Source organism: Pseudomonas sp. NPDC088368, from assembly GCF_044753445.1.
Classification (GTDB): Bacteria; Pseudomonadota; Gammaproteobacteria; order Pseudomonadales; family Pseudomonadaceae; genus Aquipseudomonas; species Aquipseudomonas bambusae.
Genome location: NZ_JBIVNG010000006.1, coordinates 281,272 through 336,605 on the forward strand (window position 1 = coordinate 281,272; position 55,334 = coordinate 336,605).

General features: G+C 61.5%; 56 protein-coding genes (2 of these 56 only partly in view). 30 read left to right on the top strand and 26 right to left on the bottom strand.

The features are described 5' to 3' along the window. Together ACIQAL_RS15330 and ACIQAL_RS15335 are read left to right on the top strand one after the other, a co-directional pair. On the top strand, positions 1-537 hold the 3' portion of the coding sequence (locus tag ACIQAL_RS15330; RefSeq protein ID WP_166598065.1) for an undecaprenyl-diphosphate phosphatase. Its footprint begins 294 nt before the window's first position; the window shows 537 of its 831 coding nt (coding positions 295-831); the start codon falls outside the window, past its left edge; the stop codon is at positions 535-537. 4 nt (positions 538-541) lie between these two features. Further along, positions 542-976 (top strand): DUF1294 domain-containing protein, encoded by a 435-nt coding sequence (locus ACIQAL_RS15335; protein WP_401146767.1) that lies wholly within the window; start codon positions 542-544, stop codon positions 974-976. Between the two features lie 18 nt (positions 977-994). Here ACIQAL_RS15335 and ACIQAL_RS15340 read toward each other — a convergent pair whose 3' ends face one another. Further along, positions 995-1,339, bottom strand: a complete 345-nt coding sequence (locus tag ACIQAL_RS15340) for an MmcQ/YjbR family DNA-binding protein (protein ID WP_401146769.1) — start codon at positions 1,337-1,339, stop codon at positions 995-997. A 71-nt stretch (positions 1,340-1,410) separates the two neighbouring features. Between ACIQAL_RS15340 and ACIQAL_RS15345 the strand changes: the two genes are divergently transcribed. Continuing rightward, a complete protein-coding gene (locus ACIQAL_RS15345; RefSeq protein WP_401146772.1) occupies positions 1,411-2,496 on the top strand; it encodes a hypothetical protein in 1,086 nt (361 codons plus the stop codon). 24 nt (positions 2,497-2,520) lie between these two features. Here ACIQAL_RS15345 and ACIQAL_RS15350 read toward each other — a convergent pair whose 3' ends face one another. Further along, positions 2,521-3,429, bottom strand: a complete 909-nt coding sequence (locus tag ACIQAL_RS15350; RefSeq protein ID WP_401146774.1) for a LysR substrate-binding domain-containing protein — start codon at positions 3,427-3,429, stop codon at positions 2,521-2,523. 129 nt (positions 3,430-3,558) lie between these two features. Here ACIQAL_RS15350 and ACIQAL_RS15355 point away from each other — a divergent pair, with 129 nt between their 5' ends. Together ACIQAL_RS15355 and ACIQAL_RS15360 are read left to right on the top strand one after the other, a co-directional pair. Next, positions 3,559-4,164, top strand: a complete 606-nt coding sequence (locus ACIQAL_RS15355; RefSeq protein ID WP_401146776.1) for an FMN-dependent NADH-azoreductase — start codon at positions 3,559-3,561, stop codon at positions 4,162-4,164. 380 nt (positions 4,165-4,544) lie between these two features. Then, positions 4,545-5,582 (top strand): alpha/beta hydrolase family protein, encoded by a 1,038-nt coding sequence (locus tag ACIQAL_RS15360; RefSeq protein WP_401146777.1) that lies wholly within the window; start codon positions 4,545-4,547, stop codon positions 5,580-5,582. A gap of 269 nt (positions 5,583-5,851) precedes the next feature. On the opposite strand, the gene ACIQAL_RS15365 is transcribed toward ACIQAL_RS15360, so the two are convergent. The 6 genes from ACIQAL_RS15365 to ACIQAL_RS15390 all read right to left on the bottom strand — a co-directional run bounded on the left by ACIQAL_RS15365 (position 5,852) and on the right by ACIQAL_RS15390 (position 12,547). Next, positions 5,852-6,718, bottom strand: a complete 867-nt coding sequence (locus ACIQAL_RS15365; RefSeq protein WP_401146779.1) for a TIGR03915 family putative DNA repair protein — start codon at positions 6,716-6,718, stop codon at positions 5,852-5,854. Beyond that, positions 6,715-7,935, bottom strand: a complete 1,221-nt coding sequence (locus ACIQAL_RS15370) for a putative DNA modification/repair radical SAM protein (protein ID WP_401146781.1) — start codon at positions 7,933-7,935, stop codon at positions 6,715-6,717. The genes ACIQAL_RS15365 and ACIQAL_RS15370 overlap by 4 nt, the downstream gene beginning before the upstream one ends. Before the next feature lie 264 nt (positions 7,936-8,199). Then, positions 8,200-8,844: an HAD-IA family hydrolase gene (locus ACIQAL_RS15375; RefSeq protein ID WP_341964331.1), complete on the bottom strand. Its 645-nt coding sequence runs from the start codon at positions 8,842-8,844 to the stop codon at positions 8,200-8,202. 166 nt (positions 8,845-9,010) lie between these two features. Further along, the gene (locus tag ACIQAL_RS15380) at positions 9,011-9,964 is read right to left on the bottom strand and encodes a 2-hydroxyacid dehydrogenase (protein ID WP_401146782.1); all 954 of its coding nucleotides are present in this window, start codon (positions 9,962-9,964) and stop codon (positions 9,011-9,013) included. Positions 9,965-10,028: 64 nt separating this feature from the next. Further along, positions 10,029-11,432, bottom strand: a complete 1,404-nt coding sequence (locus ACIQAL_RS15385; RefSeq protein ID WP_401146784.1) for a sodium:solute symporter family protein — start codon at positions 11,430-11,432, stop codon at positions 10,029-10,031. A 569-nt stretch (positions 11,433-12,001) separates the two neighbouring features. After that, positions 12,002-12,547, bottom strand: coding sequence for a cysteine hydrolase family protein (locus tag ACIQAL_RS15390; RefSeq protein WP_401146786.1), 546 nt, complete (start codon positions 12,545-12,547; stop codon positions 12,002-12,004). A 103-nt stretch (positions 12,548-12,650) separates the two neighbouring features. Here ACIQAL_RS15390 and ACIQAL_RS15395 point away from each other — a divergent pair, with 103 nt between their 5' ends. The 14 genes from ACIQAL_RS15395 to ACIQAL_RS15460 all read left to right on the top strand — a co-directional run bounded on the left by ACIQAL_RS15395 (position 12,651) and on the right by ACIQAL_RS15460 (position 27,415). Continuing rightward, a complete protein-coding gene (locus ACIQAL_RS15395; protein WP_401146789.1) occupies positions 12,651-13,652 on the top strand; it encodes a GlxA family transcriptional regulator in 1,002 nt (333 codons plus the stop codon). A 66-nt stretch (positions 13,653-13,718) separates the two neighbouring features. Beyond that, a complete protein-coding gene (locus ACIQAL_RS15400; RefSeq protein ID WP_401146792.1) occupies positions 13,719-14,840 on the top strand; it encodes a DUF1615 domain-containing protein in 1,122 nt (373 codons plus the stop codon). Positions 14,841-14,949: 109 nt separating this feature from the next. After that, a complete protein-coding gene (locus ACIQAL_RS15405) occupies positions 14,950-15,153 on the top strand; it encodes a hypothetical protein (protein ID WP_401146794.1) in 204 nt (67 codons plus the stop codon). Between the two features lie 152 nt (positions 15,154-15,305). Further along, on the top strand, positions 15,306-15,785 hold the full coding sequence (locus ACIQAL_RS15410; RefSeq protein ID WP_166598114.1) for a hypothetical protein: 480 nt from the start codon (positions 15,306-15,308) through the stop codon (positions 15,783-15,785). 314 nt (positions 15,786-16,099) lie between these two features. Then, positions 16,100-16,378 carry a DUF1652 domain-containing protein gene (locus ACIQAL_RS15415; protein ID WP_401146797.1) on the top strand — a complete coding sequence of 93 codons (279 nt, stop codon included), beginning with the start codon at positions 16,100-16,102 and terminating at the stop codon, positions 16,376-16,378. Between the two features lie 254 nt (positions 16,379-16,632). After that, positions 16,633-17,484, top strand: a complete 852-nt coding sequence (locus ACIQAL_RS15420) for an STAS domain-containing protein (RefSeq protein WP_401146799.1) — start codon at positions 16,633-16,635, stop codon at positions 17,482-17,484. Between the two features lie 4 nt (positions 17,485-17,488). Continuing rightward, on the top strand, positions 17,489-17,851 hold the full coding sequence (locus tag ACIQAL_RS15425; protein WP_062381930.1) for an STAS domain-containing protein: 363 nt from the start codon (positions 17,489-17,491) through the stop codon (positions 17,849-17,851). Continuing rightward, complete coding sequence (locus tag ACIQAL_RS15430; protein ID WP_401146802.1) at positions 17,848-18,252, top strand: anti-sigma regulatory factor; 405 nt, start codon at positions 17,848-17,850, stop codon at positions 18,250-18,252. The genes ACIQAL_RS15425 and ACIQAL_RS15430 overlap by 4 nt, the downstream gene beginning before the upstream one ends. Beyond that, positions 18,243-19,256: an ATP-binding protein gene (locus ACIQAL_RS15435; protein ID WP_401146805.1), complete on the top strand. Its 1,014-nt coding sequence runs from the start codon at positions 18,243-18,245 to the stop codon at positions 19,254-19,256. Before ACIQAL_RS15430 ends, ACIQAL_RS15435 begins: the two co-directional genes overlap by 10 nt. 46 nt (positions 19,257-19,302) lie before the next feature. Then, on the top strand, positions 19,303-20,124 hold the full coding sequence (locus ACIQAL_RS15440) for a sensor histidine kinase (RefSeq protein ID WP_401147143.1): 822 nt from the start codon (positions 19,303-19,305) through the stop codon (positions 20,122-20,124). Beyond that, positions 20,114-22,054 (top strand): response regulator, encoded by a 1,941-nt coding sequence (locus ACIQAL_RS15445; RefSeq protein ID WP_401146808.1) that lies wholly within the window; start codon positions 20,114-20,116, stop codon positions 22,052-22,054. The genes ACIQAL_RS15440 and ACIQAL_RS15445 overlap by 11 nt, the downstream gene beginning before the upstream one ends. A gap of 151 nt (positions 22,055-22,205) precedes the next feature. Next, positions 22,206-24,461: an ATP-binding protein gene (locus ACIQAL_RS15450; protein ID WP_401146811.1), complete on the top strand. Its 2,256-nt coding sequence runs from the start codon at positions 22,206-22,208 to the stop codon at positions 24,459-24,461. Positions 24,462-24,480: 19 nt separating this feature from the next. Continuing rightward, positions 24,481-24,942: a response regulator gene (locus ACIQAL_RS15455; protein WP_401146812.1), complete on the top strand. Its 462-nt coding sequence runs from the start codon at positions 24,481-24,483 to the stop codon at positions 24,940-24,942. 79 nt (positions 24,943-25,021) lie between these two features. Continuing rightward, entirely contained in the window at positions 25,022-27,415 is a 2,394-nt protein-coding gene (locus ACIQAL_RS15460; protein WP_401146815.1) for a response regulator, read from the top strand. Between the two features lie 194 nt (positions 27,416-27,609). Here the strand turns inward: ACIQAL_RS15460 and ACIQAL_RS15465 are convergent, their stop codons facing one another. After that, entirely contained in the window at positions 27,610-27,951 is a 342-nt protein-coding gene (locus ACIQAL_RS15465) for an FKBP-type peptidyl-prolyl cis-trans isomerase (RefSeq protein WP_166598088.1), read from the bottom strand. A 294-nt stretch (positions 27,952-28,245) separates the two neighbouring features. Then, a complete protein-coding gene (locus ACIQAL_RS15470; RefSeq protein ID WP_401146817.1) occupies positions 28,246-29,829 on the bottom strand; it encodes an aldehyde dehydrogenase (NADP(+)) in 1,584 nt (527 codons plus the stop codon). 524 nt (positions 29,830-30,353) lie between these two features. Here ACIQAL_RS15470 and ACIQAL_RS15475 point away from each other — a divergent pair. Continuing rightward, on the top strand, positions 30,354-30,779 hold the full coding sequence (locus ACIQAL_RS15475) for a carboxymuconolactone decarboxylase family protein (protein WP_401146819.1): 426 nt from the start codon (positions 30,354-30,356) through the stop codon (positions 30,777-30,779). 12 nt (positions 30,780-30,791) lie between these two features. Here the strand turns inward: ACIQAL_RS15475 and ACIQAL_RS15480 are convergent, their stop codons facing one another. Beyond that, complete coding sequence (locus ACIQAL_RS15480) at positions 30,792-32,225, bottom strand: PLP-dependent aminotransferase family protein (RefSeq protein WP_401146822.1); 1,434 nt, start codon at positions 32,223-32,225, stop codon at positions 30,792-30,794. Positions 32,226-32,429: 204 nt separating this feature from the next. Between ACIQAL_RS15480 and ACIQAL_RS15485 the strand changes: the two genes are divergently transcribed. The 4 genes from ACIQAL_RS15485 (at position 32,430) to ACIQAL_RS15500 (ending at position 37,121) form a co-directional block, all read left to right on the top strand. Next, positions 32,430-32,870 (top strand): carboxymuconolactone decarboxylase family protein, encoded by a 441-nt coding sequence (locus ACIQAL_RS15485; protein ID WP_401146824.1) that lies wholly within the window; start codon positions 32,430-32,432, stop codon positions 32,868-32,870. 69 nt (positions 32,871-32,939) lie between these two features. Then, complete coding sequence (locus tag ACIQAL_RS15490; RefSeq protein WP_401146826.1) at positions 32,940-33,587, top strand: LysE family translocator; 648 nt, start codon at positions 32,940-32,942, stop codon at positions 33,585-33,587. A gap of 159 nt (positions 33,588-33,746) precedes the next feature. Next, a complete protein-coding gene (gene treS / locus ACIQAL_RS15495) occupies positions 33,747-35,816 on the top strand; it encodes a maltose alpha-D-glucosyltransferase (protein WP_401146827.1) in 2,070 nt (689 codons plus the stop codon). 156 nt (positions 35,817-35,972) lie between these two features. Then, positions 35,973-37,121, top strand: a complete 1,149-nt coding sequence (locus tag ACIQAL_RS15500; RefSeq protein ID WP_401146829.1) for an MFS transporter — start codon at positions 35,973-35,975, stop codon at positions 37,119-37,121. A 6-nt stretch (positions 37,122-37,127) separates the two neighbouring features. Here the strand turns inward: ACIQAL_RS15500 and ACIQAL_RS15505 are convergent, their stop codons facing one another. The 3 genes from ACIQAL_RS15505 to ACIQAL_RS15515 form a co-directional block, all read right to left on the bottom strand. Next, positions 37,128-37,925, bottom strand: coding sequence for an NAD-dependent protein deacetylase (locus tag ACIQAL_RS15505; protein ID WP_401147145.1), 798 nt, complete (start codon positions 37,923-37,925; stop codon positions 37,128-37,130). 268 nt (positions 37,926-38,193) lie between these two features. After that, positions 38,194-39,018: an HDOD domain-containing protein gene (locus ACIQAL_RS15510; RefSeq protein ID WP_401146832.1), complete on the bottom strand. Its 825-nt coding sequence runs from the start codon at positions 39,016-39,018 to the stop codon at positions 38,194-38,196. Between the two features lie 302 nt (positions 39,019-39,320). Next, complete coding sequence (locus ACIQAL_RS15515; protein WP_401146833.1) at positions 39,321-39,713, bottom strand: VOC family protein; 393 nt, start codon at positions 39,711-39,713, stop codon at positions 39,321-39,323. A 306-nt stretch (positions 39,714-40,019) separates the two neighbouring features. Between ACIQAL_RS15515 and ACIQAL_RS15520 the strand changes: the two genes are divergently transcribed. Both ACIQAL_RS15520 and ACIQAL_RS15525 read left to right on the top strand, forming a co-directional pair. After that, a complete protein-coding gene (locus ACIQAL_RS15520) occupies positions 40,020-41,039 on the top strand; it encodes a branched-chain amino acid aminotransferase (protein ID WP_166598098.1) in 1,020 nt (339 codons plus the stop codon). Positions 41,040-41,194: 155 nt separating this feature from the next. Continuing rightward, a complete protein-coding gene (locus ACIQAL_RS15525; protein WP_401146836.1) occupies positions 41,195-42,448 on the top strand; it encodes a serine hydrolase domain-containing protein in 1,254 nt (417 codons plus the stop codon). A 36-nt stretch (positions 42,449-42,484) separates the two neighbouring features. Here the strand turns inward: ACIQAL_RS15525 and gloA are convergent, their stop codons facing one another. Continuing rightward, the gene (gene gloA, locus ACIQAL_RS15530; RefSeq protein ID WP_401146838.1) at positions 42,485-43,012 is read right to left on the bottom strand and encodes a lactoylglutathione lyase; all 528 of its coding nucleotides are present in this window, start codon (positions 43,010-43,012) and stop codon (positions 42,485-42,487) included. Between the two features lie 213 nt (positions 43,013-43,225). Between gloA and ACIQAL_RS15535 the strand changes: the two genes are divergently transcribed. Further along, complete coding sequence (locus tag ACIQAL_RS15535) at positions 43,226-43,786, top strand: tat (twin-arginine translocation) pathway signal sequence (protein WP_401146841.1); 561 nt, start codon at positions 43,226-43,228, stop codon at positions 43,784-43,786. An 11-nt stretch (positions 43,787-43,797) separates the two neighbouring features. Next, positions 43,798-45,366 carry a GMC family oxidoreductase gene (locus ACIQAL_RS15540; protein WP_401146844.1) on the top strand — a complete coding sequence of 523 codons (1,569 nt, stop codon included), beginning with the start codon at positions 43,798-43,800 and terminating at the stop codon, positions 45,364-45,366. A 175-nt stretch (positions 45,367-45,541) separates the two neighbouring features. On the opposite strand, the gene ACIQAL_RS15545 is transcribed toward ACIQAL_RS15540, so the two are convergent. From ACIQAL_RS15545 to ACIQAL_RS15565, 5 genes are all read right to left on the bottom strand, one after another. Further along, a complete protein-coding gene (locus ACIQAL_RS15545; RefSeq protein WP_341964361.1) occupies positions 45,542-46,012 on the bottom strand; it encodes a DoxX family protein in 471 nt (156 codons plus the stop codon). A gap of 16 nt (positions 46,013-46,028) precedes the next feature. Beyond that, positions 46,029-46,778: a putative DNA-binding domain-containing protein gene (locus tag ACIQAL_RS15550; protein ID WP_401146847.1), complete on the bottom strand. Its 750-nt coding sequence runs from the start codon at positions 46,776-46,778 to the stop codon at positions 46,029-46,031. Continuing rightward, positions 46,775-47,605 (bottom strand): DUF692 domain-containing protein, encoded by an 831-nt coding sequence (locus ACIQAL_RS15555; RefSeq protein ID WP_401146850.1) that lies wholly within the window; start codon positions 47,603-47,605, stop codon positions 46,775-46,777. Before ACIQAL_RS15555 ends, ACIQAL_RS15550 begins: the two co-directional genes overlap by 4 nt. A 55-nt stretch (positions 47,606-47,660) precedes the next feature. After that, positions 47,661-47,930, bottom strand: a complete 270-nt coding sequence (locus tag ACIQAL_RS15560) for a DUF2282 domain-containing protein (RefSeq protein ID WP_401146851.1) — start codon at positions 47,928-47,930, stop codon at positions 47,661-47,663. Positions 47,931-48,082: 152 nt separating this feature from the next. Beyond that, the gene (locus ACIQAL_RS15565) at positions 48,083-48,988 is read right to left on the bottom strand and encodes a LysR family transcriptional regulator (protein ID WP_401146854.1); all 906 of its coding nucleotides are present in this window, start codon (positions 48,986-48,988) and stop codon (positions 48,083-48,085) included. Positions 48,989-49,111: 123 nt separating this feature from the next. Between ACIQAL_RS15565 and ACIQAL_RS15570 the strand changes: the two genes are divergently transcribed. After that, on the top strand, positions 49,112-49,870 hold the full coding sequence (locus ACIQAL_RS15570) for an SDR family NAD(P)-dependent oxidoreductase (RefSeq protein ID WP_401146857.1): 759 nt from the start codon (positions 49,112-49,114) through the stop codon (positions 49,868-49,870). Between the two features lie 11 nt (positions 49,871-49,881). Here ACIQAL_RS15570 and ACIQAL_RS15575 read toward each other — a convergent pair whose 3' ends face one another. From ACIQAL_RS15575 to ACIQAL_RS15585, 3 genes are all read right to left on the bottom strand, one after another. Beyond that, positions 49,882-50,811, bottom strand: coding sequence for an AEC family transporter (locus tag ACIQAL_RS15575; RefSeq protein ID WP_401146859.1), 930 nt, complete (start codon positions 50,809-50,811; stop codon positions 49,882-49,884). Positions 50,812-51,005: 194 nt separating this feature from the next. Beyond that, on the bottom strand, positions 51,006-51,314 hold the full coding sequence (locus ACIQAL_RS15580; RefSeq protein WP_401146862.1) for an RcnB family protein: 309 nt from the start codon (positions 51,312-51,314) through the stop codon (positions 51,006-51,008). Between the two features lie 171 nt (positions 51,315-51,485). Beyond that, complete coding sequence (locus tag ACIQAL_RS15585; protein WP_401146865.1) at positions 51,486-52,343, bottom strand: SDR family oxidoreductase; 858 nt, start codon at positions 52,341-52,343, stop codon at positions 51,486-51,488. Positions 52,344-52,428: 85 nt separating this feature from the next. Here ACIQAL_RS15585 and ACIQAL_RS15590 point away from each other — a divergent pair, with 85 nt between their 5' ends. Next, positions 52,429-52,851, top strand: coding sequence for a winged helix-turn-helix transcriptional regulator (locus ACIQAL_RS15590; RefSeq protein WP_401146867.1), 423 nt, complete (start codon positions 52,429-52,431; stop codon positions 52,849-52,851). Here the strand turns inward: ACIQAL_RS15590 and ACIQAL_RS15595 are convergent. From ACIQAL_RS15595 to ACIQAL_RS15605, 3 genes are all read right to left on the bottom strand, one after another. Next, positions 52,846-53,454, bottom strand: coding sequence for an FMN-dependent NADH-azoreductase (locus ACIQAL_RS15595; RefSeq protein ID WP_401146869.1), 609 nt, complete (start codon positions 53,452-53,454; stop codon positions 52,846-52,848). The two genes, ACIQAL_RS15590 and ACIQAL_RS15595, sit on opposite strands and share 6 nt — an antisense overlap. A gap of 416 nt (positions 53,455-53,870) precedes the next feature. Next, positions 53,871-55,097, bottom strand: coding sequence for a c-type cytochrome (locus tag ACIQAL_RS15600; RefSeq protein WP_401146871.1), 1,227 nt, complete (start codon positions 55,095-55,097; stop codon positions 53,871-53,873). Continuing rightward, a protein-coding gene (locus ACIQAL_RS15605) for a GMC family oxidoreductase (protein WP_166597761.1) crosses the window boundary here: on the bottom strand, positions 55,094-55,334 show its final stretch. The gene runs 1,523 nt beyond the window's last position; 241 of the gene's 1,764 nt are visible here — the last part of the coding sequence; the start codon falls outside the window, past its right edge — the gene reads right to left on this strand; the stop codon is at positions 55,094-55,096. Before ACIQAL_RS15605 ends, ACIQAL_RS15600 begins: the two co-directional genes overlap by 4 nt.

Below are 55,334 nucleotides of genomic sequence, written 5' to 3' on the forward strand. Positions count from 1 at the left end.
GTGTTGTTTTCCGACCTGATCCACGAATACCTGTTCAACCCGATCACCGTGGCAGCCGCCTTGGTCATCGGCGGTTTCATCATGCTGTGGGCCGAGCGCCGTCAGCACGAAGTGCACGCTGAAACTGTTGATGAAATGACATGGTCCGACGCGCTCAAGGTGGGTTTCGCACAGTGTCTGGCGATGATTCCCGGCACCTCGCGTTCTGGCTCGACGATCATCGGTGGCCTGCTGTTCGGCCTGTCGCGCAAAACGGCGACGGAGTTTTCGTTCTTCCTCGCCATGCCGACGATGATCGCTGCGTCGCTGTACTCCGGTTACAAATACCGCAACCTGTTCCAGCCCGATGACTTCGCGGTATTCGCCGTCGGATTCATCACCTCGTTCATCTTCGCGATGATCGCGGTGCGTGCCTTGCTGAAGTTCATCGCGACCCACAGTTATGCGGTGTTTGCCTGGTACCGGATCGCGTTTGGTTTGCTGATTCTGGCGACCTGGGTATTCGGTTGGGTCGATTGGTCCAGCGTGCAGGGCTGATGCGGTGAATCAACGCGTCAAACCCGACGTCTCCCGTCGCAACGACAACAGCCCGGTTCGCGGGCTGAAATTCAAGCTGCTGGTTCTGGCCGTGCTATGCGCGTTGCCACTGTACGGCTTGATCGCGACAGGCGTGCGAGGCGGTTCATGGTGGCCGTTGGCGGTCTATCCGTTCATGAGCCTGCTGGCGGTCGGGCTGTACGGCTACGACAAGAAACAGGCCCGCACTCAGGGCCAGCGCACCCCGGAAAAAGTCCTGCACGCCGTCGAGCTGCTGGGCGGCTGGCCGGGCGCATTGGTCGCCCAGCAACTGTTCCGCCACAAAACACGCAAAGTGTCCTATCAGGCGGTGTTCTGGCTGATCGTGCTGCTGCACGAATTGTTCTGGGTCGACCGGGTGCTGATGGGCGGGCGTTTTTTGGTCCGGCACCTGTACTGACAACGCGGTCCAGGGCATTCAGAGCTTGAGCGCGACCTGCCGCCGTTTCGGCAGTTTGCTCACCACCAGTTGGTGAGAGCGGGTCAATAATTCACGCAATTCTTCATCACCCATGGCGTAGGGATGCGACAGGGTGATCCAGTGCGCGCGTGCGAGGTAGGGCGCAGGGCGCACGCCGGGTCGGTCGACGTAACCCAAAAACAGGTCCGGCCCGACCTTGAACGCCAGATCGTTCCCCGCCAGCCCCATGACCGCGAACATCTTGGTCTCGGCGATGGAGAACACCCGCACGCCACCCCATTTGTAGTCCTCCCTTGCGCCGGGCAATGCCAGGCAAAGGGCGGCAACGTCTTCGATATCCATAGGCTTCCTGTAGAAAAACTTCTGCCGGTGCACGTTTTAACAGAATCAGTGTGAATTTGGGGGATACCGCAATGCCTCTTACACGTCGTGGGTTTCTGATGGGTGGCGCAGCGCTGTGCCTGCCGGGCGCGGCCAGTGCCGCAGTGGGTTTTAACTGGACGACATGGCCGGAGCTGCTGGCGGGTGTCGACGGCCACGCTCAAGCTGCCGGGCTGCCGGATGCGGCCATCGAACACATTCTTGAACGAGGGGGCTGGTCGCCGTCGGCGGACGACAACATTCAGGGGGAAACCCTGGACGTCGGGTTCGTCAAAACGCTGATGCTCGATTATCGCGATAACCCTCAGAATTCCGCGGCGCAACAAGGATTGGGGCTGATTGCCTTGACCCTTGGCGTCGCGCAATGGGGCATCGACGATCCCTCGGGCCTGCCCCCCGACCCGGTGCAGAATGACTGGAAGTCACAGACCAGCGCCAACACCGGCAAGCACCTCATGAGCTATGGCGTAGGTGGGGTGGGCATTGCTCACATGGATCAGGGCGATCTGTTGGAGTTCATCACCTACGTCGCCCAGTCCGGGCTGGTGCCCGCCGAACACAAGGCCGCGTTCCTGCGCCTGGCGGACCCCGCGCTGTACCCGGCCGAAGGGGTCGGCGTTTATGGTCAGCTTCGAGCGGCGGGTTTATGTGCGCCGGTACAGATCGAGGCGGACCTGGAAGGCGCCGCGTTCAAGCACTTTTCAAACCCCCATTACCCCAGCTATTGCGACAAGTACCGCAACCCTTCGCTGACGTCGCTGGACTGGCAAACGTTCCGGACGTTCATCCGCGCGGCGCTGCGCACCAAGGCCGGGCAACGCTGGCTGTTTCAGAGCTGGCTGGAAAAGTACTGGTCCAGAAGCCTTGCTGCCGTGCCTGCAGGCGAGGGCGCTGCGGAAGAGCTGTTGGTCAACGTGCGCCTGCGCAACTCCCTGCCGGCCTGCGCCGATCGTGCCGTGAAAACCCCGGCCACTGACGTCGAGGGTCGGGTGCGACGTGAGCTGGAGGAATACGCCAAGTGCGCGCCCAGTGCCTATGAGCGCCGGGCGACGGTGATGCTCCGTTCTGTCGTGCTGTACCGACATTTCACCGGCGCCGCGCCGCTGAATCTGACGTGACCCGCCAGAAACGTCAGGATTGGCTCATGGGCACGCTGAGGCGAACTGGCTGAAACCCTCGGTCACGTGGTCGAGCCATGCGCGCACGGCGGGCAACGCGCCCCGTCGCTGGGTGTAGGCCGCCTGCAGGTTGCCGGTGGACATCGACCAATCCGGCAGCAATCGCACCAGCGTTCCGTCGGCCAGGGCGTCCTTGCAATTCATCATCGGCAGCATGGTCATGCCCAGCCCCGCCAGTGCGCCCGCCTTGCGGATGTTGAAATCGTCCACGGCCAGTCGCGCGTCGAGCACCACTTCCTGGCGACGGCCGTCTTCGTGAATCAACAGGAAGTGCACCTTGCGGTCGGCCTCGATGGCGCCCAGCACTGGCAGGGCGCTCAAGTCGTCGGGGGTGCGGATGTCCATTCCAGCGATCAGCGAAGGAGAGGCGACCAGCGCTGCGAACGCCGGTACCAATTGGCGGACGATGAGGTTCGGGTCTTCATCACCGATGTCGCGCACGCGCAGGGCGACGTCGATGCCTTCATTGACCAGATCGACCCGACGGTTCACCAGCAGCAGTTCCAGCTGGACCTGGGGGTAGCGCGCCAAAAACTCCGTGACCACGTGGCTCAGGTTCCAGTGAGTCATGCCGACCGGGCAGGACACCCGCAGGCGCCCCCTCGGTTCGGCCGACAGCGACGCCACGGCCTCATCGGCCATTTCAGCCTCCAGCAGCATCGCCTGGCAGTGTTGCAGATATCGTTCGCCCACCGCCGTGAGCGCCAGTTTGCGGGTGGTGCGCTGCAGCAGGCTGGCGTTGAGGCGCATTTCCAGCTCGGCAATCCGCCGTGACAAGCGCGACTTGGGAATACCCAGCGCACGCCCGGCCGCCGCGAAACCGCCGCATTCGACCACCTTGGCGAAGTAATAAAGGTCGTTGAGATCTTGCATGGTGAACTCGATTGTCCTGTGAGTGGGACGAACTATCGCATTTTTGCCGACTAATCAGCCATTGGCTTACCGGGTAGGATTATCGTCACTTGATCGCCAAGCGGCGATTCCCACTCAGGAAGCACATTCATGACTCTTTTGCACATCGATTCCAGCATCCTCGGCGATCACTCCGCTTCGCGCCAATTGAGCCGCAGCGTCGTTCAATCCTACGTCGCCGCTCACCCTGGCACCGACGTGGTCTATCGCGATCTGGCGAGCGAAGCACTGGGTCACTTCTCCGGCGCGGCGCTGGCCGCTGCGGGCACACCGGCTGAGGGCCGCGACGCCGCTCAGAACCTGGAAGTGGACACCAACGAAGCGACCCTGCAGCAATTCCTGGCGGCTGACGTCGTGGTCATTGGCGCGCCGATGTACAACTTCACCATCCCAAGCCAACTGAAAGCCTGGATCGACCGTATCACTGTCGCCGGCCGCACGTTCCGTTACACCGAAGCCGGTCCGGAAGGTCTGTGCAAAGGTAAGAAAGTCATCATCGTTTCCACGTCGGGCGGCCTGCACGTGGGTCAACCTACCGGTGTTGGCCATGACGCGCTGCTCAAGGTGCTGTTCGGCTTCCTGGGCGTTGCTGACCTGGAATTCGTCACCGCTCACGGTCTGGCCTATGGCGACGAGCCTCGTGCCGCCGCACTGACTGCCGCCCAGAAGCACATCGACGAAACACTGTTCGCGTAAGTCCTCGATAGCGGCCGCCGCTCGTCCGCTTTCGCAACGCTGTCGAAAGCCCCGTCATCCCGCCGATGCCGGGGCTTTCGTCGTTTCAGGCCCGGTTGAAACACGCGCGTTCAGCCGGGCGACAGACTTTGCGATTTCTTTGCGGGTAAGCTTCCCCGGATAGCGCTAAAATTGCCGTAACCGGCCGCTTATTGATTACAAATGGCCAGCTTTTCTCATATTTCCGAGCTTGGCCCGCCTTGTGCAATATCGATCTAAGCACTGCACCGAATGTTATCGATCTTTACCGGTCAGATAGCGACAGGCTGCGGTTTACAAGGAGTTCAGGCCCATCGGGTCTGATTCGACGGGCACGGATTGAGAAGGTGAGGGGCATTGCGATGATGCGTCTTTGTGCAGTGATGGTGATTAGCCTGTTCAGCGGCCTGATTTCAGTGCAGGCCAGTGAATCGGAAAACTGGAGCGTCGGCTTTCATGAGCTGACGTTTCTCGATCCGCTGGATTCCCAGCCGATGCACGCCTACGCCTTTTACCCGTCCACCGACCCGGACAGCGTGACCCGTGTTCAGGGTTATCCGATCCGGGCCACCGAGGACGCGACCATCGCCATGGGCCGCTTCCCGATGCTCATGCTGTCCCACGGCAACACCGGCACTCCACTCGCTCAACACGACCTGGCCACGTCTTTGGCCCGTAAAGGCTTCGTGGTGGTGGCTGTCTTTCACCCCGGCGATAACTACCTCGATCACAGCCGCCTCGGCAGCTTGAGCAATCTGTATGGTCGACCGTTGCAGATATCGGAAGCGATCAGCGCGGCGTTGCTCGACCCGATGCTCTCGCCTTACATCAGTGCCCGCCGCGTGGGCGTCATCGGCTATTCCGCCGGGGGCGAGACCGCGTTGATTCTCGCGGGCGCCAAACCTGATCTCAAACGCCTTCGCCAATACTGCGTCGAGCGTCCCCAAGACATCGACGCCTGCAAAACCCAAGGCGAGTTGCTGGTGGATCGCGAAGACCTTCATGCGCAGGCTGACCCTCGCGTCAGCGCGCTGATGTTAATGGCGCCACTGGGCATCATGTTCGGGCGTCAGACACTGGCGGATGTGCACGTGCCGGTGTTGCTGTACAGCGGCGATGGCGACGAGCTGCTGGCCATCGACAAAAATGCCGAAGCGCTCGCGCGCAAGTTGCCGGACGTGTCGAACTTCAAGCTGTTGGCCGGGGCAGGGCACTTCGTGTTCATGGCGCCGTGTGACGACATGCAACGCGCCACCCAACCGGGGCTGTGCACCGACGCCGTGGGCGTGGACCGCGAAGACATTCACCGCAATTTGAGCAGCGAGGCGGTGGAGTTCTTCGGTTCGACCCTGGGCACGCCGTTGAGCACGGCAGGCATGCAGCAGGCGGCGGTGCATTAATGCCCACTTGCGCGCCCAAAGGGTTCCTGTGGGAGCGAATTCATTCGCGAAAGATTGACCAGACGCTGAAGATGCATCGTCTGTGAGCGCCATTCGCGAATAAATTCGCTCCCACAGATGTATCCCTGCGCCGCGAAATGCGAGCCAGACGAAGACTTTACTGTGGGAGCGAATTCATTCGCGAAAGATTGGCCAGACGCTGATGATGCATCGTCTGTGAGGGCCATTCGCGAATAAATTCGCTCCTACAGTTGGATCGCGTACAGCCGCTATCTCGCTCTGATCACCTTCCCCTGACGCTCCCCAATCTTCCTCGCTTGACCGTCCCGCTGCTTCCCCGTGCGTGCCTCGCTGATCAATGCCGGGATCAACGGGCCTTCGGGCAGGTTTTTCCAGAAGCGGGCAGGGAGGTGGCCCTGCATGACCTTGGGGTTGAGCCGCGCGGGGTTGAAGATGTGGCTGTAATAGGTCAGCCACAGCTCGCCGTGGGGGTCGTCGGCGTTGCGCGCCAACGCTTGCCAGGCGTCGGGGCATTGGCGCTTGTGGATCAGTTGCTGACCGTCGTAGAACACGCCGTCCTGGGGCGTCGCAATCATCCAGCGATGACGGCCCAGACGCCCGATGAAATGCTCGCTGGCGGTGCGCAAGATGTCGTGTGCGGGCTCGTGCCAGGCCACGTATTCCGGCAATGACCGGGTTTCCAGCAGTGCTGCCTTGACGGCCAGGTCCTTCGGGTTCGGATCGACGGGCAAGGCGATGAAGCGCAGAAACGCATGCAGGTGATGGGCTTCGCGGCTGACCTGCTTCAGTCTCCGGTGAAGCTCGCTGCCCAGTTTGTCGCCTGCGAGCATCGCCGTGCGGTCGCCATGAACGACGCGCCACAACACCTCATACAACACACTCCAGCGCTGTTCGCCGCGATATTGCGCTGCGTTTTGCAGCAGTTCGATCAGCTCCAACGGCACCCGCGCCTGAAACGGGCCGGGGTGATCGGGGTAGTCGTGTTCGCTGGCAAACAGGTCCGCGTCTTCGCATACGGTCCAACTGACCTGATCCGGATTGATCTGATGACTGAGCAACCAGCGCGCTTGCTGTCGCCAGGTCTCGAACAGATCGTCGCAGTCGAGAATGATCATGCCCACAGCGCCATCTGTTGAGGCTGCGGGCGGTCGCGCAATTGCTCGCGCAGCATGATGCTAGAGCTTTCTGCCTGTCGGGGGTGGTAATCGCTGGTGATGATGAAAGGCTTGGCCTTGGCCAGGACGCAGCGCAGGCGGGTCAAGTCTTCGTAGCGAATCCGCCGTTGGCGACGGAGTTCGACGAGGCGCTTGGTGGTGCGGATACCGATGCCGGGAATCCGGGCGATCATCGCCGGTTCCGCGCGGTTCAGGTCCAGCGGGAACACATCGCGGTGTTCCAGGGCCCAGGCCAGCTTCGGGTCGATGTCGAGCGCCAGGTGCCCCGGTCCGCTCAACAGCTCGTTGGCGCTATAGCCGTAACCCCGGAGCAGAAAATCCGCTTGGTACAACCGGTGTTCGCGCATCAGCGGCGGGGCCGCCAGAGGCACGCTTTTCGGGCTGTTGGGGATCGGGCTGAAGGCCGAGTAATAGACGCGTTTGAGCCGGTAATCGCCGTATAGCGATTCAGCAGTGTGCAGCAGGGTGCTGTCGTCAGTGTCATCGGCGCCGACAATCATCTGGGTGCTTTGCCCGGCCGGGGTGAAACGCGGGGCCTTGGGCTCGTTAAGGATGGTCTGCTGGCCGGTGTAAATGGTCTGCATCGCCTGCTTGATCGAGCCCATTTCCTTCTCGGGGGCCAGTGTCTGCAAGCCGAGTTGAGTGGGCAGCTCAATGTTCACGCTCAAGCGGTCGGCATAACGCCCGGCTTCCTCGATCAGGGCAGGGTCGGCTTCGGGAATGGTCTTGAGGTGGATGTAGCCGCGAAACTCGTGTTCCTCGCGCAGCAGTTTGGCGACGCGCACCAGTTGCTCCATCGTGTAGTCCGCCGAGCGAATGATGCCGGAGCTGAGGAACAGCCCGCTCACGCAGTTGCGGCGGTAAAAATCCAGGGTGAGGGTCACGACCTCTTCCGGGCTGAACCGCGCGCGGGGCACGTCGCTGGAGCGGCGATTGACGCAATACTGGCAGTCGTAGAGGCAGAAGTTGGTCAGGAGGATTTTCAGCAGCGAGACGCAGCGCCCGTCAGGCGTGTAGCTGTGGCAAATGCCCATGCCGGTGCTGGAACCGATCCCGGATTTGCCCTCGGAACTGCGCTTGGGCGCGGCACTGCTGGCGCAGGAAGCGTCATATTTGGCGGCGTCAGCGAGGATGCTGAGCTTGTCGATCAGCTGCATGGGATTTCTCGATACTGGTTTTATGTACAGTATCGAGTTCCGCGACAATCAACAAGGGCCGATTGAAGGGATGAGGGGGGGCTGACTCATTCAGACGACCGAAAAGCCCGGACCACAAATATTATTTACGACGCCGAGCGCTCTGTAGGAGCGAAGTCATTCGCGAGAGGCCGGCATTGCTGACGCATCTCTATCGCCTGAACCAGCGCTTCGCGAATGAATTCGCTCCTACAGGGGTTGAGTTCGTGCCGTCTACAAAAGCGCTTAGCTGATCCGCTGCACCAATTCCCGCAGCTCACCGAAGTTTTTCACCGGGTGAAAATTGACGTGGTCTTCGAAGTCGGAAAAGTCGGTGTCGCCATACCCGGCCACTTGAGCCCCCGCGCCGAGCCCTGCCATGACGCCGGGGATGCTGTCTTCCACCAACAGGCATTCCTCCGGTTTCAGGCCTAGCAAATCGGCCGCATGCTCGATAAGAATGGGCGACGGTTTCCACGCATCCACTTCATACGCGCTGACGATCAGGCCATGAAACACGTCCAGCAGGCCGACCGTGCTCAGGCAGGTTTCGATCTTGCTGCGCGGGCCGTTCGATGCCACGCATTTGGGCAGGGACAGGCTGCGTACGAAGTCCACCGCACCGGGCATTTCTTCGAGTTCAGCCTGCAACAGCGGGAGGGTGCGCGCCCGGAAACTGTTGACGATTTCGAGGTTGGGCAGCCACGGGTAATCGCGGCACAGGCCTTCCATGCACAGCGCGAATTGCACGCCACGGAAGCGTTCCAGCACTTCATCAAGGGTCAGGGTGACCCGGTGTTCCTGCAATATGTCGCGCAAAAGCCCCGCAGCCAGCCGTTCGCTGTCCACCAGGGTTCCGTCGCAGTCGAAAATGACGCCTGCAATGTTCAAACAGGATTCTCCCGTGTTCATGTTCGGGGCGATTGGACCGGCATTATCCAGAAAAGTTGGCGGGGAGGGGGGAAGACTGACCTACGGTCGTAAAGGCATTGGCCTACAGACCAAGGCGAATATGATCACGCCCTGGGCTGTCGGCCTTGAAGCAACAGCGGCCGGTTTACAGGGAAACCGGGGTCACGAGCTTACCTTCGTCGAAGAAGCCGCTGACGTTGGCGAACACCAGATCGGCCATGGCTTGACGGGTTTCGTGGGTGCCGCTGCCGATGTGCGGCGTCAGGACCACGTTGTCGAGGGTCAACAGTTCGGCCGGTACGTTGGGCTCGTCTTCGAACACGTCGAGACCTGCACCCGCGATGCCCGACTCCAGCAACGACGCGACCAGCGCCTTCTCATCGACCACCGAGCCACGGGCCACGTTGATCAGGAAGGATTTCGGTCCGAGGGCTTTCAAGACTTCGGCGTTGACCATGTGCTGCGTGTCAGCCCCGCCCGGCACGATCAGGATCAGGTAATCCGATGCCTTGGCCAGCTCGATGAGATCGCCGTAGTGAGTGTAGGAAACATCCGGATAGGCCTGACCACGACGGTAATAGGCGATGTCCATGTCGAACGCAGCGGCGCGTTTGGCGATGGTCTTGCCGATCTTGCCGAGGCCGACAATGCCGCAGGTCTTGCCGTTGAGACTGTTGCCCAGCGGCAGTTTGGCGTTTAGCCATTTGCCGGCCCGCACGAAGCGTTCGGCTTCACCGATACGACGGGACACGGCCAGCATCAGGGCCAGGGCGGTTTCGGCCACGGCATTGTTCAGGACATCGGGGGTATTGCTCAGTGGGATGCCGCGTTTCGCCAGGTAGGCGGTGTCGATGGGGTCGTACCCCACGCCGAAGCTGTTGACCACTTGCAGGTTTGGCAGCTTGTCGAGCAACGCGTTGTCGGTGCCGTAGACGCCGCTGGTGACCACGCCGCGAATCTTGGCGCCATGTTCGGCGGCCCAGGCGTCAATGTCCTTGATCTCCCAGCGGTTGTGCACGGTGAAGTCACGTTCCAGGTTTTGCGTCAGTGCGGCATGCACCGGACCCCAGACCAGCACATCGGCTTTCTTGTCGCTCATTGTTTCCTCCTTGCGGCGCGCCCTCTGACCGAGGCGCGCCTGGGTGACAGCATCGAAAAACGTTTCAGCCGTTCTTGTTTAACACAGGTTGCGGTTCGGAACGCCCGGTTTTGAGCAGTTCGGCGATGGCCATCGTCAGCAGCGGGGCGAAAAGCGCGAAGTATGAACTGTCGATGCCGTATGGATTGCCCGCCAGAAACCAGCCGATGGTCGAGAACACCGACAGGATCACGCCTGCCAGTGCGCCGCGGCCGCTGCCGAATTTTGGCGCGTAGAAGCACATCAGCACGATCACCGCGAGCGTGGCCCGCAGGGCTTTGCCGAGGAAGGCGATCAGCAGAATCTTGTCGGCGAACAGCGCCAGGATCAACGGCAGAAAGCCGATGACGATGATTGCCAGGCGAATGAACACCACCGATTTGCGGTCGTTTTTCTCTTTGTTGAAAAACGGGTCGTAGAAGTCCTTCATCGCCAGTGTTGCGGAGGCGAGGGTGTTGGCCGAAATACCACCGAACAGCGCGCCCGCCAGACCGATCACCACCAGGCTCGCCGAGAAGGTCGGCATGTGGGCGATGAGCACGGGGAAGGCGTCGATGGATTTGATGCCAGGGTACAAGTAGGCGCTGCACATGCCGATGAGCGCCGCCATCAGGCCGAACGGAATCATCAATGAGGACACATAGAAGCAGGCGCGCTTGGCGGTCTTTTCGTCCTTGGTGCTGACCAGCGCTTGAATCACGTATTGGGTGGCGAAGATCGAGCCGACGCCGCCGATCATCCACGCGAAGATCTGGCCCCAGCCCACGCCGGTGAAATCGAACATGGTCGCAGGCAGCTTGGCTTGCAGCGCGCCGATGCCACCGCTGGCGCTCAGCGCGAACGCCAGGGCGAGGGCGATGCCGATGTATTTGATCACGGCGTGCACGAAGTTGGTGTAGACCACCGAGCGCATGCCGCCGACGCTGACATAGAACACGGTGATCACGCCCACCAGCAGGATCGCGAGGGTCTTGTCGATGTTCAGCACCGCCGCCAACACCGCGCCGCCGCTGGCGTAAAGCGCCACGGAAACGATGCTCAGCGCACAGATGGTCAGCACCGAAGCGGCGTAGCGTGTGCCTTGGCCGTAGTTCTGCGCGAGGATGCCGGAGATCGTATTCAGGCCGGTCTCGCGGTATTTCTTCGCCAGTACCAAGGCCAGCAATAGAAAGCCGAGGGACAGCGCGACCAGGTTCCAGGCCGCGGAAATCCCGGCTTCAAAGCCCTTTTGTGCTGTACCGATGCTCACCGAACTGCCGATGAACTCGGAGAGCAGCAGGGCACCGATCAAAAAGGGTGGAAAGCTGCGGCCGCCACCGGTGAAACCGTCGCTGCTTTTCGCGTGTTTGCGAACGCTGTAGCCGATGTAGGACATGACCATGAAGTAGCCGGCGGTCAAGCACAGGATGATTGTTATTCTTGGGTCCATGTTCTCTCCGTTCCCCTTTTTCAGGGCGCGTGGAAGGTAATGCGGGCGTGGGTGGGCTGCACAGCCTCAAGTCGTTGTAGGACGACATGGCTGATTCAAAGCCGAATGTAGAAGAGGCAGATTCAACCTGCCGAGGGCTATGCTGTGCCGGGAGACGGATTGGGAGACTGATTGGGAGAAGAGCAGTCGGGCGTAAAGGCCCAGTCAGCGCGGGATGCAAGGCGGAAAATCGTGTGTGTATTCATTTTTATTAGAGGCTCGTGATTTACGTTGGAAGGCAACTCAATACGAAGCGTTCGTTATACGTCATCGTACAACGTCATGCAATCGTACCGTTGTGCTCCGGTGAATCAAGGGCTGTTTGTCGTCGGTGCAGGTGAGTGTGACGTGCCTGCACCATCCGTTTCGCTGCCGTCGTGACCTCCGGCGTCTTCCACCGGTTCTGCGTCGAATTTGCATGTTCGGTCTGACGCTGTTTTGCCATTCAGCGTCGATCACACATGTTGAGTTCGACATTGATCTCGTAGGAGACGCCGGAGGTTACGACGGCAGCGAAAAGGCCTACCGCCTCAGCCTAAAAACGCCTCAGTCGAAATGACCTCTGCATACGCAAACCCCAACGCCGACATGAACGCTGCATGCACCTGTGCAGCAGGAACAGTCGTGCCATTGAATTCCAGGTCGCGGGTCGCGCAGGCGTCATGGATGACGTTGACCTTGTAACCCAGGTCCGCTGCTGCGCGAACCGTGGCGTCGATGCACATGTGGCTCATCGAGCCGATCACCACCAGATTCTTGATGCCCTGTTCGTCCAGCAGCGCCTTCAGGCCGGTTTCGCGAAAGGCATTGGGAAAATGCTTGAGCACCACTGACTCCTCCCCCCGATTCGCCACTTTGGAGTGCAACTGCGCGCCCTCCGAGCCCGGCACGAAAAACGGGGCGTCGGTGCTGGTGAATTCGTGCCGCACGAAGATCACCGGGTGGCCTGCATCACGGCTCGCCTGAACGACACGGGCGGCGTTGTCGACGGCGGCGTCGGCCCCGGTCAACGGCCATTTGCCGCCGGGGAAGTAATCATTCTGGATGTCGACGACGATGAGTGCTGTGTGGGACATGTCTGTTTCCTCGGTGGGATGTGTGTGGTGTGGCGTTCAGTATTGACCTCTCTGCCGCGCAGGAGGATTGTCAGCACCGACATATGGCGAGGGAAAACTGACAATGAGCGTTGAACGGGCGGTGGCCGACATCGGGGTGCTGATATACCCCGGCGCGCAAATGGCGGCGGTGCATGGGCTGACTGACCTGTTCGAAGTCGCCAACCGCATGGCCGACGAACAGCAGTCGTCGCAACTGCCACGGCTGCGGGTCAGTCACTGGCAGGTTGATGCGCAATGCGAACCGCAGCGGGTGTTCGAGACGTTTGCCTCGGACGGGCAGGGACCGTTGGCCGCCGTGCTGATTCCGCCCTCGTTGATGGGGTTACCGGGAACGGAGGCCATGGACGGCCTTTCGCGCTGGGTGCTGGCCCAGCATGGGGCCGGGTCGACCATCGGCACGGTGTGCCTGGGCGCTTTTGTCCTCGCGCAGACGGGGCTGCTCGACGGTCGTGCCGCGACCACCCACTGGAGTCAGGCGAGTCCTTTGAGTGAACGCTTTCCCAACATCAAGGTGAATGTCGACAAACCCATCATCGACGACGGCGACATCATCACCACGGCGGGGCTGATGGCCTGGTCCGACCTGGGGTTGCGTCTGGTGAGCCGCTTGCTCGGCCCCGGGATCGCCTCCCGGACGGCACGTTTTCTGGTGATCGAACACAGCGAAAGCGCGCAGGAATACGGCAGCAACTTTGCGCCCATTCTGAACCACGGCGATGCCCCGGTGTTGAAGGTCCAGCATTGGCTGCAAAGCGTCGGTGCGGTGGACGTGTCGGTCGATGAGATGGCGCGGCGCGCCGGGCTGGAGGAGCGCACCTTTCTGCGACGCTTTCGGGCCGCGACGGGCCTGAGACCCACCGAGTATTGCCAGCATCTGCGAGTGGGCAAGGCACGGGAGATGCTGGAATTCACCACGTCCACGGTCGACCACATCGCCTGGACCGTGGGCTATCAGGACCCTGCGGCTTTCCGCTCGACCTTCAGAAAAATCACAGGACTGGCCCCCAGCGAATACCGCACCAAATACGGCGTTGGCTCGCAGGGGGTGTCATCCCGTGGTTGAATCATGAGTCACTCGACGCCCCGCGCTGTCCAACGCGACAGCTCTCTTCTGGAAGACCGACATTTCATGCTCACGAACGGACTCGCTCGCCACGCCCATGCCCTTGCCGCTGCGCTGCTGCTGGCATTGCTGGCCGGGTGCGGCTCGCAGCGCACGCAGGCGCCGCCACCCCCGCCCGACGTGGTGCGCAGCGAAATCATGCGGCTGTTGCCCGCCAGCGTCCCTGATCGCAAAGGCTGGGCGACCGACATCTACACCGCCTTCGATGCGCAGAAAATCGACCCCACTGTCGAAAACCTCTGTTCGGTGCTGGCGGTGGCAGAGCAAGAATCCAACTATCAGGTCGACCCGGCCGTGCCCGGCATGGGCAAGATCGCCCAGGACGAAATTGACCGTCGCGCCAGCAAGGCCCACATCCCCAATCTGCTGGTGCGCAGCGCGCTGGACATCCGCTCGCCCACCGGCAAAACCTATAACGAACGCCTCAGCGCGGCCCGCACCGAAAAAGACCTTAGCGCGATCTTCGACGACTTCATTGGCATGGTGCCTTTGGGTCGCACGCTGTTCGGCAACTTTAACCCTGTGCACACGGCGGGGCCGATGCAGGTCAGCATTGAGTTCGCCGAACAGCAGGCGCGGGGCTATCCGTACCCGGTTGAGGGTTCGATTCGCCATGAAGTGTTCAGCCGTCGTGGCGGGGTGTATTTCGGCATCGCGCATTTGCTCGGCTACCCGGTCAGCTACGACAAGCCGATTTACCGTTTCGCCGACTTCAACGCCGGTTGGTACGCCAGCCGCAACGCTGCGTTCCAAAGTGCAGTCGCGCGCTTGACCGGCAAGCGCCTGGCGCTGGATGGCGACCTGATCAGCTACGGTTTCGGCCCTTCGCTGGGGCAGACCGAACTGGCCGTGCGCAGCCTGCACGCGCAATTGGGCATGCGCAATCCGACCATTCGCAGCGCGCTGGAAAAAGGCGAGACGCTTGAGTTCGAAGACACCGATCTCTACAAACAGGTGTTCGCCATGGCGGACAAGGCGGCAGGCAAGCCGCTGCCGCGGGCGATTTTGCCGGGCATCGTGCTGGAAAGCCCGAAGATCACCCGCAAGCTGACCACAGCTTGGTTTGCGCAACGGGTCGAAGAGCGTCGAGTGCGCTGCATGGCGCGGGCATCGGGCGCGTTGAAATGAAGGCGACGGCCGCAGAGACGACCGCTGGTCATATTCGTGGCACCTCTGGGCGTCCCCTGCTTCGAACCTGAGACAGCCCGTTCGTTGGGCTCAGCCGAGAGAGGTGCTTATGTCAGTCGATCCCACCACGCCGATCACCCGCCCCGAAGAGCTGCCGACCGCGGATCAGGACCTCGATCCGGATGCCAAGGATGACGAGGACTTCGAGGAGGAAAAGGCCAACGAACGTCCGGAGGACTGGAACGAGCCGCCGGCCGCCACTCCGGTGCCTCCGCCCGATGAGCCGACGCCCCTGTCCGATGATCTGCGTTAACCAACCCGTATCTGCGCCGGAGCGAACATGATGTCCGCTCCGGCTTTCTATCGTTGTGAATCAGGGAGCTTTGGGCTGTGAAGCGTGAAACCGTGTCACCCGGCATTATCACCAGCAGCGTGCCGATTTCCGACGTCGAAACCGCCGAGACGATGCTGTTCGGCACCCCCAAGGAACGGCTGGATTTCTACCGAAAGGAAATCCAGTACGAGACCGCTATCTTGTCCAACCGCACCAACGCCTATTTGTCGGCCCAGTCATTTCTGGTGATCGCGTTTGCCTCGTCGATGGCGAACTTGAACCCAGAGTGGGGCAAGCTGTTCACCCTGGTCGTGCCGCCGTTTCTGACGCTCTTGGGGCTGATCAGCTCGATGCACGCCTGGCCGGGGATTCGCGCGGCCTACGAGATCATCGATCATTGGCACTTCAAGCAAAGTCAGCTGCTGCACAGCCAGCCCGCCATGGGCTTGGCCTATGACGATTCGCCGTTGTTCAGTGAGCACGAGTCGAGCGAGAAGGGGTATCGGAAGTCGCTAATGTTCTCGATGCGCACGCCGTGGCTGTTCAGTGGGTTCTGGTTTTTGCTGGGGGCGTTTTCGATTTATGCGCAGACGACGGACATGGCGTTTTGAACGGGCCGAGTATTGTGCAAAACCTGTAGGCGCGAATCATCCGCGAAAGCATTTGGGAGGCAACACATCTGTGTCGGATGTACTACCTTCGCGAATGAATTCGCTCCCACAGTTGCAAAGTGTGTTTGCCCTTGGACGCGTGCGTGAGGCTATATACGCATGTGCTGCCTATCAGAGCCAAGGTCAATCTGTGATCAAGCCCGCAATTCCCGCTGGGCGAGCCGGGCCCTCGCCAATCCAGACCTACACTCCATCATCGGCCCGGAAAGGCAGGCACATCGGTGCCCGGCCCCGATCAACATGGAGGTGGTGCGATGCTGTTTACCCCGGAACTGCGCAGGACCCTGGAAAGCGCGTTTCTGCCCCTGGCCTGCGAATGCACCCTCATGCCCGGCGGCGGCCTGCTGGTGAAAATCTTCGACGCCACCACCGGTACCGTTGCCATGCAGGTCGAGAACGTGTCCATTTCCAATATCACCACCATGCGCGCCGTGGCCGAACTGGTTGCCGAATTGCGCTACGACCTGCGCACCACCCGCACGCCCTTCGGCTCGACCCCGACACGCTTCGCCGCTGCCAGCGGGAGGCTCTGAAAAGCGCCACACGCAGCGTGGTCTATTATCTTCACCGGCCACGGAACCTTTCGTGTACGGTGATGTTACCTTGACACCAAGCGGGCGGCGGGTTATTCGTCGCACCCGCTCGCCGTAGTAAAAGCGCTTTATATTGAACCAGTTAGGCCCCGATTCGGTTGCCGAATCCGCGCCTGACTCATTTTCGTGTGTCCGCCCGTCGTCGTGTCCTCACTCTATCGGACCCGACGAGCGCACCTTCAGGAGCCAACCTCATGGCAGTACTGCAGCAAACCACCGTGGAATCCTTCAAAAGTGCCGAAGCCGAGTTGTCCGCCAGCTGGCGTGCCGACCTGGAGGCCAGTGGTGCCGCGCGCAATCTGAAAGCGGACGACGTCGATCAACAGACCCGGGAATTCCTGCGCCTGTTGACCGCTGTTCTGGAAAAAGGCGGCTCGCAGAACATCACCACCGCCGACTGGGACGAAGCCCGTCAATTCCTCGAAAAGCTGTCCCATCAGCGTGCGCTGGCAGGGCAGGATTCCCAGCAGACCGCCAATTTCATTTTTGCCCTCAAGGGCCCCGTGTTCGCGTTGCTGCAAAAGCAGTACGCCGATAGCCCGGCGACACTGGCCGAGCAGCTGTGGGAAATCTCCCAACTGCTTGACGTGCTGGGCATGCACACCATCCGCACCTATCAGAAATCCCGCGAGTCGGTGATCAAGCGTCAGCAAGAAGAACTGCTGGAACTGTCCACCCCCGTGGTCAAACTGTGGGACGGCGTGCTGGCCCTGCCGATGATCGGCACCCTGGATTCCCAGCGCACCCAAGTGGTCATGGAGTCCCTGCTGCAACGCATCGTCGACACCGGTTCCGAAATCGCGATCATCGACATCACCGGCGTGCCGACCGTCGACACCCTGGTCGCCCAGCACCTGCTGAAAACCGTGACCGCGATTCGCTTGATGGGCGCCGATTGCATCATCAGCGGCGTGCGTCCGCAGATCGCCCAGACCATCGTCCATCTGGGTCTGGACCTGCAAGGCGTCGTCACCAAGGCCAACCTCGCCGACGCGCTGGCGCTGGCATTGCGCCGTCTGGGCCTGACCGTCACCAAGGCGGTATAAGCTCATGGAGCGGATTCCGATTCTGCAAATGGGTGACTTCCTGCTGGTCACCATTCAAGTGGACATGCACGACCAATTGGCGCTGACGCTCCAGGACGACCTGTCCGAGCGCATCAGCAAGACCTCTGCCCGAGGCGTGCTCATCGACATCTCGGCGCTGGACATGGTCGATTCGTTCATCGGCCGCATGATTGGCATGATTTCCGGCCTGTCCCGCATCATGGACGCCGAAACCGTGCTGGTCGGCATGCAGCCTGCGGTGGCGATCACGTTGGTGGAACTGGGCATGACCTTGCCGGGTGTGAGCACGGCGCTCAACGTCGAGCGCGGCATGACGCTGTTGCGCGAGCGGGCTTATTCCCAATGAACGTGCGCAGCAGCGGCACCCAAGGCATTCAGATCGAGCAGGATGTGGTGCTGGCGCGGCAACTGGCGCGCAAGCTGGCCCAGGAATGCGGCATGCGCCTGATCGACCTGACCAAGCTGGTAACGGCGGTCAGCGAGCTGGCGCGCAACACCATGGTCTACGGCGGTGGCGGCGACATGGACTGGGCGATCGTCGAAGACGGCGCTCGCACTGGCCTGAGGCTGACCTTTCGCGACGAAGGCCCCGGCATTCCCGATCTGAAACTGGCGATGACCGACGGCTGGACCTCGGGCGGTGGCCTTGGCCTCGGGCTGACCGGCGCCAAACGGCTGGTGGACGATTTCGAGCTGGACACGGCGCCTGGCGCGGGCACTCGGGTGATGATCTGTAAATGGACCTGAGATTGCACAGCAGCCTGACTCGCGTGTTGGCGATCGAAGACACGAGTCAGGTGGGGCACGCCCGGCGCATCGCGCAAAAGCTGGCCGAGCAACTGGGGTTCGACGCGACGGATTCCGGTCGCGTGGCGCTGGTCGTTACGGAAGTCGCGAGCAATATCCTCAAGCACGCCAGCAACGGCGAGCTGCACCTGCGCGCGTTGCCGGGACCAGTGCCGGGTGTCGAGGTCATTGCCATCGACCGGGGGCAAGGTTTCGACCTCGACGACTGCATGGCCGACGGCTTTTCCACCCGGGGCACCCAAGGCATCGGCCTCGGCGCGATGCTGCGTCAGGCCCAGGTGTTCGAGGTGCATTCGGACAACCGGGGCACAGTGTTGCTTACCCGGTTCTACCCGCGTCAGGCGACGGTCAAGGACGTGCGCCTTGGGGTTTCCCAGCATTCGCTGCACGATGACCCCGCCTGTGGCGATGCCTGGGAAGTGGCGATCACAGGACAGCAGCTCAGCATTGTGGTGATTGATGGCCTTGGCCACGGCCCGGAGGCTGAAAGCGCCGCGAAGGCGGGTGCCCTCGCATTTGGCCGCGAACCGTTTGCCGATCCGACCCTGCTTCTTGAGGAGATTCACCACGAGATGCGCGGAACCCGTGGCGGGGCCGTTGCGATCGCGCAATTCGATGGAGCACAGGACCGTCTGCGCTTCATTGGCATCGGCAACATCGGCGCGACGCTGATTGGCGAGGACAAACCGCGAGGCCTGGCGTCGCACCCCGGCATCGTCGGCCTGCAATACCGGAAGGTGCCGCCGGTGGGCTACCCTCAAAGTGCCGGACAGCTTTTGATCATGTACAGCGACGGCCTGCAATCGCGTTGGAATCTTCGCGATTATCCGGGTCTGATGTATCGACACCCGGCCATTATCGCGGCGGTGCTCCACCGCGACTTCTGCCGCGGCAGGGATGACGTAACGGTATTGGTGATGGCTCTGGAGACGCTCGATGACTGACAACCCTGCCCACGGCGCTCCCGAAGAGTCAGCGGAACTGAAACAAATGCGCGACGAAGCCGCCGCGTTGCGTGCCGAACTGGATGAGACCAATCAGGGCGTGCTCGCCTTATACGCCGAGCTGGACACCCAGGCCGAGCAATTGCGTCAGGCCTCAGATCTCAAAAGCCGCTTTCTGTCGTACATGAGCCACGAGTTCCGCACGCCGCTGGGCTCGATCCTGAGCATCGCGAGCCTGCTGAGCGACGAACTCGACGGTCCGCTCAGCCCGGAACAGCACAAGCAAGTGACTTTCGTCAGCACGGCCGCCCGCGAGTTGAGCGACATGGTCGACGACTTGCTCGACCTGGCGAAGATCGAGGCGGGGCGGATCAGTATTTCGCCCGCCTGGTTCGACATGTTCGACCTGTTTTCAGCACTGCGTGGCATGTTCCGGCCCATCGTCGACACCTCGGCGGTGGACCTGATTTTTGAAGAGCCGGTGGGGCTGCCCAGGCTGTACACCGACGACAAGAAGCTCGCGCAGATCCTGCGCAATTTCATTTCCAACTCGTTGAAATTCACCCAGCGCGGTGAGGTGCGTGTGTCCGCCCGGCTGGAAGGCGAGCGGGAAGTGCGCTTCGCCGTGACCGACACCGGTATCGGCATTCCGTCGGAGCTGCACGGCGCGTTGTTCGAAGACTTCGCCCAGGTCGATTCGCCGCTGCAAAAACGCTTGCGTGGGACCGGCCTGGGGTTGTCACTGTGCAAACGTTTCGCCGAGCTATTGGGCGGCCGCGTGGGCCTTGAAAGTCAGCCTGGCGTGGGTTCGACGTTCTACGTGGTGATCCCGTTGGCGCTGGCGCAGGAGCACGGCGATGAAAGCTGACACCCGGCTGTTGATCGTCGATGACAACGCCGCGACCCGCTATGCCTTGCGCCGCCGCATGGAGCGACAAGGTTTTATCGTGGCGGAAGCGGGCACCGGCACCGAAGGCCTGGCGCTGATCGCCGCCCAGGTGCCGGACGCGCTGATCCTCGACGTCAACCTGCCGGACATGAGCGGCTTCGACATCGTGCGACAGTTGCGCAGCGAGGCGCGCACCGCGTTGCTGCCGGTGGTGCACGTGTCCGCAGCGTCGATCCAGACCGGCGATATCGTCACCGGGCTGGAAGCCGGGGCAGACGCCTATCTCGTCCACCCGGTGGACCCGGACGTGCTGCTGGCGACCCTGCGCACGCTATTGCGGGTGCGCGACACCGAATTTGCCCTGCGTGACAGCGAGGACCGTTTTCGCGAGATTTTCGTCAACGTCTCGGCCCCCATTGCGGTCATGGATGGCGAGCTGAAGGTCCACGAATGCAACCACGCATTTGCCCGTTTGATCGCGACCGGCTCGGCGCAAAACGCCGTGCTGAGCTGCTTCGCCGACGATCAGGATCAGGCCATCGCCGGACTGCGGGACGCGCTGAATGCAGACGAGCGCTGGAAAGGCGTGCTGAGCATGCGCTCACAGGGCGATGTGCGCGAGACCGAGTGGCAGGTGTCGCCGTACCGTGTCGAAGGCTTGAGCCTGGTGTTCATCGAAGACGTGACCGAACACCGGCGTCGCGAGCAGTCGCACCTGCAAAAACTCGACACGGTCAGCACGCAATTGGCCCACGAAGTGGCCGAGCGCGCCCGCACCGAAGCGCAACTGCTGCAAGCGCAGAAAATGGATGCCATCGGCAAGCTCACCGGCGGCATCGCCCACGACTTCAATAACCTGCTGACGGGCATCGTCACCGGGCTGGAACTGATCAAGAAGCGCACCGAGGACCAGCGCCCGGAGAAGGTCCTGGCCTATGCCGACGCCGCGCTGGCTTCGGCAAAAAGCGCGGCGACCCTGACCCATCGGCTGTTGGCCTTCGCTCGCCAGCAACCCCTCGACACGCGCCCGACGGACGTCAATCAGTACGTTCGCTCCCTCGAAGATTTGCTCAGCCGGACCATCGGCAAGCGCATCGGCCTGACCCTCGAACTGACGTCACGCGGTGCCGTCGCGATGGTCGATGCGGGGCAGCTCGAAAGCGCGGTGCTCAATCTGGTGATCAACGCCCGGGATGCACTGCCGGAAGGCGGCAACATCTGGATCAGCACGTACGAGGCCTATTCCCAAGGCAATTCGCGTCTGGCGGATGGGCCCTACATCGCGCTGACCGTACGCGATGACGGCAGCGGCATCGAACATCACTTGATCGACAAGGTGTTCGATCCGTTCTTCACCACCAAACCCATCGGCGAGGGCACCGGGTTGGGGCTGTCGACCATCTACGGTTTCGCCCGGCAGTCCGGTGGCGACGTGACCATACGCAGCGTGGTCGGCCACGGAACCGAAGTGACGCTCATGTTGCCCGCCGCGTTGAACCAGACGGTTGAGCCCGCGCCGGTCACCGAAACGGCCGAACTCGGCGCGGGGGAGCATGTCCTTATCGTCGAGGACACGGCGTCGGTGCGCATGTTCGTCAACGAAATCCTCAGTGACGCCGGGTATCGCTGCACCCAGGCGGCAGACGTTGCCACGGCGCTGGACTTGCTGGAACACGACCCGTCCATCGACCTGCTGCTGACTGACGTCGGCATGCCACAGATGAATGGCCGTGAGCTGGCTCAACGTCTGCGCAGTTGGCGGCCGAACGTGCCGGTGCTGTTCATGACGGGGTATGCGGAGAATGCGCTTAACCGACAGCATTTTCTGGGAGACGGCATGGACATGATCACCAAGCCGTTTCAGTTGGTGGACTTCCTCGGCAAAGTGAGGTCGATGCTGGACGGATGAAGCGTTGTTTTTTCACCGTTTTTCGCAACGAGCGACCAATGCGGTGTAGATTTTTGTTACTGTTTACGCCAATTCATTTGAGTGTCAGACGCTATCCGTTTGGCGCCCACCTTCGTCGAGCATCTGTGCGGAAGGTGAAGGAGAACCTGTTTTGACCCTTAGTCCGGAACTTCACCAGAGCGCAATCGACAACTGCGCCCGTGAACCCATCCAGATTCCTGGCAGCATTCAGCCCCAGGGCTTTCTGCTGGTGATCGACGAAGCGGCGATGACCATCGTTCAGGTCAGCGCCAACGTCAGTACGTGGCTGGGCATGGCGCCCGAAGCCTTGATCGGCGTGGCGCTCTCCAATGTCTTCGATGATTGCCCGCGCCTGCTGGATCGGCTGGCCGCGCTGCCTGAAGACGACCAGAACCCGTTCCATGTCGGTGATGTGTCCTTCCGTGAAGGCTCCCGCGCCGGCAAACCGACGGCAATGATGGTGCACCGCCACGACCGGGTGCTGATCGCCGAATTCGAACCTGCCAGCGACATGGGCTCGGCCTACGGCAACGTCTATCCGCTGATGCGCACGTTCATCAGTCAGATGGAAGAGACCGAGACCATCGAAGCGCTGAGCCAGCGTTCGGTGTCGGAGGTCAAGCGCATCACCGGTTTCGGTCGCGTCAAGGCGTACCGTTTCGATGCCGACGGTAACGGGCTGGTCAATGCCGAAGTCGCCGATGAAGGCTACCCGAGCTATCTCGGGTTGAGCTTTCCAGGCACTGACATTCCCGCTCAGGCGCGGGCGTTGTACCTGGCCAACCGCATTCGCGTGATCGAAGACGCCGACTATCAAGCGTCGCCGCTGGTGCCGGTCAACAACCCCGTCACCGGTGCGCCGCTCGACTTGAGTTTTGCCACGTTGCGCAGCGTCTCGCCAGTGCATTTGCAGTACATGCGCAACATGCAGACACTGGCGTCGATGTCGATTTCCATCGTGGTGCGAGGCCAGTTGTGGGGCCTGATTTCCTGTCACCACTCGACCCCTCGCGCCGTGAGTTTCCAGACCCGCACCGCCTGCGAATTGCTCGGCAGCGTGCTGTCCCTGCAGATCGAAACCAAGGAAGCCCAGGCCAAGAACCAACGCATGCTCATTCTGCGTCGGCAGATCGTGCAGATGCTGGCGGCCATGGCCGATCTGGACAGCGTCATCGGCGGCCTGCGCGCCGTGCCCGATGTGCTGCTGGCATTCGTTGAGGCGAGCGGGGCGGCAGTGATTTCCGAATCGACGCTGGACGTCTACGGCGAAACCCCGAAACGCGAACAGATCCAGGCCCTGACACAATGGCTGAGCAAGCGCGGCACCCACGACGTGTTCCAGTCGGACAACGTCGGACGTGACATTCCAGAGCTGCCGAAACTCGCCGAGTCGGTGAGCGGCGTGCTGGCCATGGCGATTTCCGAGCTGCATTCGAACTACATCATCTGGTTCCGCCCTGAGCAGACCCGCGTGGTGAACTGGGCGGGCAAACCGGAAAAATCCGTCAACGACAGCGGCTCCTTGAGCCCTCGTCACAGCTTCGCACTGTGGCAGGAAACCGTGCGCGGCTTCTCCCGTCCATGGGATGAACTGGACACCGAAGGCGTCGTCGAACTGCGGGCCGCAGTGCTCGGCATCGTGCTGCGAAAAGCCGAAGAAATGGCGGCACTTGCGGACGAACTGAAAAAGTCCAACAAGGAACTCGAAGCCTTCTCCTACAGCGTGTCCCACGACTTGCGGGCACCGCTGCGGCACATCGCCGGGTACGCCGAGCTGCTGGGCGACATCGAAGGCAGCAAACTGTCCGAGCGGGGCGTGCGGTTTCTGGAAAATATCGGTGAGTCCGCGCGGTTTGCCGGGACGCTGGTGGACAACCTGCTGAGCTTCTCACAGATGGGCCGTTCGGCGATGCGCTATTCGGAAGTCGATCTGAACGCGATGGTCGACGCGATCCGCCGCGAGATGCTGCCGGATTACCAGGACCGTGACCTGCAATGGCACGTTCCCGAGCCCTTGCCCGTCGTGATCGCCGACGCGGCGTTCCTGCATCTCGCGATGCGCAACCTGCTGTCCAACGCCATCAAGTACACCCGCAATCAGAGTGCGGCGGTGATCGAGATCGGCAGCTACGAAGAAGACGACAAAGTCGTGGTGTACATCCGCGATAACGGTGTGGGCTTCGACATGCAATACGCCAGCAAACTGTTCGGCGTGTTCCAGCGACTGCACCGGATGGAAGAATTCGAAGGCACGGGGATCGGCCTGGCGAGCGTGCGGCGTATCATCGAACGGCATGACGGTTCGGTGTGGGCCCATGGTGAGCTGGGGCAGGGAGCCACATTCTATTTTGCGCTACCGAAGCGCAGCCTCACTGTAACCCTTTGAGTGTCCGAGGAGACGCCCAATGCTGAAACCCATTCTTCTGGTGGAAGACAACCCCAACGATCTGGAGTTGACCCTTGTCGCGCTGGAGCGCAGCCAGTTGGCCAATGAGGTGATCGTCCTGCGTGACGGCGCCGAGGCACTGGATTATCTGTTCCGTCGCAACGCTTACAATGACCGCGCCGCGGGCAACCCTGCGGTGCTGCTGCTGGACCTGAAACTGCCGAAACTCGACGGGCTGGAAGTGCTGAAAACCATTCGGGAGAGCGAGGATCTGCGCAGCATTCCCGTGGTGATGCTGACCTCGTCCCGCGAAGAACCCGATTTGCAACGCGCCTATGCGCTGGGAGTGAACGCTTACGTGGTCAAGCCGGTCGAATTCAAGGAATTCGTCTCAGCCATCTCTGATCTCGGGATTTTCTGGGCCGTTCTCAACGAGCCGCCGCCCGGCTCACTGCGACTGACACGCCGTCCGGGGTCTTGATTCACTTGTTCCCATGGCCTGATCTGTCCCGCGACATGCTGGCGGCGATGGTTTTTTGCGCAATACACGACGACTATTCATGCCGCTATCGCTTCTCAAACTGCTGCTGGTTGAAGACAGTCCGCACGACGCCGAACTGACCCTGCTCACGCTGGAAAGCAGTGGGCTGAAAATCGACGCCACCCTGGTCTACAACCATCAGGAGGTGGAGCGGGAACTGCTGGTCCGGCGTTTCGACCTGATCCTGAGCGATTACCTGCTGCCTGGCTCCTCCGGGCCCGAAGTGCTCAATAGCGCGTTGCGTCTTGCGCCGCAGACGCCCTTCATTTTTCTTTCCGGCATTTTTGGCGAACAGCACGCAGTCGAGATGATGCGCATGGGCGCCATCGATTACGTGCTCAAGCAAAACCTGAAAATGCTGCCCAAGGCCGTGATTCGTGCTGTCTCCGAGGTCCACGAACGGGAAAAGCGCCAGCGTGCCGAGGCGACGTTGCAGGATGCCGAGGTCCGCGCTCATCTGGCCATTGAAGCGGCTGAAATGGGCGTCTGGACCTACGACCCTCGCACCGAAACCCTGCTGTGGGACGATCGCTGCAAGGCGCTTTACGACGTCCCGGCCGACGCGCCGGTGAGCATGGCGTTCATGTTTTCCCGCTGCCACCCTGATGATCGCGACCTGCTGCAAAGCAAGGTCATGGCAGCCCTTGCAGCCGATACCGGCTTCCAGATCGAACACCGCTTGCGGGTCGAGGGAGACACCGAGCGTTGGGTGTTTTCCAACGGTCGCTCGCTGTTCGAAGACGGTAAGTGCGTGCGCTTCACCGGGGTAATGCAGGACATCAGCGAACGCAAGCAGGCGACGCAGGCGCTGCATCAGCTTAATGAAATTCTCGGTGAGCGCGTGGTCCAGCGCACCCGTGAACGCGACCGCACCTGGGAACTGTCCCGGGAATTGCTTGGCGTGCTGCGCTTCGACATGACGCCCATCGCGCTCAATCCTGCCTGGGAAGCGACGCTGGGCTGGACCCGCGCCGATTTTCACGCGCAATCGCTGGGCGAGCTGATTCACCTCGACGACCTCGAAGCGACCTTGCGCGAGACCGCCAGCGTTGCCCAAGGCAATGTCACCACCCGTTTCGTCAATCGCATGCGCCACGCCGACGGCAGTTTCCGCTGGCTGTCCTGGACCATCGTGCCCGACGAGGGCCTGATGTATGCCGCCGTGCGGGACATCACCAGCGAACGGGCGGTGGTCGATGAATTGGCCGCCACCAACAAACGTTTGCGTGACCAGATTCGTGAGCGCGAGCGGGTCGAAGCGGCGTTGCAGCAGATGCAACGTCTGGAGGTGGTGGGCCAGTTGACGGCGGGCGTGGCCCACGACTTCAACAACCTGCTCACGGTGATCCTTACCAGCGCCAATTTCCTCGCCCGCGACCTGGAAAAAGGCGTGTTCACCAAATCGCCCCAGCGCCTGCAAAACATTCGCTCGGCAGGCGAGCGCGGCGCCAAGCTCACCAGCCAGCTGCTGTCGTTCTCCCGCCGTCAGCGGCTCGAGCCGGTGGCGCTGAACCTCAACGACACCATCGGCGGCATGCGCGAGCTATTGGCTCGGGCCTTGGGCGGCAGTGTCTGGGTGGAGACCGAACTGGCGGATGACCTGTGGAGTGCGCTGGTGGACCCGACGCAGACAGAGATGATCATCCTCAACCTCGCGATCAACGCCCGGGACGCCATGGCTCAGGGCGGGCAATTGCGCCTGAGCACCTGGAACGAGATCGTCTACCACTTGCCGCAACGCCCCGAAGACCCGGACCCCGGCGCTTACGTAGTGCTGTCGGTCAGCGACTCCGGCTGTGGCATGAGTGAAGAAGTGCTGGCCAAGGCCTTCGAACCGTTCTTCACCACCAAGGCGGTGGGCAAAGGCTCCGGTTTGGGGTTGGCGCAGGTGTTCGGTTTCGCCAAGCAGTCCGGGGGTGGCGTGAGCATCGACACCGCCGAAAACGCCGGGACCACGATCAAGGTGTTCTTGCCGAGCATTGCCCGCACAGCGATCCCGACGGTGAGTGTCTCGGACATGCCGGGCCACGCCGACGCCGACGACCTGCATCGCACGATCCTGCTGGTAGACGACGACCCCGAAGTGCGCTCGGTGACCGCCATGATGCTCAGTTCGCTGGGGTATTCGGTCGTCGAAGCGGAAAATGGCGATGAGGCGCTGAAGAAAATCGACAGCGGCATCGAGCTGGTACTGACCGACTTCGCCATGCCCAACATGACCGGCGCCGAACTGGCCGAGATCGTGAGGCGCGACCATCCGGGGCTGCCGATCATGTTCATCACCGGGTTCGCCGACATCGACATCCTTGACGTCGATCAGCAGCTGATCGTGCAGAAGCCCTATAAGGAAGAAGAGCTGGCGCGCAAGTTGGCGAATGTGTTGATGAAGAACGGGGCGGGCGTGGCGTCGTAGAACGCAACCCGCGACCCGCTTCTGGCCGCAGGCCGTGGGAGCGTAGCTTGCTCGCGATCTGGCGCGAAGCAGCAGCAAAACCTCGCGACTCTTTTTACCTGACACAACGCATGATCAGATTTTGCTGCCGCTGCGCGCCAGATCGCAGGCAAGCCAGCTCCCACGGCCTGCGGCCAGAAGCGACCGGTGCCGGGTCAGTCCTCCCGTGTCAGCACTTCCAGCAACTCAATCTCGAAAATCAGATTCGAATGCGGCGTAATGTGCGCTCCCATGCTGCGTTCGCCGTAACCCAAACGGGACGGCACCCGCAACTTGCGCTTGCCGCCGACTTTCATCCCCATGATTCCGATGTCCCAGCCCTTGATGACCCGACCTGTGCCGATCACGCACTGAAACGGCTTGCCCCGTTCCCAGGAGGAATCGAACACGGTGCCGTCTTCCAGCGTGCCGGTGTATTGCGTGGTGATCAGCGCCCCCTTGACCGCCACTTTGCCGGTGCCTTCTTGCAGGTCGATGATCTGGAGTTCGTCGTTCATGGTGTCTTTCTCGTGGAAACCGAAGCAGGCGGGGGATGCTAATGGCGTGGGGCATGGCTGGCAATATTCATCAGCGCGACGGGGTTCACTGTGGGAGCGAATTCATTCGCGAGAGGGCGGTACATCCGACACCTGTCTATCGTCTGGAAGATTATTCGCGAATAAATTCGCTCCCACAGAGGACGGATTTGCGGACACGCGTTCAACTCCCCCCGGATGACCCTTTGGGGGGCATAAAAAAACGGCGCGTCCTGCGAGGGACGCGCCGCTTTCGATCAGCGGATCAAGCCATCATCACGCGATGACGTCGCTGCTCCACTCGCCGTTCACCAGGCGTTTGAGCCCCAGCGGGTTGGCGTTTTGCAGCGCAGCCGGGAGCAGGCTGTCCGGATAGTTCTGGTAGCAGACCGGACGCAGGAAGCGGTCGATGGCCAGGGTGCCGACGGAGGTGCCCCGTGCGTCGGAAGTAGCCGGGAAGGGGCCACCGTGGACCATCGCGTCAGACACTTCCACACCGGTCGGGTAGCCGTTGACCAGGATGCGGCCGACTTTCTCTTCCAGCACCGGCACCAGCCATTGGTATTTCTGCAGGTCAGCGGTTTCGCCGATCAGCGTGGCGGTCAGTTGGCCGCGCAGCGCTTGCAACGCTGCTTTTAGCTCGGCGTCGTCTGCCACTTCGATCAGCAGCGTCGTCGGGCCGAAGACTTCTTCCTGCAGCAGTTCGTCACCGTTCAGCAGCATGCTCACGTCCGCCTTGAACAGCTGCGGCTGCGCCTGACGACCTTCCTGCGGTTTGCCCGCCAAGTGCGTGACGCTCGGGTGCGCCAGCAGTTTCTGCACGCCCTTGCCGTAACTGCGCAGGCCGCCTTCGTTGAGCATGGTCTGTGGCGCTTGCCCGCCCATGTGCTCTTTCAGCTGCTCAGTGAACGCGGTCAGGGCAGGGGAGCGAATGCCGATGACCACGCCCGGGTTGGTGCAGAACTGGCCTGCGCCCAGCACAACGGACGCCGCCAGCTCACCGGCAATGGTCGCGCCACGGGCTGTCACAGCGCCAGGCAACAAGACCACCGGGTTGATGCTCGACATTTCGGCAAACACCGGAATCGGCTGTGGACGCTCGGCGGCCAGTTTGCACAAAGCCGTGCCGCCGTGCAGCGAACCGGTGAAACCCACGCCCTGAATCGCCGGATGCTTGACCAGACCTTCGCCGACGCCGCTGCCAAAGATCATGTTGAACACACCTTTCGGCATGCCGGTTTTCTCGGCGGCACGCACGATGGCCTGGCCGACCAGGTCAGCGGTTGCCATGTGGCCGCTGTGGGCCTTGACCACCACCGGGCAACCGGCCGCCAAGGCGGAAGCGGTGTCGCCCCCGGCAGTGGAGAAGGCCAACGGGAAGTTGCTGGCACCGAAGACAGCAATCGGTCCGACGCCGATGCGCAGCTGGCGCAGGTCGACGCGAGGCAGCGGTTTGCGATCCGGCAGGGCCTGGTCAATACGTGCGCCGAGGAAGTCGCCGCGACGCAGGACTTTGGCAAACAGACGCATCTGGCCGCTGGTACGGCCGCGCTCGCCCTGGATACGACCCGCAGGCAACGCGGTTTCCTGGCAGACCAGTGCGACGAAGTCATCGCCCAATGCATCCAGCTCGTCGGCAATCGCGTCGAGGAACTCAGCGCGGCGAGCCGGGCTCAACTGGCGGTATTCGAGAAAAGCGTCTTTGGCAGCGAGGGCGGCAGCGTCGATTTCGCCGTCCGCGGCCTGATGGAAAGCGTAAGGCAGGGCTTCGCCAGTAGTGGCATCCAGACTCTTGTGGCGTGCTTCGCCGAGGCCGCTGCGGGCGCCGCCGATGAAGTTCTGGCCGAGAACATTAGGCATCTGCTTCTCCTGTTATTGTTGGGTCGAAACGGTCGGACGAGGTGTCTGACGAAGAATCGGTAAAAGTGCGTGAAGCGTGCCGCCGATAACGCCGGGCGGGTCATCGCAAGTTGACAGTCATCATACAACTGCATTTTTGTGGCCGCAAGGGAAGGGGCGATTCCGGTTGGATGCCGACCCGCAAGGGTAGCGGCACGGGTTGTGTCATTCGCAGCATGGCAGCACGCCGCAAACCTCTGTGGAAGCGGATTTATTCTGGGCTGTATTCCGACAAAGGGGGTACAGGCGGTGGAGATGTAGCGGCTGAACCGGCCCTTTCGCGAATGAATTCACTCCCACAGAAGATCGAGGCCAGACGCGAGATCCCGGCGCGCCGTCGTGCCCTGTAGCAGGCGGGCTTGCCGAACGCGGCGATCCTGCGGGCGCCGCCGACAATGGCCCCCTGAGCTTTCACCAAATTGGCCGTTTTACCCGCAGCGTCCAACGCATAACCTCGCCATCTGCCTACGATCCCGAGCATCGACATGCCGCCCCGAACCGATATTCATCAAGCATCACCCACCGCCATGAAAGCAATGCAAGCGGTGGAGCAGGCTGTGAGTCATTTGCCTTTGGAGTCGTCGCTGGTGGCGTTGGTGAAACTGCGGGTCTCACAGCTCAACGGCTGCGCGGCATCGGTGGATCGCTACGCCCATGAGGCGAGTCTGCAAGGAGAGTCCGAGCGCAGGCTCTACACCGTGGCGGTGTGGCGTGAATCTCCCTTGTTCAGCGACCGCGAACAGGCGGCGTTGAACTGGGCCGAGTGCATCACCCGAATCGCTGCGAGCCACGCCCCCGACGCCGATTATGACCAACTGTCGCAGCACTTCAGCGAAGCCGAACGGGTGGACCTGACGTTGTTGATTGCCACCGTAAACAGTTGGAACCGGCTGACAGTGTGTTTCCGCTGACGGCCGGGCGTCCTACGCAATCTGCCCCAGCACATCCCGCAACCGGTCCAGCGCCGGGTCGATGTCGAGGGTTTCGATGGCACCGAACCCCAGCATCAGGCCATCCCGGGTTGGGGCGCTGTGATAGAAACCGGTCAGCGGGTACAGCCCGATCTCGACCTTGCGCGCCAACTCCACCAACAGTCGCAGGTTGATCGGCACCTTGAACATCACTGCCATGTGAAAGCCCGCCGTGCACGGAATCGCTTCCAGCCAGGGCGACAGGTCGCCCGCCAGTCGCGCAAGAATCCGCTCGCGACGCCCGGCATAGATCCCGTGACAGCGGCGGATGTGTTTGTTCAGCAACCCCTCGCTGATGAACTTGGCCAGCGCCCATTGGGGCAGGGTGCTGGTGTGCCAGTCGGTCAGTTGTTTGGCCTTGATCACGGCCTCCAGAATGGCGCTCGGCAGCACCGCATAGCCCAACCGCAGCTCGGGCAAAAGGGTTTTGGAAAAGGTCCCGACGTACGCCACGACGCCGAACCGATCCATGCTCTGCAATGAATCGGTGGGGCGTCCCTCGTAGCGAAACTCGCTGTCGTAATCGTCCTCAATGATGATCGCGCCGATACGGCTGGCCTTCTCCAGCAAAGCTTCCCGACGCGCCACACTCATGGGCATGCCCAGGGGCATCTGGTGAGACGGGGTGACGTAGATCACATGGGCCCTCTCGGGAATGCCGTCGACGATGATCCCTTCCTCGTCCACCGGCACGCTGACCACATTCGCACCCTGTGCCGCGAACAGCAGCCGCGCCGGGGTGTAGCCGGGGTCTTCCATGGCCACGGTGCAACCGGGCTCGATCAATACACGGGCAATCAGGTCCAGCGCTTGCTGCGCGCCGTTGCACACCACCACGTCGTCGGCGCTGCATCTCACGCCACGGGCAAACGCGATGTGTCCGGCGATGGCGTGACGCAGCGGCGCGACGCCTTCCGGCTGGCTGTAGAAGCCTCGTGCCTGGGACATTTGCCGCAAGGCGTACTGGGTGCAACGTCGCCAGTCGTCATGGGGGAATTGGGTCTTGGCCGTGGCGCCACCGATGAAGTCGCACCGCAGCGTGCCCTCCAGCGTCGGGTGTCTCAGGGGCAGCGAGATGTCCTGCCACTTTCTCACCACCTTTTGACTGGCGAGGTCCGAGCGAATCGAGCTGCGTTGGGGCTGAGCACTCAGGGTGTTGACGAAGGTCCCGCTGCCAATCTTGCCCACCAGAAAGTTTTCGTAGGTCAGCCGGCTATAGGTGTCGGAAATGGTCTTGCGGGACAACCCCAATTGCGCCGCGAGCAGGCGGCTCGGAGGCAGTTGGACCCCGGCGGCCAGGCGCCCGGATTCGATGCTGTCGCGCAGTTGCTGGTAGAGCTGATTCGCCAGATCTTTGCGGCCTTGAATGACGATGTGAAGTTCCACGCACGGCTCCCAGGCTCAGCGTCCACGATCCGGAATTCTAGTCAGCGGGCGAGGAAGCGGTATAGCTGCGCAACGAAAAAACCGGCAATTGGTCTCCTGAGCGATGCGCAATGGTGCGCTGAAAACCTTCGGGATTGGACGTCGCGTCCGTCCGCGCCACCCCTTAGGCTGGGGGCTGTGATCATTGAGAAACCGTGAGCTCCCATGGCGCTTCGTCTGGACTACTACACCGCATCCCCGGCAGCGCTCAAAGCGCTCATCCTGCTGGAAGCGGCCAATTTCGACCTCTGCATTGAAAGACCGCTGATGCAGCTGATCAAGTTGCGTGTCTCGCAGCTCAACGACTGTGCGTTCTGCGCCGACATGCACGTTACCGAAGCCCGCCTCAACGGCGAACATCCGCGACGTTTGCACGCGCTGGTGGTCTGGCGCACATCGGACGTGTTCACGCTGCGGGAACGCGCAGCGCTGGCATGGTGCGAGGCGGTGACCCTGCTGGCGCCGGAAGGGCCACCGGCGGCGTTGTACGACGCGTTGTGCGCGCATTTCTCCGAGCGGGAACGGGTCGACCTGACGGTGGGAATCGCCACCATCAACTGCTGGAATCGCATGGCCGTGGGGTTTCGCAAGGGGCCTGCGGTTTGAGGGCAAACCCGCTATCCTGCCCGCTGCTTTTTTTACCTTCTTTCAAATGCAGCCGGACGGATATCACCCATGGAGTTCACCAGTGGCTTTTTGCTGAGCCTTTCGTTGTGCCTGGACATTGGCGTGGCCAACATCGCGATGATCACGCTGGCGATGCAACGGGGCTATCTGCAAGGGTTCTGGTTGGGGCTGGGCACCTGTTTCGGTGATCTGTTCTACGCCATTCTGGCGCTGGCGGGCATGACCGTACTGCTGCAATACGAATGGGTGCGCTGGGGGTTATGGCTGGGCGGCTCGGTGCTGCTGATCGGCTTTGCGGTGAAAATGGTGATCGCCGCGCTGTCCAGCCACGGCGGGTTGGCCATGGCCGGAGAAGCAGGCAATCGTTCGGGGTTGCGGGAATTTTCGCGCGGGGTGTTTCTTGCGGTGTCGTCGCCCACGGCCATTCTCTGGTTCGCGGCAGTGGGCGGGACGCTGATCTCGCGGGCGGGCGGACACGGCTCCCTCAGCACCGCGTTTTTTCTGTCCGGTTTTTTCAGCGCGGGCGTGGCGTGGTGCGTGTTCATCTGCTTCGCGGCCAGCCATGGCGGGCGATTGTTGGGGGATCGGCTGCTGAAATACTCGTACTGGGTGTCGGCGGCGATCTTCTGTTACTTCGCGGTGTTCGTGATCGTGTCCGGGTATCACGAATTCATCGTCAACGCGGCGCGGGGGTAAGCCGAACCGAGGCGCCATCTGTTCTTCAAACACCGAACGTTTACGTCCATGGGCGCTCATAGACATAAGCAACGGCGTAGACAGGATCGTCCCCGGCCGCGCGTTTGAGCGTGTGGGACGACCTCTCCAAATCCCTTTGAAGACGGAACCCTGGACCCTATGACCACACCGGACAAGCAGTACGTGGAATGGCTGGTTGAGCAATCGATGCTCAACGCCGCACAACAACGCGCCAAGCTCTATGGCGGCCAGGGGCGGCTCTGGCAAAGGCCTTACGCCCAGGCCCGACCTCGGGACGCGTCAGCGATTGCGTCGGTGTGGTTCACCGCGTACCCCGCGTCGATCATCACCCGTGAAGGCGGCTCGGTGCTGGAAGCACTAGGGGATGAAAAACTCTGGCACGCCTTGTCCGAGATTGGCATTCAGGGCATCCACAACGGTCCGCTCAAAGCCTCCGGTGGCCTCAAGGGGCGGCAGAAAACCCCGAGCATCGATGGCAATTTCGATCGCATCAGCTTTGAGGTCGATGCCGAACTGGGCACCGACGCGCAGTTTCTCAGCCTCAGCCGCATCGCCGCCGCGCACAACGCGGTGATCGTCGATGACGTGATCCCGTCCCACACCGGCAAAGGCGCTGATTTCCGTCTGGCCGAGTTGGCGTACGAGGAATACCCCGGTCTGTACCACATGGTCGAGATCAAAGAAGAAGACTGGCCGCTGCTGCCCGACGTCCCGGCCGGACGCGACGCCATCAACCTGCCGCCCGCAACCGTGGATGCCTTGCGCGACAAGCATTACATCGTCGGTCAGTTGCAGCGGGTGATCTTTTTCGAACCGGGGGTCAAGGAAACAGACTGGAGCACCACACCCGTCATCACCGGCGTGGACGGCAAAGACCGGCGCTGGGTGTACCTGCACTACTTCAAGGAAGGCCAGCCCTCGTTGAACTGGCTCGACCCCAGCTTCGCGGCGCAGCAGATGATCATCGGCGACGCGCTGCACGCCATCGACGTGATGGGCGCGCGGGTGCTGCGTCTCGACGCCAACGGCTTCCTTGGCGTCGAGCGCAAGGCCGATGGCACCGCGTGGTCGGAAAGCCATCCGCTGGCGATTACCGGCAACCAGTTGCTGGCGGGCGCGATCCGCAAGGCCGGGGGCTTCAGTTTTCAGGAGCTAAACCTGACCATCGACGACATTGCTGCCATGTCCCACGGCGGCGCCGACCTGTCTTACGATTTCATCACCCGTCCGGCCTACCAGCACGCGCTGCTGACCGGCCGCACCGAGTTTTTGCGGCTCATGCTGCGCCAGGTCCATGACTTCGGGATCGACCCCGCGTCGCTGATCCACGCCTTGCAGAACCACGACGAGCTGACCCTGGAGCTGGTGCATTTCTGGACGCTGCACGCCCACGATCAATACCTGTACATGGGCCAGACCTTTCCCGGCAATATCCTGCGCGAGCACATCCGCGAAGAGATGTATGAACGCCTCGCTGGCGAACATGCGCCGTACAACCTCAAGTTCGTGACCAATGGGGTGTCGTGCACCACCGCCAGCATTATCACAGCGGCGCTGGGCATTCGTGAGTTGGACACCATCACCGCCGACGACGTGAACAAGATTCAGCACATCCACCTGTTGCTGGTGATGTTCAACGCCATGCAGCCGGGGGTGTTCGCGCTGTCGGGCTGGGATTTGGTGGGGGCGCTGCCGCTGCCCGCCGAGCAGGTCGCGCACCTGATGGGCGATGGCGACACCCGCTGGATTCATCGCGGCGCCTACGATCTGGTGGACCTGGACCCCAGCGCTGAAACCTCGGCGGGCGGCATGCCGCGTCCGACCGCGCTATACGGCAGCCTGGTCGAACAGCTGCAACGGCCGGACTCGTTCGCCTCGCAGTTGAAGAAAATCCTCGCTGTGCGCCGCGCCTACGACATCGCCGCCAGCCGCCAGATTCTGATCCCTGACGTCGAGCATCCGGGCCTGCTGATCATGGTCCACGAACTGCCCGCCGGGAAAGGCACGCAGATCACCGCGCTTAACTTCAGCGCCGAATCCATCGTAGAAACCCTGCACCTGCCGGGCATCGCACCGGGGCCGGTGGTGGATATCATCAACGAGCGGGTCGAGGGCGATCTGACCGAGGAGGGTGAGTTCACCATTACGCTGGACGCTTATGAAGGTCTGGCGTTGCGGGTCGTGAGCATGGTGGCGCCGATGATGTAAACGCTGCGAACCCTGTCGGGGGACGCCGGAGGTTACGACGGCGGCGAAGCGGACTGTCAGGCAGTTTGTCTGTGACTGATCCACCGCTTTCGCTGCCGTCGTAACCTCCTGCGTCTCCCACAACGTGAACTGCCCTCAATATTCTGGAAACTTCCCTTGTCCATCGCCCAACCCGCCCACACCCCGACCCTCATTCACCTTTGGAGCTACCGCCTGACGTTCCTGCTGTCCGGCATGGCGCTCGGGGCGTGGGCGCCGTTGGTGCCGTTTGCCCGGGACCGTGCGGGGCTGGAAGAGGCCGAATTGGGGTTGCTGTTGCTGTGCTTCGGCGTAGGTTCGATGCTGGCGATGCCACTGGCTGGCGCCTTGACCACGCGCAAGGGCTGCCGCTTCGTGGCGCTGATCGGCGGGGCCTTGATTTGCAGCATGTTGCCCCTGCTTGCCACGCTGTCGTCGTTCACTACGCTCGCCCTGGCCCTGGCGGTTTTCGGGGCGGGGTTGGGCAGCATCGACGTGGCGATGAACGTGCAAGGCTTGATGGTGGAACAGGATCATCGGCGCCCGCTGATGTCGGGATTTCATGGGCTGTTCAGTCTGGGCGGGATCGTCAGTGCGGGGTCGATGGGGTTGATGCTGTGGAGTGGCGCGTCGCCGTTATTCGCCGTGTCGGTGATGGTGGCAATCGTCGCGGGCACGTTGCTGAGCCAGGCCCGACACTTGCTGCCGTTCAGCGCGGACGACCCTTCGACGCCTTTCTCATGGCCGACGGTGAAGGTGCTGATCATCGGCCTGCTGTGCTTCATTGCGCTGCTGGTGGAAGGCGCGATTCTTGACTGGAGCGCGGTGTTTCTCAACCGTGCTCACCAGATTGACCTGTCGGTCGCGGGGGGCGCTTACGCGGTGTTTTCGCTTGCCATGGCAGCGGGCCGGTTTTCCGGCGATGCCCTGAGAAAGCGCTTCGGTGCTGTGAAACTGCTGATCGGCGGCGGCCTGTTGGTCATGCTCGGTTTTGCCATGGCGGTGCTGTTACAACCGTGGCCGCTGTTCCTGCTCGGCTTTGCGTTGATCGGTCTGGGCCTGTCCAACACATTCCCGGTTTACTGTTCCATCGTCGGTGCGCAAACAGCGATGCCCGCCGGGTTGGGCATCGCGGTCATCACCGGAATCGGTTATTGCGGGATTCTGCTGGGGCCGGCGCTGATCGGCTTTGCCGCGCACTTCATCGGCTTGCGTGACGCGCTGTTATGCGTCGGCACCTTGCTGTTGGCGCAGGTGCTCAGCGCGCGGGCATTGGCCAAGGGCTGAGCCGGTTCAACCCGCGATGAGCCGCTGCGCCAGTTCGGGCAGTAGCACTTCACAGGATGCTTCGATCTTCAGGTCCAGCACGTCGTCCGCCCGGGTCTTGCCAAGGTTGATGGCGATCAGCGGTTTGCCCTGTTCGACGATGCGCCGACACAGGCGAAACGCCGAAAACGCCATCAACGACGACCCCACCACCAGTAAACCGTCCGAGGTTTCTACCCGGTCCATGGCCTTGGCCGCCGTGGGCGGCGCAACGTTCTCGCCGAAAAACACCACGTCCGGTTTCATGCGTTCGCCGCCGCAATGAGGGCAGTGGGGCACCTGAAAGCGTTCTTCAAAGGCGGGGTCGAGCAAGGTGTCGCCATCCGGGGCCTGAACCGCATCGACACCGGCCAGGTAGGGGTTCTGCTCCAGTAACGTCAGCTGGATCACGTCGCGTTCGGTGCGCTGACGGCAATCCAGACACAGCACCCAGTGCAGGCTGCCGTGCAGTTCGATCACCTCATGACTGCCCGCCTGATCGTGCAGCGTGTCGACGTTCTGAGTAATCACGCCCCGAATGAGATCATGTTGTTGCAACGCCGCCAGTTCTCCGTGAGCCGCGTTCGGCTGTGCAGCGCGAACACGTGGCCACCCGAGCATGGCCCGCGCCCAATACCGGCGGCGCGCTTCGGGGGCGTTGAGGAATTCCTGAAACATCATCGGCTGCCGACCCCGTCGCACGCCCTCGCTGTCGCGATAATCGGGGATTCCGGACGAGGTGCTGATGCCTGCGCCCGTCAACACCGTGAACGAGCGGCCGCTCATCCAGTGCAGGAGGGATTCGAGGTGGGAAAGGGCAGGCGTATCGAACATGCGCGGGGCCTCGTCAGCGTGGTGGGTGGGGTGATACTAAACGAGGTGGGCACAGGGCGGGGAAACGCAGATAGCGAAACATCTCACGGGTGTCCCCAATCACCCTGTGGGAGCGAATTCATTCGCGAGAGGCCCGTGCAGCCGAATTATTTCTGTCGTCGGCACGGCCGATTCGCGAATGAATTCGCTCCCACAGGTCATTCGTCAGACCTGGGGGGAATCAGCTCAGCAACTCCGCAAAGGCCTTGTCCGCCTCCAGTACCGCAGGCAATGCCGTGAACAGCGCATCCAGATCAACGCCTTCAAACAGTGGCCCTTCTATGGACTGCTGCGCCTGTGGTGTCGCGCCGCCGTTGCTCTCCAGCGCGTCGGACACGGTCAGCGCCTGGGCGACGATCCGGGCATGGGTCGCGTCGCCAGGGGCTTGCATCGGGCGGGCCTGATAGGCAATCGCCTGCTGGATCACCGGCGGCAACTGCCAGCGGCGGGCCAGCTCCGCACCCACTTCCGGGTAGCCGAAGCCCAGTTGCAGGGTCTCGATGGCGGCGCGGCTGGTGGTGCCAGTCTTGGTGACGCTGTTGATGCGCTCGGCCACTTGCGGCGCGCCGGTCTGGATCAGCAACTCGCCAATGTCATGCATCACCCCGCAGGTGAAGGCGATTTCCGCGTCAGCGCCCGACTGCTTGGCCAGCAGGCGGCAAATCCCCGCCACTTGAAAGCTTTTCAGCCAAAAGCCCTTGAGGTCGAAGCTTGGCCCCGCCTTGAATGCCCCGGTCACCGCCGACGCCAGCACTAGTGTGCGCAAGGTGTTGAAGCCCAGGCGCATGGCCGCGTCGTCGATGCTTGAAGACTCCCGCGCCCCGCGAAACCGCGCCGAGTTGGCCAGCCGCAGAATTTTGGCGGAAATCACCGGGTCTTTCTGGATGTTGCGAGCGATGCTCTCAATGTTCGACGACGGGTTGTCGAACTGTTGAATCAGGTCTTGAGCCACTTTGGGAATGCTCGGAAGACTGCCCAAATCCGCGAAGAGTTGCTCGATACCCATGGACGTGCTCCTGTTTCATATGAATTACCAACGATAGGCAAAAATGGCAAATCTGCACGACGGTTGAGAAGCTTTTGATACAGGCGGCACGAAATCTGGGGTGCATCCACAGAATCCTGTGACTACCCCAAGACCTGCAGGAACGTCAGATGACGGACTGCATGGCGACGCGCAGTCCCTGTGGGAGCGAATTCATTCTGGGCGGCATACCGACGAAAGACGTATCAGACGATGTAGATGTATCGGCCGCACCGGCCTCTCGCGAATGAATTCGCTACAGATGTCCATCGATTTACCGACAATCACGGCGCCGGTTCGCGAAACTGTACGACATTGCCCTCCGGGTCGAACCCGTCGCAGGCGGTGAAGCCGCGGGCGGTGAATTGCCCGGACGGCGCGTCCACCTGCCCACCCAAGGCGACCGCCGCTGCGCGGGCATCTGCCAGGTTTTTCACGGGGAAGACCAGCTTGGTGGGCAGGTCCACGCGCCGCTGCGGCGGAGAACTGATGATGACCCGGTCGGAAACCGCTTTCGGAATCCCATGAATCACCAGTTGGTAGGTCGACGACTCCAGCACGATCAACCGTTTTTCGGTGACGGTCTGCGTCATGTCCAGCAGTTCGCGATAAAACGCGGCGACACGGGGCAAGTCTTTGGCGAACAGGACGGCGCCGTGTTTGGGCAGATCGGTCATGGGCTTTCCTTGCTGAACGAGGCTCTGTGGAGTCGATTGCGTGTTTCGCCACCGCCTCGAACTGCCGGCGGACCAACGGCAACAGGCGTCAGATTCGCAGCTTGGCGGCGGTTTTTGAAGAGGGCCTAAAGGCGGTTGGGTGCTCTTTTTTGCTTGTTAAGCTTTCGAGGCGGTTTGTCCGGCAAAAAATCAGTAATATGGCGCAACATCGGTGGGGGCCGTTCCCTCGGCCGAGCCTTCACGACCATATTGATGAAACGCCAGCCCCCCACCTGCGGGCGCGCTGGCCAGGAAATAGAGGGTGTCATGGGTAACGAAAGCATTAATTGGGACAAGCTGGGTTTCGACTACATCAAGACCGACAAGCGCTACCTGGCTCACTGGCGCGACGGTGAGTGGGACACAGGCACCCTGACCGAAGACAACGTGTTGCACATCAGCGAAGGCTCGACCGCGCTGCATTACGGCCAACAATGTTTCGAAGGCCTGAAGGCCTACCGCGCCAAGGACGGGTCGATCAACCTGTTCCGCCCTGACCAGAACGCCGCGCGCATGCAACGCAGCTGCTCGCGTCTGCTGATGCCCCACGTTCCGACCGAACAGTTCATCGAAGCGTGCAAGGAAGTGGTCCGCGCCAACGAGCGTTTCATCCCGCCTTACGGCACCGGTGGCGCGCTGTACCTGCGTCCATTCGTGATCGGCGTGGGTGACAACATCGGCGTGCGTGCAGCGCCCGAGTTCATTTTCTCGGTGTTCTGCATCCCGGTCGGCCCTTACTTCAAGGGCGGCATGAAGCCACACAACTTCGTGATCTCCAGCTACGATCGCGCCGCGCCACAAGGCACCGGCGCTGCGAAAGTCGGCGGCAACTACGCGGCGAGCATGATGCCGGGCAGCGAAGCCAAGAAAAACGGCTTCGCCGACGCGATCTACCTGGACCCGCTGACGCATTCGAAGATCGAAGAAGTCGGTTCGGCCAACTTCTTCGGCATCACCCACGACGACCAGTTCATCACGCCAAAGTCGCCTTCCGTGCTGCCGGGCATCACCCGTCTGTCGCTGATCGAGCTGGCTGAAAGCCGTCTGGGCCTGAAAGTGACCGAAGGCGAAGTGTTCATCGACAAGCTGGATCAGTTCAAGGAAGCCGGCGCCTGCGGGACCGCTGCCGTGATCACGCCGATCGGTGGCATCAGCTACAAAGACAAGCTGCACGTGTTCCACAGCGAGACCGAAGTGGGCCCGGTGACACAGCGTCTGTATAAAGAGCTGACCGGCATTCAGTTTGGCGAAATCGAAGGCCCGGCGGGATGGGTCGTCAAGGTCTGAGCCTGATCTGATCCACGCTCGATAAATAAGCCACTGCCCTTGCGCGGTGGTTTTTTTTGCGCCTGATTTTGAATCCTGTCATCGAACCGTGGTAAACCGCACCTTCGATTCAGTGGCCCATCGGCCCGATTTCAACGCAAAAGCAAGGATGTTTTATGTTGGCACGAGCGGTTTCCCGTCCTTTTCTGCGCTTGCAGCCATTCACCGTTTCCCTCGGCCTGTTCGCCCTCGCGGCCATGCCCGATGCCTGGGCCAAAGACGACTACGAGTACCCCCACGCCCACGAACCCATCGGCACCGTCGAGCAGATTTACGAAGGCACGATGCTGCCTGACCTCGCCGTCAGCACTTACCGCAACATCGATCGACTGTTCCCCACGCGTACCATCGACGGAAGCGACCATCCTTACGCCCTGCCGAAAGCGCCTCAACAGCTGGACAACGTCCACTTCACCTATGAAGGCAAGAAGTACGACCTGTTCGACTACGTCGCGGTGGACAGCATTACCGCGATGCTGGTGATCAAGGACGGCAAAGTCGCCTACGAGACCTACCAGCGCGGCAACACCGACAGGACCCGCTGGATGTCGATGTCCATGGCCAAGTCCGTCACCTCCACGCTGGCGGCTGCGGCGTTGCATGACGGCGCGATCAAAAGCCTCGACGATCCCGTCGTCGATTACGTGCCGCGCCTCAAGGGCAGCGCTTACGAGGGTGTGACGATTCGCAACGTGCTGACGATGACGTCCGGGGTGAAATGGAGCGAAGCGTTTACCGACCCTTCATCCGACCGCCGCGCGCTGTTGCGGGCGCAGATTGCCCAGACCCCGGGGGCGGCGATGACGCTGATGGCGAGTTTGCCGAAAGCGGCCGAACCTGGCACGGTCAACAACTACAGCACGGGCGAGACTCAAGTGCTGGAAGAAGTCATTCGCAGTGCCGTGAAGATGCCGCTGTCCGACTACCTGGAGCAGAAAATCTGGCGACCGTTCGGCATGGAACACGACGCCAAGTGGTGGCTGGACTCGCCCAATGGCCAGGAAATCGGCGGCAGTGGCATCAGCGCGACGCTGCGGGATTTCGGGCGTTTCGGGCTGTTTTTCATGAACGGCGGCAAGATCGCCGGCCAGTCGATTCTGCCGCAGGGTTGGGTTCAGGAAGCCACCGCTCCCAAGGTGCTCAAGGACGGCAGCCCGTTGAACTACGGCTACATGTGGTGGCCGGGCCGGACCGAAGCCTCGATCAAGGACGGCGCCTATTCGGCCATCGGCATGCAGGGCCAGAACATCTACATCAACCCGACGCACAACGTGGTGATCGTCACCTTTGGCGATCAACCCAAGCCGCTGCGCCGCAATCTCATCGCGCCGCTGGCGTTTTTTGATGCGGTGGTGGCAGCGCTCGACTAGCGACGTCGCCGATGAAGCCGCCCGGAAAAGGGCGGCTTACTGCCCCAGATTGCCCAACAGGTCCGCCTGCACGATTTCGACCCAGTACTCGTCCGGATCGCTGATGAAGGCAACGTGTTTCATGCCTTTGTCCAACCGTTTGACGAAGGGCACGCCCAAGGATTCGAAACGGGCGCAGGCGGCCTCAATGTCAGGCACTGAAAAGCAGATGTGCCCGAAACCCCGCGGGTCCTTGTTGCCGTTGTGGTACTGCGAGTCGTCGCTTTCAGTGCCCCAGTTGTGGGTCAGCTCCAGCACCGATTCCCGGCTGAAGGTATGACTCATGCGTGCCGACGCATCCTCCGGCACTGCCTCGCCTTTGGTCATCGCCAGAAACAGCAGCGAAAACTTCCCTTCGGGAAAATCCACCTGGCGCATGAGCCGCATCCCCAGCACCCGCGTATAGAAATCCAGCGAACGCTCGGGGTCCTTCACCCGCAACATCGTGTGGTTGAACACGTACTCCTGAGTGACGGCGTCCGGCGTGAGGCACACACCGGGTTGGGTTTCGCTGACGAAAGACATGGCAGGCTGCTCGTGATGAGTGAAGCCGACAGTCTAGAAAGGCCGCGGGCGGGGCGGGTAATACCGGATTACTACCGGGTTGTCGTTTGCCGACACGCACCTGGTCCAGGCTTATAACCACGTAGTAGACCGCTATTACCTTTCCCTCCACGGCGCTACTACTATCAATTCAGCTTGATTGCACCGACAAAAAAAATAACAAGGACAAAAGCCATGAGTGACCTGATACTCGATCGTCGCCGCTTTTTGCAAGGAAGCGGCGGGCTGTTGCTGGGAACGCTGGTGTTTGGTTCCGGCCCTGTTGCACTGCTTGCTCCAAGCCGGACCTGGGCATTGGAGATGAACACGCTGGACAGCGCCACTGGCAGCAAGCTCTTGCTGGTTATCCGGCGCATCTTCCCCCACGACACCATGGAAGACGCGGTTTATGCGTTTTCCGTCAAGGCCCTCGATGAAAAAGCCTCCGCGGACCCCGGCGTCGCCGACACCCTGAAGCAGGGGCTGGCCGATCTGGACCAGCGCGCAGGCGGCGACTGGGCTTCGCTCGCTGAAGACAAGCAAGTGGGCATTCTCAAGGACGTGCAGACCGGGCCGTTTTTCGCGCTGGTGCGCGGTGTGTCGGTTAACAGCCTTTACAGCAACGAGCTGGCGTACAAGCACTTCGGCTATGAAGGCGCGTCCTTCCCCAAAGGCGGTTACATCCATCGCGGGTTCAACGACCTGAAATGGCTGCCCAACCCGCCTGTCGATGCCAGCCCGAGTGTCCCAGCCTGAGGAGCGCAATCATGACAACGTACAACCTGGATGACGATTCGGTCGTGGTGATCATTGGCTCGGGCGCGGGCGGCGGGACGCTGGCCAACGAACTGTGCCAAAAGGGCGTGTCGGTGGTGTTGCTGGAAGCCGGGGCGCGTCAGTCCACGGGCACATTCATCAATGACGAGTGGCCTTCTTTTTCGCAACTGTCCTGGGGTGACATGCGCACCACTTCAGGCTCATGGCGGGTGGCCAAGGACTTCCCCAATCTGCCCGCCTGGATCTGCAAGACCGTTGGCGGCACCACCACCCACTGGGCGGGCGCGAGCCTGCGTTTTCAGGAGCACGAATTCCGCGCACTGGACACCTACGGCCAGGTGCAGGGCGCCAATCTCTTGAACTGGCCCATCACTCTGGCCGAGATGGAACCGTATTACGCCCGCGCCGAGGACAAAATGGGCGTGACTCGCACTAACAACATCGAAGGATTGCCGGGTAACAACAACTTCAAGGTGCTGTACAACGGCGCGCAGAAGATGGGCTACAAGGAATGCTCCACAGGGCACATGGCGATCAACAGCAAACCCCGTGGCGATCGGGCCGGGTGTCAGCAGTTGGGCTTCTGCTTCCAGGGCTGCAAGATGGGGGCTAAATGGTCGACGCTGTACACCGAAATCCCCGCCGCTGAAGCCACGGGCAAGCTGGAACTGCGTACCCAATGCCATGTGGCGAAAATCGAGCACGACGACAGGGGTCGGGTCAACGCGGTGGTCTATTTCGACGGGCTCGGCAAGGAACAGCGGCAAAAGGCGCGGGTGGTGGCGGTCGCCGGTAACTCCATCGAAACCCCACGGTTATTGCTCAATTCGGCCAGCAGTCAGTTCCCTCACGGTCTGGCGAATGGCTCGGGGATGGTCGGCAAACATTACATGCGCCACACCACCGGTACTGTCTTCGCGTCGTTTCCCGAGGAGGTACACTTCTATCGCGGCACCATCATGGCCGGGATTGTCAGCGACGAGATTCACCACAAGCCGGATCGCGGCTTCGTCGGCGGTTATGAGATGGAAACGATCTCCCTTGGGCCATCGTTCCTCGCGGCGTTTTTCAATCCGGGGGCGTGGGGCCGGGATTTCACCGATGTGATGGAGCAGTACAGCAAGCTTGCAGGGATGTGGATCGTCGGCGAAGACATGCCTCAGGAAAGCAACCGGATTACCCTCAACGACAGCGTCAAGGACAAGTACGGCCTGCCGGTGCCCAACGTGCATTACGACGATCACCCGAATGACCTGGCGATGCGCGAACACGCATTCAAGCAAGGTGAAGCGCTGTATTCATCTGTCGGCGCGGTGAAAACGTTCCGTGTGCCGCCGTACCCTTCGACCCACAACCTGGGCACCTGCCGCATGAGCGAAAAGCCGCAGGATGGGGTGTGCAACCAGCATGGGCAGAGCCATGAGATTCCGAACCTGTTCATTTCGGATGGCAGCCAGTTCACCACCAGTGCGGGGGAGAATCCGACGTTGACCATCGTGACGTTGGCGATTCGGCAGGCGGAGTTTATAGCGGAAGCGATGAATACGCGGACAGTTTGATGGCGGCCGCACGTTAGTTCTTTATATCGGACGGCATGATTTGCGCGGATCTGCTTCTGCCCGAAGGCCGTAGGAGCTGGCTTGCCTGCTCCCACGCCTTCGGCAGAAGCGGATCTGTGGTGCATTCAGATTTGTTTGGACGCCTTCGGGCAGAAGCACATCCCGAATCAGCCAATCACCGAATCCCGAACTTCCGATCCAGCGACAGCGGCCCCGCGCCTTTGCCGATGATGATCAGCAGCAGCCCGGCCCAGCTCAGGTGAGTCACCCACGCATCCGGGTAGACGAATATTTCGATCACCAGCGTCATGCCCAGCAAGGCAAAGGCCGACAGTCGCGAAAACAGGCCGAGGATCAATAGCAGCGGGAAGAAGTGCTCAGCATAGGCCGCCAGATGCGCGGCAATTTCCGGGGGAATCAGCGGCAGTTTGTACTCACTGCGAAACAGTTCGTAGGTGCTGTCGGTAATGGTCAGAAACCCTTCGACCTTGGTGCGCCCCGACATCAGAAAAATGCCTGCGATGGCGATGCGTGCGACCAGTGACAGCACCGAGTCGGTGATCAACAGCGAAAGTCGGTCGGCGAAGCGATTCCAGCCGCCGCGCAGAGTGTGGGATTGCGAGGTGTCAGTGTGCAGAGTGTCCATGGCGTCCTCCAATGGATCAGTGTGAGTCGGTCGCGGCGAAAACATCGGCGCTGACCAGTCGTGTCAGCAGTTCAAGAATGTCCAGCGAGGGTTGCAGGGCACTGGCGTGTTCGGCGGCCTGGGCCAATGTCTGGCCGGCGGCGCAAGCGTCGAGAAAACCGCAGCCGCCCACGTCCAGCGGTTGCCAGCCGACCGCGCCTTCGCTGCGCACCAGCAACGCGCCTTCACCTCGCCAATCCAGCTGTTCCGGCATTGCCAGCCCCTCGCGGTTATGACGCCAGATGCTGAAAACAGGTTGGTCCGCAAACCAGGTCCAACGCGCGGCCGCCCTGGGTTTCAGCAACAATGAAGCGAGCTGTTCCGGCGCAAGGCGGGCGATGTGATTCATGTCCAGACCGGGTTCGTCGAGGGCGGTGTGGCAGTGGGTCCAGAGCAAATCCAGTCGGGCGACATTGCCCAGATACGGTAAGTCGCTGGCGTGTTCGAATTGATCGAGAAACTCAGGGAATGCGCGGCCGTGATGGATCAATCGCGCATCCGACGGGGGCGTTTGTTGCGCATGAATCGACGCTGCTGCCGTCAACCAGTCACTGCCCACGAGGCGCTCGACCGTGGGGAAGTTGGCAATCAGTGCATCGACCGCGCCTTTCATCACGGTGTTGCGGTACACCGTGAAACCCGGTTGCTCCGTCACCCTCGACAGTGCTACGGCGTTGGGGTCATAGAGGGCTTCAACGAACGCGTCCTGGAACGCTTGCAGTTTCATGACACGGCCTCCAGCAGCGCTTGTGCCCGGTCCCGCTCCAGCAACAGTTCAGTGAACGATGGCAGATTATCGTCCCGCTCGATCAGGGTCGGGCGAGGGCCGATGCGCCGAATCAGCCGTTCATACAAGGCCCAGACCGGTTCGGCCACCGGCGCATCGTGAGAGTCGATCAGCAGCGACGCGCCGCCGGGATCGACGCTGTGCCCTGCCAGGTGAATTTCCAGAATGGCCTCACCGGGAAAGGCATCCACGTAGGCATTGGCGTCGTAGCCCATGTTATGGGCACTCAGGAAAACGTTGTTGATGTCCAGCAGCAGGCCGCAGCCGGTGCGTTGGCTCAGTTCGGCAAGGAAGTCGATTTCGCTGAAGTCATGGCCGTCCAGCGCGAGGTAATGGCTGGGGTTTTCGATGGCCAGCCGCCGCCCGAGGAAAGCCTGGGTGCGGTGCACGTTGTCGGCGATGCGCTGCAAGGCTTCCTCGGTGCGAGGGAAGGGCAGCAGATCGGGGTGATACTGACCCCGCCAGGTGGACCAGGCGAGGTGCTCGGAAATAAGGGCTGGCTGAACGCGGTCGGCGAGGGCTTTGAGCCGCTGGAGGTGTTCGGTGTCCGGCGCCGAATCGGCCGCCAGCGACAGGGAAACACCGTGCAACGAAAGCGGGTGGCGACTGCCGATTGCTTCCAGCCATGCCAGGCGAGGGCCGCCGTCGATCATGTAGTTTTCCGGGTGGACTTCAAACCACAAACCGGTGGCCGCGCAGTCGTGTGCGGCCTCGTAGTGGTCGGCCTTTAGGCCCAGTCCTGCGCCCAGTGTAGAAGGGGTGTTCATGATCGACGTCTGCCCTTGCGATGGTTCAAGCGTTCAGCGTTTCAGGTCTGACGAATTACATCGAGGTCAGCGAACCGGTGCCGTGTGGGGTCTTGATGGAGGTGCAAGTGCCAGCGGGTACGTTTTTCCAGGCGTTGGTCTGGTAGTCGGTTTTGGAGGTGCCTGCGCAGGTGGTACCGGCGCCAGCCTTGCAATCGTTTTTGCCAGCCATCGATACGCCGTAGCATTTTTCCATGGCAGGCGCGGAGCCGGTTTCAGCAGCGCTGACGCCTGTAGCGATGGAAGCGAAAGCCAGAGCGACAGCAGCGAGGGAAAGAGTTTTCATCAGGTGTATCTCCAGGTTTTTGAATGAGAGAATCGCGGCACCGGCATGACAGCCATGCTGTGCATCAGATTCGAGGGGTAGTTCGCTGGAGATTCGAAATCGGTTACGGCCCTCTGCAGATTTTTTTTAAAAAACTTCCGGTCACCCTGAAATCAGCCCACCACGCCGTATTCGAGCAACAGGTTGGACAGCCAGTCCATGAACACCCGGCAGCGTTGCGGCAGGTGCCGCCGGTGGGCGTAGAGCAGCGAGACAGGCATCGGGGCGGGCAGGTAATCCGGCAGGACTTCCACCAATTCGCCGCGTTCGAACTGGTACTCGTGCGCCAGTCGCGGCACCTGCACGATGCCCAGCCCACCGAGGCACGCGGCTTCGTAGGCTTCGATGTAATTGACCGTGACGCTGCTGGGCATCGGCACCTGATGGTCCTTGCCGTCCCGGTGGTATTCGAACGTTGCCGTGCTGGCGCCGAACGCTGACACATAGTTGATCAGTTGATGCCGCTGCAGGTCGTCGAGGGTCTGCGGAATCCCGAACCGCTCGGCGTATTCGACGCTGACACAGTTGACCATCTGGAAGTGGCCGATCTTGCGTGCTACCAGCGTGGTGTCCGGCAGCTCACCGACCCGCATCACGCAATCGAATCCTTCGCGTATCAGGTCGACGCGTCGGTCGGTGCTGCTGATCTCCAGTTCGATCAGGGGATGCCGGTCGATGAATTCGCGAAGGCGCGGCATGACCAACCGACGGGCGACGGCGGTGGGCATGTCCACCCGCAGTCGGCCGCTGAGCACGGCGTTGTCCTGACGAAACAGGCCTTCCAGTTCGTCCATCTGTGCGAGCAAATCCTTGCTGCGTTCGTACAGCGCCTGGCCATCCGGTGTGGTCTGGACTTTGCGCGTGGTGCGCTGAAGCAGCCGGGTGTCGAGCAACTGTTCGAGGGCACGAATCTGTTCCGACACGCTGGAGCGCGGCAGCCCCAATGCATCGCTGGCCAGCGTGAAACTGGACAGTTCCGCGACTCGGACGAAGGTCTTGAGCAGGTCGAGTTTGTTCATGGTGGGAGGCCTATTGTTCGTGATGGTCGATCAGTCATGTCGATCCATGCGGGTTTATCTGGTGATGCGCCGAACAATACAGTGGTCGCCACTGACTGAATACAGCCAATTGAGGGCATTACCATGAGTCAAAAGATCGCGATCATCACCGGCGCCAGCCGCGGCCTGGGCAAAAGCGCAGCGCTGCATCTGGCACGGGAAGGCGTGGCCATCATCGGCACTTACCACAGCCGTGAAGAGGAGGCGCAGCGTGTAGTCGCTGAGATCGAAAGCCTGGGTGGCAAGGTCAAGATGCTGCAACTGGACGTGGGCGACAGCAGCCGTTTCGAGACGTTTGCCACGCAGGTGTCGGCGCTGCTGAGTGCTTATTTCAAGGCGGAGCGCTTTGATTTTCTGGTCAACAATGCGGGTATCGGCATGTACGCCAGTTGCGCGGAGACCACCGAGGCGCAGTTCGACCAGTTGATGAACGTGCATTTCAAGGGGCCGTTTTTCCTGACCCAGAAACTCTTGCCGCTGATCGCCGACGGTGGGCGGATCGTCAACATCTCATCCGGCCTGGCGCGGTTCTCACCGGTGGGCTACGCGGCGTATGCGTCGATGAAGGGCGGTATCGAAGTCTGGACCCGCTACCTGGCCAACGAACTGGGGCCTCGCGGGATCACCGTGAACGCCTTGGCCCCTGGCGCCATCGAGACAGACTTCGGCGGCGGCACTGTGCGGGACAACGCCGATGTGAATGCGTGGGTCGCGTCCAACACCGCGTTGGGCCGCGTCGGTCTGCCGGACGACATCGGGGCAGCGATTTCGATGCTGCTGGGCGATGGCGGGCGCTGGATCACCGCGCAGCGCATCGAGGCGTCGGGCGGAATGTTCGTCTGACGACCGGTCGCTCAGCCGTTGATGTAATAAATGCACAACGACAGCGTCACCAGCGAACCCAGGGTTGAAATCAGGATCGTGCTGGAGACCACCGACGCCTCGCGTTTGTAGTATTCGGCGAGCATGAACGGCCCGGTGCCGGTGGGCAGGGCGCTGAGCAGCAATGCGGAGTTCGCCCACAGCGGCGGCAGGTGGAAGACCTTGAACGCCAGAAACCACGTCAACAGGGGATGGGCGATCAGTTTGATCAACACCAACAGGCTCGTGCCATGGCGCGGGCCTTGTTGTTTCTGCGCCAGAAACAGGCCCAAAGAAATCAGCGCACACGGGGTGGTCGCCGCGCCCAGCAGGCTGAGGAATTTGTCCACCGGCCCCGGCAACGGCATGCCCGTCCACGCCCAGCACGCACCCAGAATCGGCGACACCACCAGCGGGTTTTTCGCCAGCGCACCCAACACCTTGAGCACGATGCGGTGCACGTGGGCTTCGCTTTGCAGGCCGATTTCGATGCACACCAGCGTTATGCCGAACAGCACGCAGACCACGATCAACGACGCGATCAGCGCCGGTTCAAGGCCGCTCTGGCCCAGCACCATCACGCACAGCGGAATGCCGATGTAACCCGTGTTGGCGTAGGAAGCGCTCAAGGCGTCGATGCTGGCGTCGGCAAAGTGACCGGCCTTTTTACGCCGCAACAGCAGGGTGATGACGAACATGACCATCGTCGAGAGGGTGAACACCAGCACAAATCCGGGGTGCCAGATTTGCTCCCACGTGGCGGTGGCCGTGGCGGTGAAAAGCAGGGCGGGAAGACACAGCCACACCACCATCCGGTTGATTTCCGAGGCGGCGGTCGGGCCGAGCCGGTTGGTGCGTCGGCACAGGTAACCGACCAGAATCAAGGCGAAGATCGGCAGCAAAACATTCAAAACGGAAGACATCGACTCTCGGCCCTGGCGTTTGAAAGAACCCTCAGAAGGGAGGCTTGAAACAAGCGGCAAAGATTAAAGTCGGAAATCGTTAGCGTCCAACCTTTCTCGCCCTTAGGACGCATTTTTTCGGGATGACAGGCCTGATCTAGAGCGGTTGGCGCGGGGAGGGTGCCCGAGGGAAGTTCGAGCACCGGAACGGTGCATTATTTCTTCATCGGCGCGATGTCGGTGATCTGGCCGTTGGTGGTCTGGACCTGTACGTATTTGTTGTTGATGCGCACCCACTGACTCTGTTCGGCGGGGGCGTGGAGGCCTTTGGCTTTCCAGTCCTTGATGGCTTCGCCGGGACGCTGGAATTTCTCCGGCACACGGTCGCCTTTTTCGAGGTCGCGAAGGTTGTCCTTGGACGATTGAACGGTTTGCGCAGGGGCGTCTTCTGCCTGCACGGCGAAACTGGCGAGCGACACGCAGCCCAGGATCGTCAGGCCAGCGATAAACGATTTGCTGTTCATTCGAAGCTCCTTATCCAGCGCGTAATGCGCCGTCATAAGGTCCGACCGTCAAAGGTCTCGATCATTCAGTCGTTTTGCGCAGGGTGCCTGGTAAGCACGCTTGCCCACGGCGTCGGAAGGCTCCGGTATTCGGGTTGCCGAGACGCCGTAGGCATACGACGTTCTAAAGCTTTAGTGCGTCAATGCCTGATTTACGGCTTCAGTGAACGGTGTGGTTGGGCGACCGATCAACGCACTCAACTGACGGCTGTCATCGAACAAGGCACCTTTGGCAGCGGCGGCGTCGGAGTTGGCCAGCAGCTCGGCGACGAATTCGGGCAGACCGACGTTCAGCAAGGCGGCTTTGTAGTCGGCTTCCGGCAGATTGATGTATGCAACCGGTTTGTTCGCATGGCGGGTCACCTCGGCGGCCAGATCGGTCAGCGTGTAGAACGCATCACCGGCCAGTTCGTAGACCTTGCCCGCCTGATTGTCAGAAGAGGTCAGCACAGCAGCGGCCGCTGCGGCGTAATCGGCGCGGGCGGCGGAACTGATGCGGCCTTCACCGGCGCTGCCGAATAATTGGCCATGGGCGAGGGCGGGCGGGATGCTGGCGGTGTAGTTCTCGTGGTACCAGCCGTTGCGCAGCACCACAGACGGTACGCCCGAGGCCTTGAGGGCGCTTTCGGTGTCACGGTGTTCACCTGCCAGACCCAACAACGAGGTGTCCGCGCGCAGCACGCTGGTGTAGCCGAGCAGCTTCACGCCCGCTCGTTTGGCGGCGTCGATCACGGCCTGATGCTGCGGCACGCGGGTGCCCACGGCGTCGGAGGAAATCAGCAGGACCTTTTCAGCGCCCTTGAACGCGCTGTCTAGCGTCTCGGGTTTCGTGTAGTCGCCGTGGCGGACCTGCACGCCTTTCGCGGCGAGGTCGGCGGCTTTTTCAAGGTCGCGTGCGACAGCGACGATCTGCGAAGCGGGGACTGTCTTCAGCAGTTCGGCGATAACCAGATGGCCCAACTGACCCGATGCACCGGTGATGACGATCATGATGTGTTCCTCAGTGACGTTGAATGTGGGCTCAGCATAAAGGGCATGCTAACCTTTCGTAAGTACGTACAAAAAGGTAAGTGTCATGAACGATATTTCTGCGCCGTCCAGCGAAAACGTTTCCCTGCTCGAACGCATTCGCATGGGCGAAGTGCTGGCCCGGGATTGCCCGTCCCGGGAAATTCTCAATCATGTGTGCAGCCGTTGGGGCGTGCTGGTATTGGTGGTGCTGCTGGATGGCATGCACCGGTTCAGTGAGCTGCGCCGCAAGATCGGCGGGGTCAGCGAGAAGATGCTCTCGCAAACCCTGCAAAGTCTGGAGCAGGACGGTTTCGTGGATCGTAAGGCGCTGCCCGTCGTCCCGCCTCACGTTGAATACACGCTGACGCCCATGGGCAAGGAAGTTGCCTTGCAGGTCGACGGCCTGACCACGTGGATCGAGCAGAACCTCCCGCGCATTCTGGACGCGCGGGAGGCTCGCGGGGTTGAAGTGGCCGAGCCGTTATAAAGTGGCGGCGAGGTCGATGGCGGCTTTCGTCGCGGTCTGGCGGGATTCGGCGTCGACGTCCGGGCCGAGCAGGGTTTTCTCGATGATGATGTTGAACTGTTCGTCGATGCCGACCATTTCGCTCCAGGTGGTCATGTAGGCAATCTGGTGTTCGGCGCGGTCCAGCGGCGCACCGCGGGCGGCGATGACCACCACCTTGCGACCGCCGAGCAGGCCGTTCAACCCGCGTTCATCGAAGGTGAACAGCAGGTCTTTCTGGCTGACCACGTCGATCAAATGCTTGAGGGTGTAGGGGATGCCGAAATTCCACATCGGCACGCCGAACAGAATGATGTCGGCCTTGACGAAACGCTCCGCCAGTTCGGTGATGCGGGCCCATGCGGCCGCCTGTTCAGGTGTGCACTCCACGCCTTGAATGCCCGCGTATTTAGCGTCCAGCGTTGCGCCGTCGAAGGCGGGCAGCGGTTCATTCCACACGTCCAGCGTGTCCACCGTGGCAATGGTGTGCTGCGCCTGCCAGGCATCGATAAAAGCCTTGGCGACCTCGATCGTCGCGGAGCGTTGTTTGCGGGGCGAGCTTTCGATGTAGAGCAAGTGCGGCATGGTCGTGGCCTCTGCGTGATGGGAGCGTGAGCATCAGTGATAGCAGAAGACCGTGGGTGGGGTGAGTTGGTTTTCGCTGGGCGCAAAATGCTTTTGATTCTGGAGACCGTGGGACTGACCTGTTTGCTTTTGATTCTGGCCGCAGGCCGTGGGAGCGTTGCTTGCTCCGGGCTGCGATCAGACGATCTGTCGCGAAGCGGCAGCAAAACCTGACGACTGTATTTGCCTGATACGCCGCATGCATCGGATTTACTGCCGGTGCCCGGCCGATCGTAGGCAAGCCAACTCCCACGCCCTCCGGGCAGAATCAAAAAACTGAACCACACCACGTCTTCGGCAGAAACTGGAATCCAAGAAAATGCCCGACCCCATCACTGAGGCCAGGCATTTTTCGTTTGCAGTATAGCGTCCGAAACTTACTTCGGCGTCAACGCTTCACGCACGTCTTTCACCTCAGCACTGGACACCGCGGGCGCAGCGTTGCCCCAGGTGTTGCGCACGTAGGTCAGGACGTCGGCGACGTTGTCATCCGACAGGTTCCAGCCGAACGCAGGCATCGCCGGCGCAGTGGGTGCCGCGTCGGTGGCGCCTGCGCGGCTGCCTGCCAAGACCACGCGGATCAGCGACGACGGGTCGTTGCTGTTGATCAGCGGGGCCATGGCCAGTTTCGGGAACAGGTGAGCAGCGCCTTCACCGTTCGGCGTGTGGCATGCCGAGCAGCGGTCAGCGTAGATCGCCTTGCCTGCGACCACTAAGGCGTCCGTGGCCGCAACCGGCTTCGGCGCATCCACCGGCTTGGCGCCGTCTTTCAGGTAGACGGCAACGGCCATCAGGTCCTGATCGTTCCAGTGCTGCGACGAGTGTTCCACCTCTTCAGCCATCGGCCCGGAAGCGATGTCGAAGCGGTTGGCGCCGGTTTTCAGGTACTGAACGATGTCGTTTTCGTTCCAGGCCTGGAGACCGTCGTGGCCGCTGGAGGTGATGTTCGGTGCCACCCAGTTCTGCAGGTTGGCGCCCATCAGGAACTGATCGCCCTTGTCACCGCCGGTGATGTTCTTCGGCGTGTGGCAGGTGCCGCAGTGGCCCAGGCCTTCCACCAGATACGCACCGCGGTTCCATTGCTCGGACTTCTGCGGATTGGCCGTGAATTCGCCTTCCTTGAAGTTGAGCAGGTTCCAGCCGATCAGGCTGGTGCGCACGTTGAACGGGAAGGGCAACTGGTTGGTATCGACCTTGTTATCCGACGCATCGACGGTTTTCAGGTACGCAAAAATCGCCAGGTTGTCCTCGCGACGCACCTTGGTGTACGCGGTGTACGGCATGGCGCCGTACAGGCGTTTGCCGTCCAGACCGTGGCCTTTGGACATGGCGTTCTGGAAGTCGTCGAAAGTCCAGCGACCGATGCCATTCACCGGGTCCGGCGTGATGTTGGCGCCGGCCAGTTTGCCGAATGGCGTATCAAGCACCACACCACCGGAAAACAGCGGCTTGCCCGGCAGGGTGTGGCACGCGGTGCAGTCGCCGACCGTGGCCAGGTAGCGGCCTTTTTGCACGAGGTTGTAGGAATCCGCGCCGGTTTCGGCGTGAGCCAGGGAAACGGACAGTGCGATAACGCCCGCACAGGCAGTCAGAAGCGTCTTCATACGCTGATCATCTCCCCTGGACGCTTGAGGTAGCGGGTGCGAATGGCATCCGCCGCTTTGAAGGCCAACGCGGCCACGGTGCCGGTCGGGTTGTAGCCAGGGTTCTGCGGGAAGGCCGAGGAACCGACCACGAACAGGTTCGGCACGCCCCACACTTGCAGGTATTTGTTGACCGAACTGTTCTTCGGATCGGCGCCCATGATGAAGCCACCGACGATGTGCGACGACTGATACGGC

What these genes read in the sequence shown, in the direction of transcription:
- ACIQAL_RS15340 (WP_401146769.1), bottom strand. Translation starts at nt 1,339, where the DNA reads ATGGATATCGAAGACGTTGCCGCCCTTTGCCTGGCATTGCCCGGCGCA.
- ACIQAL_RS15345 (WP_401146772.1), top strand. Translation starts at nt 1,411, where the DNA reads ATGCCTCTTACACGTCGTGGGTTTCTGATGGGTGGCGCAGCGCTGTGC.
- ACIQAL_RS15350 (WP_401146774.1), bottom strand. Translation starts at nt 3,429, where the DNA reads ATGCAAGATCTCAACGACCTTTATTACTTCGCCAAGGTGGTCGAATGC.
- ACIQAL_RS15355 (WP_401146776.1), top strand. Translation starts at nt 3,559, where the DNA reads ATGACTCTTTTGCACATCGATTCCAGCATCCTCGGCGATCACTCCGCT.
- ACIQAL_RS15360 (WP_401146777.1), top strand. Translation starts at nt 4,545, where the DNA reads ATGATGCGTCTTTGTGCAGTGATGGTGATTAGCCTGTTCAGCGGCCTG.
- ACIQAL_RS15365 (WP_401146779.1), bottom strand. Translation starts at nt 6,718, where the DNA reads ATGATCATTCTCGACTGCGACGATCTGTTCGAGACCTGGCGACAGCAA.
- ACIQAL_RS15370 (WP_401146781.1), bottom strand. Translation starts at nt 7,935, where the DNA reads ATGCAGCTGATCGACAAGCTCAGCATCCTCGCTGACGCCGCCAAATAT.
- ACIQAL_RS15380 (WP_401146782.1), bottom strand. Translation starts at nt 9,964, where the DNA reads ATGAGCGACAAGAAAGCCGATGTGCTGGTCTGGGGTCCGGTGCATGCC.
- ACIQAL_RS15385 (WP_401146784.1), bottom strand. Translation starts at nt 11,432, where the DNA reads ATGGACCCAAGAATAACAATCATCCTGTGCTTGACCGCCGGCTACTTC.
- ACIQAL_RS15390 (WP_401146786.1), bottom strand. Translation starts at nt 12,547, where the DNA reads ATGTCCCACACAGCACTCATCGTCGTCGACATCCAGAATGATTACTTC.
- ACIQAL_RS15395 (WP_401146789.1), top strand. Translation starts at nt 12,651, where the DNA reads ATGAGCGTTGAACGGGCGGTGGCCGACATCGGGGTGCTGATATACCCC.
- ACIQAL_RS15400 (WP_401146792.1), top strand. Translation starts at nt 13,719, where the DNA reads ATGCTCACGAACGGACTCGCTCGCCACGCCCATGCCCTTGCCGCTGCG.
- ACIQAL_RS15405 (WP_401146794.1), top strand. Translation starts at nt 14,950, where the DNA reads ATGTCAGTCGATCCCACCACGCCGATCACCCGCCCCGAAGAGCTGCCG.
- ACIQAL_RS15410 (WP_166598114.1), top strand. Translation starts at nt 15,306, where the DNA reads ATGCTGTTCGGCACCCCCAAGGAACGGCTGGATTTCTACCGAAAGGAA.
- ACIQAL_RS15415 (WP_401146797.1), top strand. Translation starts at nt 16,100, where the DNA reads ATGCTGTTTACCCCGGAACTGCGCAGGACCCTGGAAAGCGCGTTTCTG.
- ACIQAL_RS15420 (WP_401146799.1), top strand. Translation starts at nt 16,633, where the DNA reads ATGGCAGTACTGCAGCAAACCACCGTGGAATCCTTCAAAAGTGCCGAA.
- ACIQAL_RS15425 (WP_062381930.1), top strand. Translation starts at nt 17,489, where the DNA reads ATGGAGCGGATTCCGATTCTGCAAATGGGTGACTTCCTGCTGGTCACC.
- ACIQAL_RS15430 (WP_401146802.1), top strand. Translation starts at nt 17,848, where the DNA reads ATGAACGTGCGCAGCAGCGGCACCCAAGGCATTCAGATCGAGCAGGAT.
- ACIQAL_RS15435 (WP_401146805.1), top strand. Translation starts at nt 18,243, where the DNA reads ATGGACCTGAGATTGCACAGCAGCCTGACTCGCGTGTTGGCGATCGAA.
- ACIQAL_RS15440 (WP_401147143.1), top strand. Translation starts at nt 19,303, where the DNA reads ATGCGCGACGAAGCCGCCGCGTTGCGTGCCGAACTGGATGAGACCAAT.
- ACIQAL_RS15445 (WP_401146808.1), top strand. Translation starts at nt 20,114, where the DNA reads ATGAAAGCTGACACCCGGCTGTTGATCGTCGATGACAACGCCGCGACC.
- ACIQAL_RS15455 (WP_401146812.1), top strand. Translation starts at nt 24,481, where the DNA reads ATGCTGAAACCCATTCTTCTGGTGGAAGACAACCCCAACGATCTGGAG.
- ACIQAL_RS15460 (WP_401146815.1), top strand. Translation starts at nt 25,022, where the DNA reads ATGCCGCTATCGCTTCTCAAACTGCTGCTGGTTGAAGACAGTCCGCAC.
- ACIQAL_RS15465 (WP_166598088.1), bottom strand. Translation starts at nt 27,951, where the DNA reads ATGAACGACGAACTCCAGATCATCGACCTGCAAGAAGGCACCGGCAAA.
- ACIQAL_RS15470 (WP_401146817.1), bottom strand. Translation starts at nt 29,829, where the DNA reads ATGCCTAATGTTCTCGGCCAGAACTTCATCGGCGGCGCCCGCAGCGGC.
- ACIQAL_RS15475 (WP_401146819.1), top strand. Translation starts at nt 30,354, where the DNA reads ATGCCGCCCCGAACCGATATTCATCAAGCATCACCCACCGCCATGAAA.
- ACIQAL_RS15485 (WP_401146824.1), top strand. Translation starts at nt 32,430, where the DNA reads ATGGCGCTTCGTCTGGACTACTACACCGCATCCCCGGCAGCGCTCAAA.
- ACIQAL_RS15490 (WP_401146826.1), top strand. Translation starts at nt 32,940, where the DNA reads ATGGAGTTCACCAGTGGCTTTTTGCTGAGCCTTTCGTTGTGCCTGGAC.
- treS (WP_401146827.1), top strand. Translation starts at nt 33,747, where the DNA reads ATGACCACACCGGACAAGCAGTACGTGGAATGGCTGGTTGAGCAATCG.
- ACIQAL_RS15505 (WP_401147145.1), bottom strand. Translation starts at nt 37,925, where the DNA reads ATGAGCGGCCGCTCGTTCACGGTGTTGACGGGCGCAGGCATCAGCACC.
- ACIQAL_RS15510 (WP_401146832.1), bottom strand. Translation starts at nt 39,018, where the DNA reads ATGGGTATCGAGCAACTCTTCGCGGATTTGGGCAGTCTTCCGAGCATT.
- ACIQAL_RS15515 (WP_401146833.1), bottom strand. Translation starts at nt 39,713, where the DNA reads ATGACCGATCTGCCCAAACACGGCGCCGTCCTGTTCGCCAAAGACTTG.
- ACIQAL_RS15520 (WP_166598098.1), top strand. Translation starts at nt 40,020, where the DNA reads ATGGGTAACGAAAGCATTAATTGGGACAAGCTGGGTTTCGACTACATC.
- ACIQAL_RS15525 (WP_401146836.1), top strand. Translation starts at nt 41,195, where the DNA reads ATGTTGGCACGAGCGGTTTCCCGTCCTTTTCTGCGCTTGCAGCCATTC.
- gloA (WP_401146838.1), bottom strand. Translation starts at nt 43,012, where the DNA reads ATGTCTTTCGTCAGCGAAACCCAACCCGGTGTGTGCCTCACGCCGGAC.
- ACIQAL_RS15535 (WP_401146841.1), top strand. Translation starts at nt 43,226, where the DNA reads ATGAGTGACCTGATACTCGATCGTCGCCGCTTTTTGCAAGGAAGCGGC.
- ACIQAL_RS15540 (WP_401146844.1), top strand. Translation starts at nt 43,798, where the DNA reads ATGACAACGTACAACCTGGATGACGATTCGGTCGTGGTGATCATTGGC.
- ACIQAL_RS15545 (WP_341964361.1), bottom strand. Translation starts at nt 46,012, where the DNA reads ATGGACACTCTGCACACTGACACCTCGCAATCCCACACTCTGCGCGGC.
- ACIQAL_RS15550 (WP_401146847.1), bottom strand. Translation starts at nt 46,778, where the DNA reads ATGAAACTGCAAGCGTTCCAGGACGCGTTCGTTGAAGCCCTCTATGAC.
- ACIQAL_RS15555 (WP_401146850.1), bottom strand. Translation starts at nt 47,605, where the DNA reads ATGAACACCCCTTCTACACTGGGCGCAGGACTGGGCCTAAAGGCCGAC.
- ACIQAL_RS15560 (WP_401146851.1), bottom strand. Translation starts at nt 47,930, where the DNA reads ATGAAAACTCTTTCCCTCGCTGCTGTCGCTCTGGCTTTCGCTTCCATC.
- ACIQAL_RS15565 (WP_401146854.1), bottom strand. Translation starts at nt 48,988, where the DNA reads ATGAACAAACTCGACCTGCTCAAGACCTTCGTCCGAGTCGCGGAACTG.
- ACIQAL_RS15570 (WP_401146857.1), top strand. Translation starts at nt 49,112, where the DNA reads ATGAGTCAAAAGATCGCGATCATCACCGGCGCCAGCCGCGGCCTGGGC.
- ACIQAL_RS15575 (WP_401146859.1), bottom strand. Translation starts at nt 50,811, where the DNA reads ATGTCTTCCGTTTTGAATGTTTTGCTGCCGATCTTCGCCTTGATTCTG.
- ACIQAL_RS15580 (WP_401146862.1), bottom strand. Translation starts at nt 51,314, where the DNA reads ATGAACAGCAAATCGTTTATCGCTGGCCTGACGATCCTGGGCTGCGTG.
- ACIQAL_RS15585 (WP_401146865.1), bottom strand. Translation starts at nt 52,343, where the DNA reads ATGATCGTCATCACCGGTGCATCGGGTCAGTTGGGCCATCTGGTTATC.
- ACIQAL_RS15590 (WP_401146867.1), top strand. Translation starts at nt 52,429, where the DNA reads ATGAACGATATTTCTGCGCCGTCCAGCGAAAACGTTTCCCTGCTCGAA.
- ACIQAL_RS15595 (WP_401146869.1), bottom strand. Translation starts at nt 53,454, where the DNA reads ATGCCGCACTTGCTCTACATCGAAAGCTCGCCCCGCAAACAACGCTCC.
- ACIQAL_RS15600 (WP_401146871.1), bottom strand. Translation starts at nt 55,097, where the DNA reads ATGAAGACGCTTCTGACTGCCTGTGCGGGCGTTATCGCACTGTCCGTT.